The sequence below is a fragment of the Candidatus Enterovibrio escicola genome (assembly GCF_002464935.1).
Taxonomy (GTDB): domain Bacteria; phylum Pseudomonadota; class Gammaproteobacteria; order Enterobacterales; family Vibrionaceae; genus Enterovibrio; species Enterovibrio escicola.
The window spans coordinates 1-41,186 of sequence record NZ_NBYY01000006.1 but is presented as its reverse complement, the minus strand read 5'-3'; the positions used below and the strand labels follow the sequence as shown (position 1 = coordinate 41,186).

The window sequence follows — 41,186 nt, the reverse complement described above, 5'->3', positions numbered from 1 at the left end:
GGAAGTGCCCTAACTGTGGCATTCAACATGACCGAGATATTAATGCAGCCTTGAATATTCAGCATCAAGGAATAATTGAAATAAAAGCGGCGGGACACGTCGTTACTGCTTGTGGAAGCTTGCGTAAATCTCGTCACGAACGAGTTGCGGCCTAAGAAACAAGAAGCCTCGCCCGATTAGGGCGAGGAGTAGTCACGTACATGCATAAAACATGAGTAGATCTGCTTTAGGGAATCAGTTCCGCTTATGCAGACTGTCAGTGGTGGAGAGCTGCAAGAAGAGTTGGCTATCGTCACTGTATGCTACCCACGACATTGTCGTCTTCTGTAATACGAAATTATCCTTATCCTGATGTGTTTGACCTCATGCCTACCTAATAAAGATCCATCTGGTGAAGGGCTCCGTTGGATACAGCGTTGAGTGAGGGGGCTACCAAATATATCGTGGTAACGCAGCTTAGAATTTAACGTGTACTTGTTACATCAGATTGAATATCCTCGTGTTCCTAGAGAAGCAAGAAAAATGAGCATTCCACGAAAACAATGATCTTCCGAGGTGCATATTGATTATTTATACAGGATAGTACAGGCTAGATTTAAAGCGCTAGTTGAAAATTAAGCACTCATCCTCTTACTCTGTAGGTGAGCTACAGTTGCTTGAATATTATTGGCGCGCTCCATTTTTTGATATTTCAAATAAAGTTTTCTATGTTGCATATAATCTTAAATGGAGCGGGATATCACCGAAGTGGTTTAGTAAGAGAATATCGCATTAATTTTCGATATCGAGTTACATAATTGACTGCTTTAAAGTTTGAATCTGAACTCGATGGAAAGGCTCTAGAAGGTGATGAATTAAGGGTTTATGAACAACGTTTACTTCAAAAAACCACGATTCCAGAGAGGATATTGCTCAATTTTTGTTTGCAACTATTTAAGTTATTTTGGTATATTTAGGTGCTATGTTTATCATGTTCAATACTATTGGTGTAACAGATTTCTATGAGAGATATCGATACTTATCAACAAAACTCTTTTTCCATCGAAGGTAAGTCTGGATCGCTGTAAAATGTAGACATGTTCGATAGATGGCCGACTCTTCGTATGCTTCGTGGCGGGTAATGCTGCCGTAGTCTACAGAGGAATTGCAGTATTAGTAAAGTAGGGCAGATTTGGAAGTATACTTACCACAGGGAAAAGAATTCATGACAACATAACACAAATTACGGAAGCCAATGGTGTTGATCTGAACTACTGTATTCTACTTGATTCCAAAATGCTCCTATATACTAGGTTATCAGAATAGTCATCTTTGATGATAAATAGGAATATCTATTTTGAGCGATATTTACATATTTAAAGAGCAAATACAGCATGCTTCATTCTGTTCAGTGCATATTCTAATGTCTTACGCGTACAACCAAAATTAAGTCGAACAAATGCTCGGTTACCAAAGTCAATTCCAGGTGAGAGACCCACTCCAGATTGTTCGAAAAATTGGTGGGGATTATTTACGGGTAACTCACTACAATCAATCCATGCTAGATAAGTGGCTTCAATGTGTTCAAGTGTTGTACCTGGCAGTGCATTGATTTCCTCCTTAAGCAGGTCGCGGTGGTTAGCGAGGTAACGAACTTGCGCCTGTAACCACCCTTCACCATATGCGTAAGCAGCCTCTGCTGCAGTAAATGCCAATACGTTTACATTCGGAACAATTCCACGTTTCACTTTAATAAAACGTTGGCGAAGTTCATTGTTGGGAATGATAGCGACGGATACGCCTAATCCTGCAATATTAAAGGTTTTACTCGGTGACATCAGTGTGATGCAGCGTTCCGCTGCACTTTTATTTAGACTGGCAAACGGAATGTGAGTCAAGTGTTTATCAAGGATTAGATCGCAGTGTATCTCATCTGAACAAACAAACAAGTTGTATTTTTCTACGAAGGAGAGGGTAGCTTCTAACTCTTCTCTACGATAGACCGTGCCACCAGGGTTGAGTGGATTACACACTAGTAAGAGACCACTTTGGTTTGTTAGCAGTTTTCCGGCGGTTTCATGATCAGGTAACCACCTACCATTTTTCAGTACAACAGGGGCTTTGATCAGTGGTTTATTTGCAAACTTTGCAGATGATATTAATGGTGGGTAAACTGGGCTAGGGCTAATAATGGTCTGACCTGACTCTGTTAATGCGCGTGCAGCCAGATTAAGCCCACATACTGAACCTGGTAAATATACTACCCATTCTGGTTCAACATGCCAGTTGTATTTATCCGCCATGCGGGCAATGAATAAATTAGTGAGTCTTTCGGATGCGTGTGTGTAGCCAAATACACCATGTGCGATACGTTCATGCAATGCTTTCATAACTGATGGGGGTGATTTAAAATCGCAGTCAGCCACCCACATTGGTAAGATATCTTGATCTCTATACTTATCCCATTTATTGCTACTACTGTTAGTCCGGTCGATTTCGACATCAAAGTTATAATTAATAGATTGTAAGGCAGAATCCATGCCATTCTTCCTGTTAGTAAAAAGAAGATCTAGCTTACTGAAAGCGATGTATAGAGGTAAAGGACTTTAATAGCCTTTTTGTTTGCAAAGTAAGTTGTTGGAAGGTAAAGCATGTTGATCTTTAATGAGTGTTTCTTAAACAGCATGCTGCAGTGTGATAATCACTTCGCCAAAAACAACCTAACCTACAATACCTTGCCTTAAACCATTTAAACTGATAATTTTCGAGAATTGTTATTTTAACTAATCAAAAGTACTAGCTTTTTTATGAAAAGCTAAAACATAGAATTATTTTTGAAGGTATTCTCTATTGGATATGAATTGGTATTCCATGGGACATATTTTTCCAAATATCTGAACTCACTACAATTCCTACGATTGGATCATCATGGAGTTAAGCTGGAGGTGATGGTGGGAAAGATCAAGCACAATATCAGCACCCAGAAACAATATAATCAAAAATTAGTAAGCGTTTGAAGACCATAAAAGTTAAGTACCGTTTGCCGAGTCTAGGAGCTATCGCTCCCGTCGTTATTTATACCACAGGCCTAAAAGTATACGACGAAGGGGCATGAAAAACGCGTAAACACGGTAAGGAGAAGCGGTGTATCTGGCGTAAACTGCATCTTGACGTTGATGTGTCTACTTCATGAGGTTATTGCTGCAGAAGTTAGCCTAGTTTTTATGGGTGACAATGAAGCTTTACCTAGATTGCTTAACCCAACCTCAGATCTGCATAATCACTTATGCAGATCTGAGGTTAACTAATTCAGGAAATTTATTGGTGAGGTAGCGACAAACAAAAGTGGATATCATAGATTTTGTAGTCTCAATACCCAGATTGATGGAAAGCTATCACTATCGTCATTACCTTGCTAACTGAGAGGCGAAAAAGCTTGTTTCTTTGTTTGATACCGGAAGAAATTAGGTATCCTCCCCATGCAGGGAGGAAAGTCTACCAGAAGTCATCGACATCGACGAAAACAGCGTCTAAGTTATTCATGCCCAAGTCCTTGTGCAGTCAATAGTTTATTTCAAACAATCAGATCGCGACTTTGGCCTTTAGTTAATTTCTTATGTGCAGCTTAGGTTAATTCAGGTCCATATGAGGGTGGCTGAATATTCAAGTACGGGATAGGTGCGTCTGAGGAAGTAAAAATAGGCTAACACGGTCGATGATTGACTTTTATTTAGCTGAACGGTGTTCTAAGGTTTTGGAAATAAGAAAACTTGTTTTCTAATCTAACCCTTTCATACGACCAAAAACTATGATATTCCTTAGTGTTAAATAATAAAGGAAACAGGCTTGCCTGTTAAAGAGTTCAAATGGTCTTAGTCCACTGAATACTGTGTTACGGGTGAAAATCAATATGAATATCCTATCATCAATAACCTTCTCTGTAAGAGTTGCCGTATTAGGTGAAGTGTTATATGTTTAATATCCTATGAGAAAGTTGTAGATAGTGATAAGTTAGGTAATTTCCATGTTTTCAAAGTTATCCTCTATTTTGAGAGAAGTATTTATAGAAGATGGTGGAAACACCTTTTCAAACAGACAGTTGTGTCAGCGCGCTGTGGCAGGTTTACTTTGTGAGGTCTCAAGTTCGGACTACGAACCTGATGAACGAGAAACCGCTGCTAAGACGCGCATGCTTAGCACGTTGCTCTTCATGGATGAGATCGCGGCGAATATATTGATTAATGAGGCGAAAGTTCATGCTAGAGAGTCTGTATCACTTTATGAATATACCGACAAACTCCGACAGCTCAATCAAAGTCAGCGTTTTTCCTTAGTTAAGGCGATGTGGGAAGTGGCTTACTCAGATGGTAAATTAGATCCATTGGAAGAGTCTATTATCAGAAAAACAGCGGAGTTGCTTTACTTAGATCATACCCTATTTATTAAAGCAAAGTTAGATGTACAGGCTAATGTTAAATAAGCAGGGTAAACAAATTGACCATAAAGCTTCCCCCACTTCGGTGCCTAAAACGCTCGATTTTGGATATGTATCTTAGTTGTTCAAAGACTGTCTCGATGATAAATCGTTTTCTTAACATAGGACGATCCCAAAGCTTCATCACCTTTTGTTTCATGTGCTTCCGTGTATTCCTAATGAGACTAACTCATTTCTCGGTGAGTGTATTTCTAAGGGAGCTTGATATATACCTTTGTCTTGATGGAGTGATCCCCAGAGGTTATCGACTATATCAGGCACTGGTTTTCTGTCATCAACCTTGGATGTTGTTATCCTTACCGTAAAGATACCGTCTTGCTCGTTGATGATAAGATGAAGTTCAAAGCTATAGAACCCTCCCATCGTCCATTTATCTCGTTTAGTCAACCCTTCAAACCCTCAATGCCTCCTAAAAGGATACGGTGAAGGTGAATGGAAAACTTGTAAACATCGTAAAGAAAATCAGTATATCTGGCGGAAACTTCATATTTCCGTTGATGTGTCTATTCATGAGGTTATTGCTGCAGAAGTTAACCTAGTTTCTGTGGATGACAATGAGGTTTTACCTAACCTGAGCTGTGCATAAGAAATGAACTAAATACCCAAGTCGCGATCTGATCGTTTGAAATAAACTATTGACTGCACAAGGACTTGGGCATGAATAACTTAGACGCTGTTTTCGTCGATGTTGATGACTTCTGGCAAACTTTTTTCCCTGCATGGGAAAAATACCTAATTTCTTCCGGTATCAAACAAAGAAATAAGCCTTCTCTCCTCTCAGTTAGCGAAGTGATGACGATAGTTATAGCTTTCCATTAATCAGGGTATCGAGACTTCAAAACCTATGACATCCACTTTGTTTGTCGCTACCTCACCAACGAATTTCCTGAATTAGTTAGCGACACGCAAATGTTCAGGCTCATGCAAAGTGATCTGGTTTCGCTTTGTTCTTATCTCACTCACCGTCAGGCAAAGCCGACGGGGATTGCCTTCATTGATTCATCCAAGCTACAGGTTTGTCACAACCTACGTATTTTCATACATCAGGTTCTTAAAGGTGCCACGAAGCGAGAAAAAGGAACGATGTGATGGTTCTATGGCTTCAAATTACACCTTATGATCAATGATCAAGGTATGCATTATCTCAGTCAAAGTGATCACGTTTAACGTGGATGATAGGAAGCCTGTGCCGGCAATGGCTAACGAACTTTGGGGATGTTTATACGAAGATAAAGCTTATATCTCTGATCCATTGGCGCTGGAACTTTCAGAGTAGGGATTTATACTGATAACGGGTGTTAAAAAAACATATCCAAAATTGAGCATTCTTGGCACCATAGTTGTGTCAGCTTTATGGTTAATTTGCTGGCAGGGCTTATCGCGTATTTATTTTAACCAAAGAAACCTAGCATTAAGATGATTCTATTTGATAAGCAAGCGCTTATGCAGATCTGAGGTTACCTACATTGCTTAACCCATTACGATGAAAGATACAGCACGTCGGTGCTGATGGAGCCAATGACACAAGAGCATATCACCACGTACTGAAGAACAAAGGAATAATGCCCAGTATTCCACCTCGAAGCAATGTGGGGTACTGAGAGGAAGGGCATCCTAGAAATGATGCTGCAAAGGTTTTAAAAGAGGACAAACAGGAGGAGTAGAAAAAGGACAGTGGTTATCACAAACTCTCATTAGCAGAGACAGAAATATTTCGTTATCAACAGTTGCTTAGCCTTAAACTACTCATCCTATATTACAATGCTCAAGTTAGTGAAGTTTTGGCAAATGTGAAAGCGATGAATAAAGTTCTCAGACTCGGTATTCTTGTTCGCCTGCAGACAAATTAAGACTATAAAAAACCTGAATCAGTGCGTTATAGGCCATATTTTATCAATAACACTGGGGAATCTAACAATTTCTAGATTTATGTTTACAGAAATAGGGAACCACATAGTACTAGACAGAAAAGGAGCGCTTGGGCGCTCCTTTTCTGTAAATCTACAGAGCACTTTTTGCTTTCTCAACAAGCACAGAGAATACCACTTTGTCAAATACAGCTATATCAGCTAGGATTTTACGATCGATTTCAATCGACGCTTTCTTTAGACCGTTTATGAAACAGCTGTAAGATAGACTGTTTTCGTGAGCCGCAGCATTGATACGAGAAATCCATAGCTGACGGAATTGGCGTTTCTTCTGACGACGGTCACGGTAAGCATATTGACCCGCTTTAATAACTGCCTGGAAAGCTACACGGTAAACACGAGAGCGTGCACCATAATAACCTTTAGCTTGTTTTAGAACTTTCTTGTGACGTTCACGAGCTCTCACACCACGTTTTACGCGAGCCATCGACTCTCTCCTTCGCAGAAAAACTAAGAAAAATTATGCGTACGGGAGCATACGCACAACCGCTGCAACTTCACACTTAGGTAGAATTGCATTTGGCCGTAGTTGCCGTTTGTTCTTAGTAGTACGCTTAGTCAGAATGTGACGTTTAGTCGCGTGCTTGAACTTGAAGCCGCCAGCAGTTTTTTTGAAACGCTTAGCTGCACCTCTCTTTGATTTCATCTTAGGCATGATGAATAACTCCGCATTGCATGCATGTTGTAAATATTAATCTAATTTAGCGCACTAAAGGTGCTACGCCCAAGGACATAGCCCTCACCACTTACTTATATTGTATACCGAAATTACTTCTTTTTTGGCGCAAGAACCATAATCATTTGACGACCTTCAATCCTTGTTGGAAAACTTTCTACCAAACAGATATGAGTCGTATCGCACTTCAGTCGATTTAGAACATCAACACCAATCTGCTGATGTGCCATTTCACGACCACGGAATCGAATAGTGACCTTGACCTTATTACCCTCTTCAATAAAACGGACTAAGTTGCGGAGTTTCACCTGATAGTCGCCAATATCGGTACTAGGACGGAATTTAATTTCTTTAACCTGGATAACTTTTTGCTTTTTCTTCTGTTCTTTCGCAGCCTTGCTCTTTTCGTACACAAACTTCCCGTAATCCATCACACGACAGACAGGCGGCTCAGCATTGGGGCTGATTTCAACTAAATCTGCCCCTGCTTCCTCAGCAATTGTAATAGCTTTTTCGATTGAAACAACACCAACTGCTTCACCGTCAATATCAGTTAAACGAACTTGAGTCACACCAATGATTTCGTCGTTCAAACGATGAGCATTTTGTCTAGCGGGGGCTTTTTTTACGCCTTTAATACCTTATTCCTCCAAAATATTGAGCATCCTGGTGCGAACTTCGTTCTCAAGCAGAGAAATAAATTCCTTAATTTTGTATTTACCTAAATTTGTACCTTTACGAGTACGTACTGCTATCCCATCAGCTTCCATTTCTTGGTCGCCGCAGATTAGCATATAAGGTACACGATTCAAAGTATGTTCGCGGATTTTAAAGCCAATCTTCTCATTTCTCAAGTCCGATGATGCTCTGAATCCTGATTTTTGCAGTTTTTTCGCTATTTCCTGAGCATACTTAGCTTGGTTATCCGTGATATTCATTACAACAACCTGTTTCGGAGCTAACCAGCAGGGGAAATACCCCGCGTATTCTTCGATCAAAATACCGATAAAACGTTCTAGAGAACCTAAAATTGCGCGATGAATCATGACTGGAGTATGACGTACGTTATCTTCACCTACGTACATTGCCCCCAAACGTTCAGGAAGCGAAAAATCGAGTTGAACAGTACCACACTGCCACGCACGATCCAAACAATCATGTAGTGTAAATTCTATTTTAGGACCGTAAAATGCACCTTCACCTTCTAGGAGTTCGAATTTAATGTCCATATATTCTAGTGCTTCAGCCAATGCAGCCTCTGCGAGATCCCACATTTTATTTGAACCAACACGCTTTTCTGGGCGAGTGGATAAATTTACAACGATTGCTTTAAACCCGAAGGTCTTATATACGTCATAAACCATTGATATACATGACATAACCTCTTTTTGAATTTGAGAGGGTGTACAAAAAATATGAGCATCATCTTGAGTAAAACCACGAACACGCATCAAACCATGCAGAGCACCTGTAGGTTCGTTACGGTGACAGCTACCAAATTCGGCCATACGTAGTGGTAAATCACGATAAGACTTTAGTCCTTGGTTAAAAATCTGGACGTGACCTGGGCAGTTCATTGGTTTTAATGCATATTCACGACTTTCTGACTGCGTCGTGAACATGTAATCCGAATATTTGTCCCAGTGACCAGAACGTTCCCAAAGAGCACGATCCATGATCAGTGTTCCTTTTACTTCTTGATAATCGTATTCAGTCAACTTTTCACGAATAAACTTTTCTAGTTCTCGGAATATGTTCCAGCCGTTATGATGCCAAAATACCATGCCAGGGGCTTCTGGCTGCATGTGGTACAGATCAAGTTGCTTACCCAGTTTTCGGTGGTCACGTTTCGCGCGTTCTTCAATGCGAATAAGATGATCCTTAAGCTCCTTCTTGGCATAAAAAGCTGTACCATAGATACGTTGCAACATCTTGTTGTTACTGTTACCGCGCCAGTAGGCGCCCGCAACGTTCAAGATCTTGAAGTTTTGACAAAAACTCATATTCGGCACATGCGGACCACGGCACATATCAATGTATTCTTCATGGTAATAAAGGCTTGGGTAGTCATCACGCGAGATGTTTTCATCCAAAATTTTAATTTTGTACGGTTCACAACGGGATTCAAATATGTCACGTGCTCCTTGCCAGCTCACGTTTTTTTTGATGACTCGATATTTCGTTTTTGCCAGATCTTTCATGCACTGTTCAAGTTCATCTAGATCTTTTTGTGTTAGAGAATGGTCAAGGTCAACGTCATAATAAAAACCACTAATTATGGTTGGACCAACCGCCATTTTCACATCTGGGAACAGTTGCTTAATCGCTTGACCTAGCAAGTGAGCACATGAGTGACGAATAATTTCAAGTCCATCTGCATCCCTAGCAGTGATGATTTCCAGTTTTGCATCATGTTTAATAAGGTCGCACGCATCAACACGTGTCTCCTCTACACGACCCGCAATACATGCTTTGGCTAAGCTAAGTCCTATGTCAGAAGCAACATCAAGAGTAGAAACAGGGTTGTCGTAAGAACGTTGACTGCCGTCAGGAAGAGTAATTACAGGCATTTAGTTATCCTATTTACAGTGATGCTACACACGAAGTAGCACCTGTACCAATTATACGCTTTAAAAATGGCAATTTCGTAATGCGTACTTAATGAAAGTATTTTTTGTGTCTTTTTTGAGATTAATCAAAATGAAATAAATACACGATAATCGAAGTAAAATTTTAACTACGCAATAAAATTACGCAACAGGGTGAGATTTAAAGTTGGTGTATCTTTTCAATATTCATAGAAGTCACTGTGTGAAATATGAGATATATACCGAAACATGATTCAATCCAGTTCAGGAAGAGTATACGAACAGACTATTAACTGAAACTTAAAAGATCCAGAGAACTAAATCAGGGAAATCTGCATTTTATGCCAATCGAATCTAAATAGGAAGATAAGGTAGAACTTGTGTCCACCGGCTTTGAACTGTTCCCTATGGTGGTTGGATCAGTCGGCGTTTCTGGTTTTAAGTGAATAAGATATGAATTCACTATCGTGTGGGGAAATGTACAAAACCCAGTTAAACCCTTTGATAGGGTTCACTTAGAATGCTTATTTTAGATGTGATCGTTATGGCAACCGTTGATATTAAATGTGGTTTTTATCAGCATATTAGTACTGTTTGAAAATATGGAATTGTTAGAGGATGACATCAACTCAACCCTTACTAATTAACCTCAGCTCTTATACAGATCTGAGATTAAGGATAAGCGGTGTATCTGTCGCAAATTTCATTTTACCATTGATGTGTCTACTCATGAGGTTATTGCTGCAGAAGTTAGCCTAGTTGCTATGGGTGATAATGCGGTTTTACCTACATTGCTTAGCCCATTACGACGAAAGATACAGCAAGTCAGTACTGATTGAGTCTATGACATAAGAACATGTCACTAGGTACTTAAAAACAAAGGAATAACGCCCAATATTCCACCTCGAAGCAACGAGAGATACTGGAAGGAAGGCCATCCTAGAAATGAAGCTGTAAAGGTATTGAAAAATGATAAACTTATGGAGTGAGAAAAGGACAGGGATTATCACAAACTTTCATTGGCTGAAACAGCAATGTTTCGGTATAAACAGTCGCTAAGCTCTAAATGCACTCTTCGTAATTATAATTCTCAAGTTGGTGAAGCTCTGGCAAATGTGAAAGCGATGAATAAAGGTTATAAGACTCGGTATGCCTGTCCACCAGCAGAAAAATTAAGACTGTAAAAAAAGATTGGAAGCAGTGCGTTATAGGTTTGATTTAATCAACAACGCACCGTGGTGGATAAAGCAAATAGACGCTGCTGACTCAAACAGATGCCCTATAAGAAGGCGGGTACAGAGGTGGAGACGTTTGTTAAAATTGTAAATTCCACTTTCCATGAATTCAAGACCCTTACATCGGATAAAGGTACAGAGTTCGTCGGTCATGAAGAGGTTGCTGAAATTACAGACGCGAATTTCTATTTTTTCACCTAGGAATTTTCTTCCAGAAACTATATGTGGTAGGGCTTAAGGTATGTCCCTTTTTGTGATACATTTAGCTCGACTGATCAGATGAAATTCATTCATGCCTTTTATCTGTTCTGCCAGACCGTATCGGTCAATTAGTCGTGGGTTGAATGAGCATACCAATGGTCTGATAAGTCAATTTTTACCCAAGGAAACTGACGTCAACGAAGTCAGCAATGAGAGAATTGTCAAGACAGAATACATCCTCAATACACGTGGTAGAGCTAGTCTTTGGTAGCACTCTCCTAACTGTATGTTTAGAGTATTTGATGGTAACTTAAGATACAAGACCTCTGTTTTTTAGATGACGTAGGGTTTAATCGTCATAATTTCACTGATTGAAAGGCGAGAAGGTTTATTTACTGTTTTGACACCTGAAATACGGTGTTTTTTCCAAACAGGGAGGAAAAGCTGATAAAATTTCTCTATATCGGTAGAAACAACGTCTAACTTATTCATGCTAGAGTCCTTTTAAGAGTTATAATTTGATTCAAACGGTCAGATCGTTATTTGGGCATTTACTTCATTTATTATGGGAGGATTAATGTTTATTGAAAATAAAAAATTATGACGTAAAATGCATCGAATTATGTACTGAAGTAGTAGAAAGGAATACCCAAATTAAAAAAGTGCAGGTTTACGCTTGCGTGCATTGCCCCTACTCGCTAGTATGCATCCTGTTCACAAGGTGATAAGAACTTTAGGAGCATGGTAGTTACACCTATAGCTCAGTTGGTTAGAGTGCTACCCTGACATGGTAGAGGTCGCTGGTTCGAGTCCAGTTAGGTGTACCAAACTGAGAAAGATCGCTACTCAAAGCGAACAGCCAAGTATCTTGACTACTTATTTCAACCCACTGCTGTCAGCTATATTTTACCATCCTGCAAATTTATTTATGAGGAATTATTCTGATACATGTGCCATTTAGTGTTGTTGATTAAATCAGGCCTGTAAAGCATGAGCTATGGTTAAATCTGGTGTGCAGCTTCCAGAGCAGTATCCTGATGATTGATGTTTGTTTCACGAATGCCATTTCTAAATTTCACGCTTTTGATGATATCCGCGAGTAATTTGAAGCCTCGCAGCCTACGCCAGTTAACCTTAGCGGTTTGCATCAGTTTGCAAACCATTGCCAGTGTTGTTTTTCAGCTTCAAAAATTCTTGGGTTTGTTCATTTTTAACCTCACCGTTGCAAACATTAATTCAATGGAGTTTGTCGTTCGAATATGTATCCATTGCTCAACGGAAAAATCGTAAAATGCCAGTATTTCCACTTTGTCTTTGGTCAGGAACTCCGCTGCTTTGGGATATTTATCACCATATTTCGTTTCGAACTGTCCGAAGGCTTTATGTACCTCTTTTTGTGTCTCCGCCATCCAGATATCGTGAAGCGATTATTTCATTCTTGGTTAAACAGATTTTGGGACTTTGTTTAATACATTGGCCGTTTTTTGTACCCAGCAGCGCTGATGACGCGTGTTGGCCAATGCTTTGTCACTGCATTCCAAAAACCTAAAGCGCCATCACCAATGGCGAGTTCAGGAGCGATACTGATATCTTGGTACGTTAGCTGTGACAGAACTTCAAGCAAACTGACCTTAGACTCACTATCTCATCGATAACGGCTAGCACTTTCTTCGTGTCCGGCACCATCGACGCCGATGACAACAAGCAGGTAACGCTTGTCATCTATCCGAACTTTGCAGTAAATACCATCGGTCCAAATGTAGACATACCGCCGTTTACTTAGGTCGAGTTTACGCCACTGGTCGTAAGCTGCTTCCCACTGCTACTTGAGTCGAGAAACACTGTTTGTTGACAACCCCTTGACTTAATTACCTAAGAGCGGTTCTAGGGCTGGCTGCATATCTCCGGTGAAGATCCCCCGAAGATAGAGCCAAGGGATAAGCTTTTTTATATTTTTGGTTCGCTTGAAATAGGGCGGAACTAGGGTGCTATTGAACTTGATCCCGCTCCCTATTCTTTCACCTAAGAATTTTCTCCCATAAACTATATGTAGTGGGGCTCAAGGCATGTTCCTTTCTGTGATATATTTAGCATGATCGAACAGATAAAAGGCATGAATAAATTTCAAAGATATCAAATCGAAGCTGCTTCGATTGAAACGTATTTTCACTACGAATTTGGTCATATTCGTATCCAGTCATCCTCGTTATTACACCGATTATTATCATTTGAAGATTGCTAAGATGTTGAAGTGTGGAAGCTCAAAAAATGGCTTTGCCACTTACCAAGTTTTGAATTGCGGTCAAGGGCAACATAAAGTTAACTTTAGTTGTAAGTGGAAAGCTTATCCGCAATTTGGAAAGCGTTATGCACGGGAAAGTATGGTCAAAATAGGCGTCCGCCTGTTTCTTGGAGTGAGCTATCGGTAGGTTGTCTTAACATTGCCTGAGTAACTTTGTATTTATTTCTATAATCACTCCAATCAAAAGCGTTTGTATTCTTGGTTTATGGTCTTGGCGGAAGCCTGCTTATCAAAGTTGATTTAGACGCACTGTAATACTGATGCGTGTGAAATTACCGTCATTGTTTTCATCCATACCCATAGTCGTAATGGCAACTACAATCCGTATTCACATGTGATACTGGCTGAAGGTACATTCTTTACTTCAAACTAGGATTGGAAAGGGTTTCAGCATTTATCGTTATCTCAGTTACGATTACTTTGGCAAAACACTTATTGAAGTTAATGGAGATTAAATTTCCGGCGCGTAAATATGTCATAAGAACCTTATGGGTTAATTATCCTGATGGTTTTTATGCTCATCTTAGCAATGGTCATAAAAATAAAGTCCCAAGCAAAAGCTACCGAGGGTTAATACGATACCTAACCAACTATTTGTCATTCCCGCTGATAGGTTTATCTAGGATAATTGGGTATGACGGTCATCAAGTCAGGTATTACTACAAATCACATAAAATAAAGTTGAAAAGGTATGAGACAGTGGATGATTAGGTATTTGTTGGCAGGCTGGTTCAGCACATTTTTCCTAAAAGATTTCGACGCGTGAGATATTATGGCCTTCAAGCGACAGTGAGCTTTAAGAAGTGATATGAAGTGATAGCAGGGATAGCAGGAGACTTGGTGGATGCAATGATGAGCTACAGCAAACGTATCAGCTATGTAGAGTTTTTCGAAGAGGTAACAGGTCGTAATCCCTTAAAATATGTGTTTCGTTGGAGAGGGATGGAGTTGGTTCGGATCTCCCACCCAAAGCATGGTGTATTCTTCGATTTATTTGTTTCAGATAGTGGTAATTGATCTGGTTTTTGTTCTTCAGTATGTGGTGACATGCTCTTGTGTCATAGGCTCCATCAGTACTGACTTGCTGTTATTTCGTCGTAATGTGTTAAGCAATATAGGTAAAACCTCATTGTTACCCACAAAAACTAGGCTAACTTCTGCAGCAATAACCTCATGAGTAGACAAATCAACGGCAAGATGGAGTTTGCACCAGATACAACGCTTTTCCTTTGCGTGTTTATGCGTTTTCCATTCACCTTCGTCGTATACTTTTAGGAATGTGGCATCAATAACGACGTAGGCGACAACTCCTTAACTAAGCAAACGGTACTTAACTTCTACGTTCTTCAAACGCATTACTAATGTAGGGGTTTGTAGGGGATTTCAGCGGGACATTCATCAACGTAAAAACTGAACATGAGAAAGCACTTTTAATCCACGAAGTGGGAGCTTGAAAATACCTTTCACTATCAGTGCCATTTCAATCGCGGTATCTGAGAATATAAACCACGGGCACAATGACCGTGATGCTTTAAACAAGGCAATGCCTTAATGGCAGGGTCGTCTATCCAGCAAGTGACTGAGTTACGGTTTACTAATGCTTGATTATAGTGTTTCCAGTTGCTGATCTTGTGCTTTCCCTTTCCCATCATCACCTCCCGCTGAACTCCATTGATGATCTTATCGTAGGAATTGCAATTAATTCAGATAGTTGGTGAACAACGCTTATCTATCCCCTTGAAGAAATACTCGTAAAGAAATTAGTTAATTTCCTCACGTAATACACGGAAGAACATGAAATCAAAGGGGATGAAGATCAGGGATCGTCTGATGCTGAGAAAACGATTTAGCATTGATAATAATCCTTGATCGACTTAAAAACATATCCAAAATAAGGTATTTTAGACCACACGAAGTGGGGGTACTTTATGGTTAATCTGATTATTGGATTCATTACTTATACGTTCCAACAGAAGGAATTTTAGTCGTAAAATTACTCGGTTTAAACAACGTTTATACAGATCTGAGGCTAGTTAAGCATTGAACGTTAGTCGCGAAAGTTTTCAAATTGGAACGACTGACCTAAATCGGATTCTCGGATCAACTGCATCACTGCTTGAAGCGCATTGCGGCTTTTACCTGTAACTCGTAATTGATCACCTAGAATTTGAGCCTGTACCTTAATCTTTTCCTCTTTAATCTTCTTGATAATCTTTTTGGCGATCGGGATTTCAATGCCGCTCTTAAAATGAATATTTTGATGACATGTTTTACCCGTAAGGATACGCTCCTTTGGAGACATAGAATGAGCGGAAACCCCTCTTTTTACTAAATTACTACGTAAGATAGTGACCATTTGGTCTACCTGAAAAGCAGACTCTGCAGATACCTTAACGACCTCTTTGTGGAGTTCGAAATTGGCCTCAATTCCACGAAAGTCAAAACGTGTTAACAGTTCACGTTTTGAATTATTAACGGCATTTCTTACCTCGACGTTATCAATCTCTGATACGATGTCGAAAGAATACATATTCTTATCCTAATATTTACTTAAGAAAGTACTAAAATTGTACTTTAATTTGACTTAGGGCTATTGATCCTTGCTGTACAAAACGCGTTCAACACTACAACGGCCTAAATTTAGATAGTAACTGCAACACTTACTAGTGTAACGTGGAAAATAAAGCCAACTACCAAAAGTTGTACCCTCTCATTTTCAAAGAAACAAACAATACTACCATGAATTATTATCAGTTGGCCACGGTAAGAAGATAGCAAATACAGCCCTTTTGGAGAGGGAAATTACAATCTACGATATCGCAAAAACAATCAAGTGCCATTGTTCCTCAGTTATCGAGAACTGAAAAGGTACAGTAATAACTGTGCTTATTACCCTAAAATTGCTCAAGATCTACTGACGTATAATCGACAACGAGCAAAAAAATATAAGATACAACAAATTAAAGAGATTTTATTCATCTGCTAATTCTAAACCATTGGAGTCTTGAGCAGATATCACACGAATGGTCATGTATTCAAGCGCCCTCCGTCAAGTGAAATGCACAGGTGTTATTTCTCAAATATAGGAACTAATCATAATTCCTACGCTTAGTTCATCATGGAGTTAAGTGGAGGATGATGATGGGAAAGGGAAAGCACAAGATCAGCAACTGGAAACACTATAATCAAGCATTAGTAAACCGAGGTTCACTCATCGTCAGGCAAGGCTGATAGGGATTACCTTCGTTGATTCGTTCAAGCTACAGGTTTGTCACAACCTACGTATTCTCAGACATCAAGTTTTTAAAGGTACCGTGAAGCGAGGAAAAGGAACCATGGGGTGGTTCTATGGCTTCAAATTATACCTTATTATCAATGACCAAGGTGGCATTATCTCAGTCAAAGTGACGACGGCTAACGTGGATGATAGAAAGCCTGTGTCGGAAAAGTCTAACGAGATCTGGGTTGTTTATACGGAGACAAAGGTTATATCAATGGTCCATCAGAGGGGGAACATGCAGACAAGGGAGTGATATTGATAACGGGTGTAAAAAAATATGAAACCCAAACTGATGAAACTTTAGGACCTCCTTACTGCTCCGGAAACGATTTATGGCAACGTGGTTGTATTAGTTTTAGGGTCAACTAGCTGGCGGGGCTCATCGCGTATTCATTTCAACCAAAGAAGCTAAGCATCAATATGACTTGGCTTGATAAGCAAGCGCTTATGCAGATCTGAGGTTAACCCAATATAAGATAAATGGGAAAAGTACAGTCTATAAGTTAAGGAAAGAGCGCTGATCCATTGACGAGATGTTTTATCAGCATGTGGACTATGCCAATTTATTTTAATATAGCTATATTGCCTTCATTACAAGTAAAGATCAATCATCGGCATAAGAAATATGTGGGGTTTAATCATTCTGCCGTTCTTTCAAAAGAAATGGTATTAATAGCTGATTGGAACGTGTCTGCACTGCAGATTTGAATTCAGGCAATAATAGTAACTGTACTATGTAGAAGTTGTTTTATCATTATATCTAAAGGGTAAACGTGTTGTATTTTTGGAAACGTGAAATTTGAAGATACTGGACTTACTTTGATTTATCCATGAATTAGAAAAATACATCTAAATTTAATCTTCTTTGTAGTTTTTTAGGCCTACCTATCTATAAATACGCAGCAATTGATGTGTTAAGTCGTACCCAATATCTAGGGTGTGTTGATATTTGCTGAGTTTTTCTCGATCAGCATGGTTAAGTGTTATAATCACTTCGCTAAAAATACTCTAATCTACAACACCATGCCTAGAACCTTGTTAACTGATAATTGCTGGGAACTGTTGCTCCGACTCATGAGGAGCGCTGATCGTGTTTATGACCAGCCAGAACATAGAATGATTTTTGAAGGTCTCCTTTATCGGATGTGAACGGATATTTCATGGCGAAATTTACTACGTTTATTTGGAGAGTGGATCAGAGCATATCAACGGTTAACTCTTTGATTTAAAAGAGCTATTTTAGGATAACTCTTCACAGAATCATCTAAAATATCTGACTTTGAATGGATCCTTATTGATGCTTAAATTGCTCGAAAATATCAACACAGTACAGGTGTAACGGCTCCATACCATATAGCAAATATGGAGAAAGCTGTGGCGATAATGTGATAAAGATTCACCTTAACTGTAGACAGTTATAAATTTTCTATCTACTTCAAGTTATCAGAAAGACAAAGACATGATATTGTTCACAGAGAAAGTTTTGTAGACTACCTGACCGAAGTCAATACGATTGTTGCTGATAAAGGTCATGACAGCACGTCATTCAGAAAATATCTAGATATTGAAGGTGAAGAGAGTGTCATTGCTAAGTAAAATTATGGGCAGATATCGATAAAAGTGATATAGACTGGTTTCTCTATAAGTATCGTTATTGAGTAGAAAACGCCTTTTGGCGAATGAAACCATATCATTTATTTGCAACTAGATATGATAAATTGGAAAGAAATTATGTCAGCATGGTATCACTGACATTTATGGTAATGTGGCTACCGTTGTATTGTTGAACGAGTTTTGTACAGCAAAGATCAATAGTACCTGTTGCCATCGTTGTGAAATAGACAGGAAGCAAAATGAAAAAAACTGAAAAGTTTGCCAACAGCAGACAAGTAATAGTTTATATCGCTGAACGGTTTCCGAAGTGTTTCACTCTTGGAAGTGAAGTCCGTCCACTGAAAATTGGTATTTTTCAAGATTTGTCTGTAAGACTTGCTGATGATCCAAAGGTAAGTAAAACTCAGCTTCGTGGGGCACTACGTCAATACACATCGTCTTGGCGTTACCTGTCTGGCGCAAAAGTAGGAGCAATCCGTGTTGATCTAGATGGCAAGGATTGTGGTAAGCTAGAGGAAGATCACATTGAGCATGCTAAGACTTCGTTAGCTGAAAGTAAAGCGCGTGCTTCAGAACGTCGTAAAGATAAAGCGATAAAACAAGGCGACAAAGAAGTTAACGGGAAAGTTAATAAAACACCTAAATCTAATGAATCAACCGATAACCAAACAAAGTACCAGCCATCGAAGGGTAAAAATACTAAGCTTAAATAGAGAGTTATCAGAAGATCAGGTCGAACTGATGATTGAAGGTATTCTTGTAGGTAAGGCTGTTAATGTTAATATGGGCAGTGGTAAGGTTCCAGCTAAGATTGTAGAACTTAATAAAGATGAGGTGCGCGTACGTTTATCCAATGGTTTGACCATGCTAGTAAAAGCGAAGCACCTCAGTTCATTATGAGGATCCTTGACGTATGACATCTACCTCTCGGATTTGTTTTCCTGTGATCGCTGTCAGCATTATGCTGGCAGCCTTTGCCCATTCCTTAGAGACACAATATGACACCACTTACTTACCTATACTGGTGTCTGAACCGCAACACAAGATTGCTAGCAAGCGAATAACCCATCGTTTTGAGAAATTTCACTATAAGAAGTTCACGCTTGATGATGACTTTTCTGCAGGTATTTTTAACCGTTATTTAAGAGCACTGGATTATAATAGGCTATTTTTGACACAACAAGAGATCAATTTGTTCTCAAAATGGAGACTTGAGTTTGATGATCAATTACGTGTTGGGGATACCCTTGCTGCGTATGATATTTTCAATGTGTCACTCCAAAAACATTTGGAACGTTATAGGTATGCTTTGTCATTGCTGGATACTGAAATTACATTTGATGTTTCTGAAACAATGATCGTTGATCGTAGTGAGCAATCTTGGGCAAAAAATGAAGCGGAGCTTAATGAAATATGGCGTCAGCGCGTTAAAAACGATGCTTTGAATCTAAAACTAGTCGGTAAAGAATGGACAGAAATTTATGATACATTGAGAAAACGTTATAATAATATATTAAAGCGTTTCACTCAAACTAAGAGTGAAGATGTCTTTCAGATTTATCTGAACTCCTTTTCTCGTGAAATTGATCCTCATACCAGTTACCTTTCTCCTCGCAATGCTGAGCAATTCCAATCAGAGATGAACCTATCTCTTGAAGGAATTGGTGCAGTTCTTCAAGTTGAAGATGATTACATAGTGATTCGCTCTCTAGTTGCGGGTGGCCCTGCGTCTAGTTCACAAAAATTGTCACCAGGTGATCGTATCATTGGTATTGGTCAGAGTGATAAAAAAGTCGTTGATGTGATTGGTTGGCGTTTAGACGATGTAGTTCAACTCATTAAAGGTACAAAAGGTAGTAAGGTTCAACTTGAAATATCCCCAGAAGGAGTAAATTCAAAAAGTCATAAGGTAATACTTATTCGTGATAAGATTCGATTGGAAGATCGTGCGGTAAAATCAGAAATTATCGACGAAGGGGTAGAAAAGATCGGTGTTATATCTGCGCATAGCTTCTATGTTGGTTTGGCAGAAGACACTAAAAAGGAAATTACTAGGTTAAAAAAAGAAAACGTTAGTGGCATTGTGATTGACTTACGCAACAATGGAGGAGGTGCCTTAAGTGAAGCCTCTGCATTTACCGGTTTGTTTATTGAAGGTGGTCCTATTGTGCAAATTCGTGATGGCCATGGACGAGTAGATCTAAACGAAGACAGCGACAAAGTTGTTTACTATGAGGGTCCACTAACTATTCTGATTAACCGTTATTCGGCATCTGCATCTGAAATTTTTTCGGCCGCATTACAAGATTATGGACGCGCAGTTATTTTGGGTGAACAGTCTTTTGGTAAAGGAACTGTTCAGCAACATCGTTCGTTGAACCATATGTACGACTTGTTTGATAAACCTTTGGGTCATGTTCAATACACCATCCAAAAGTTCTATAGGATTAATGGAGGAAGCACGCAAAACCTAGGGGTTATCCCTGATATCAAATTTCCGACCGCGGTTCGTCCAGATGAAACTGGTGAAAGCGTAGAGGAAAATGCACTGCTTTGGGACAATATAGCGCCTGCTGTTTATAGAGTGGTCGAGCATATGGATAAGTTGATAGTATCCTTGGATAAAGTTCACAAGTCACGTATAAGGAAAGATGCTGAATTTGGTTTCATCTTAGAAGACATAGCTCGATCCAAAGAGATAAAAAATGGAACTGTAATATCTTTAAACGAAAAAACTCGGATTAATGAGCGCAAAGATGCTGAACTCAAACGTTTAGAGCGTTTAAATAATCGACAAATAACTTTGGGTAAAGAGCCATTTATAACCTTGGATGAAGTTCCAAGTAATTATGAGGAACCTGATGCTTATTTGAATGAGGCGGCAGCAATTACTTTGGACTTGGCAAAATTACGCAATAGGTAGCACTATCACATAGAAGTGATTGTGTAAGGTATTGACCTTTTGTTGTATTTACTGGAATCGCATTTGCGAGTCATAGTGACAAGTCACGTTAAGCCTGAATTTAGATAATAACTCAGAGACTTATGGTCTAGCGAGGCATTGTTGATTAAATTATACATTTACAATGTCTTTTTGCGACTGATAATTGGATTAAAACGATCAGATCGAGATCTGAGTATAGTAGTTCATTTCTTATGCGCAGCTCAGGTTAATTACGTGAATGAAATTGCTAAATTTCATAAAAAACTAGTTTTAGACTTATTGAAAAATATAAAAAATACATGTTTAGTGTAGGGTAAGGTGTCGTTATGAAGAAAAATACTATTATTATTGATGGATATTACACAGGCAGCTTGTACGCACCCAACTTGACCTTTAGGCTAGCATGTTCAATCACGTGCAGTAGTCCAGTGTGATCGTTGATATCTTAAAACCGTCGTTTAAAGAACACGATTATACCTCGAACTTCATATTTGATGGAGACAAGGACACCCTGCACACACACGATCGTGTTTTGGATCCGAATTACCATCATGCTGGGGGCGGAAAGTGGTGTCGATTTGAGTGAAGAGCTGTGCATTGTGTTTGAATTATTTTCCAATGACGCGTTACTGCTCGATAGCCGTAAATCAAAAGCTAAAATAAACGATGTCCTAAAGTCAAAGATCTTATTAGCAGAGAAGCAGCAATATTTCACGATCATCTAGACCCTTTAAGACTGGTTGGGAGGCCTAGATCATATGCATTGACCTCTGTCGTTTTCAAACCAATCGACAGCATGGCCTCCAAACGGTCTGTACCTTTGTGATAGCTCCGATGACTGTTTCTCTGCCACGCACAGTTTGCTGGATAAAGATAATCTGTTTGGCAAAAAGAACACCAACATTCTGTTGCAATCTTATTTGTCCGAGGCTTAGTACATCGTCAATGACGTTAGTCATGACGGGCAGCATAGCATCACTGATGTATGGTACACAAATCGCACGCGATTTGTGCGTATTAAGCAGATCTTAGAAGACCGCGTGCTGCTCACGCCATCGAATGCACCCGTTATACAGTTATCTCAATACGTGATTGAGAGTTTAAAGGATCTAGGGATCCACAACGCCGTTAACAGCAGAACTGCATAAGCGTTTTCTTATTAAACCTAGTCATCTTTGAAGCTCGGTTTCTTTGGTTGAAATGAATATGCGATAAACCCCGCTAGCAAGTTGACTATAAAGCAGATGCAATTACGGTGCCGAGAATGGTCGATTTGGGATATAGTTTTTACACCCGTTATCAGTGTCACTCCCTTGTCTGAAAGTGCCTGCTCCAATGGACTAGAAATATAACTCTTATCTCCGTATAAATACCCAAAGCTCGTCAACCCTTTCCGATGCAAGCTATCTATCATCCACGTTAGCCATCATCACTTTGACTGAGATAATACCCCTTTACTCATTGATAATAAGCTGTAATTTGAAACCATAGAACCACCCTATCGTTCCTTTTTATTTGTTTCGCAGAACCTTTAAAAACCTGATGTTTGAAAATGCATAGGTTGTAACAAACCTGTAGCTTGGATGAATCAACGAAGGCAATCCCTGTCAGCCTTGCCTGACAGGGAGTGAGGTAAGAGTAAAGGGGAACCAAAACACCTTGCATGAGCTTGAGCATTCTCGGGTAGTTGACTAATTCAGAAAATTTGTTGGTGAGGTATAGGCAAACTAGGTGGATGTAATAAGTTTTAAAGTCTCGATACCCAGATTGATGGAAAGCTATCACTATCGTCATTACTTCGCTAACGGAGAGGCGAGAAGGATTGTTTCTTTGTTTGATGCTGGAAGAAATTAGGTGCTCCTCCAATGTAGGGAGGAAAGTCTGGCAGAAGTCGTCGACATCGACGAAAACAGCATCTAAGTTATTTATGCTTAATTCCTTGTGCAGTCAATAGCAGTCAATAGTTTATTTCAAACAATCAGATCGCGACTTTGGCATTTAGTTTATTTTTTATGCGAAGCTCAAGTTGACTAACTGGTGAGATCGTTCAACAGGAAGAAGTCGATTTATAGCTAATTTTGGCTATCACTAGGAGACTAGTGAGCAGTTATATTTATGTAAACAATCGCTTTGAAGCATTCGGTTAAGTTGTTTAAACCGTACGTAATCACATATCTAAAATTTCCGTGTCATTTAACACATATCTTATGTAAGATTTTAATAGATAAACCATAAAATCTGTCTATAGGTCTGAGATATTTATTAGCAGCTTATAGCTCGTAGAGATCACATAACAAATGAGTGGAATAAACCATGACTGCACGTGACCCTATTGTGCCGATGTTACTTGAAAAAGTTTATCATCTAATTGGTAATAAACTAAGCAATAAACAACAATGCCTTGTAGAAACTTTAGCCAAAAGAATTTTGGCACCTATCTCTGACGATGATTTACAAGAAAGGAATGAATCTGATCTTTATGGTGCTGTTATAAGTCTTTGGCATCATTTAAATACGTTTGAACAATCTAAAATTTTTGTAAAGGTATTTAATCCTACACTTAGTGGTGAAGGTTGGCAATCAACTCATACGATAGTTGAGATTTTAACACCGGATGCGCCTTTCTTAGTAGATTCAGTCCGTATGGCTTTAGGTCGTCTTGATATCACTACACACTTGATGCTAAATGGACCACAGCATGTGGTGAAAGATTCGAAGGGAAATGTCGTCGCCATCGGTGGAGAAGAAGGTGAGTGCCAAACGGTCTTTCATATTGAGATTGACCGAATGAGTAGCAAGGAAGAAATGAATGAGTTAGAAAAAGAACTCACCGAAACGTTGACTGATGTTGCATTAGTTGTGAATGATTGGGTACCCATGAGAGAAAAAGTGAAGTCCCTCATTACCGCACTTAAACAAGATAAGCTGCCTGTTGACAAAGAACGTCAAGAAGAGACTATCGAGTTTCTTCAGTGGATTTGTGAGCACAACTTTACATTTATGGGCTACCAATATTATGTGCTAATCGCAATTAAAGGTGACCACATATTAAAACCTTCTGACGAAGTTGGGTTAGGTCTTGCTAAAAAACTCGATCTTGCACGTCTAAGTATTAAACTCTCAGATATGCCGGAGTCGGCGAGGGCAACAGCACTTCGTAAAGAACTATTGATTATAAATAAAGGAAGTAGTAAGTCTCTTGTGCATCGTCCTGCTTATGTTGATTACATTGGTATTAAACGGTTTGATAAAAAAGGAAATGTAATTGGAGAATATCGTTTCCATGGTCTTTATGCTTCCTCTGCGTATAACCAATCTACGAATAGTATTCCTGTATTGCGAAATAAAGTTCAAAGGATACTTGAAGTCAGTGGTTACTATAAAGGGTCACATTCTTGGAAAGAACTCGCCAACATTATTGAGAATTTTCCACGGGACGAATTATTTCAGTCGACAGAAACTGAAATGTTGAATATTGGGATGGGGATCGTACAAGTGCAAGACAGAGATATGTTACGTATTTTTGTGCGCCGCGATCCGTTTGGACGGTTTTTTTCGTGCATGGTCTACATCGCTCGCGAACGCTATAATACAGAATTTCGCAGTGCAACACAAGCTATTCTCAAACAGTATTTTGGATCAGATAAAGAGGTGGAATTTAACACTTTTTTCTCAGAAAGTCCCTTAGCAAGAACCCACTATATCGTGCGTGTTGATAACAATAACTTTGATATCGACGTAAAAAAACTCGAACAAAACCTAAATGAAGCTGCATCATCTTGGGATGACCGCCTCTATAGTTCGGTAATTTCAAATTTTGGTGAGAATAATGGAACGCCTGTTGCGAAACGTTATACACGGGCATTTCCACGTTCTTATAAAGAAGTGACGTTGCCAGGATCTGCAGTTGCAGACATTGAATGTCTTGAACTTTTAAGCGAAGATAAAAAGCTGGATATGCTTTTTTATCGACCGCAAGAAGAGCCTGTAGCGTCAAGATATGTTCGCTTAAAACTATTTCAGAAAGGAGAAGCTATTCATTTATCTGATGTTATGCCGATGCTGGAAAACTTAGGATTGCGTGTGATTGGTGAATCACCATATAAAGTAGAAACAAGTACGGGCGATGTGTTCTGGATCTTGGATTTTTCGATGTTACACAGCGCAGGGGAAGGATTTGTTTTATCAGAAGCGCGTCATCGATTTCAAGATGCGTTTGCGAAAATTTGGGACGGAATATTAGAAAGTGACGGCTTCAACCGTTTAGTGTTGAATGCAGGTTTGACAGGACGTGAAGTCACGATCCTTCGAAGCTATGCTCGCTATATGCGTCAGGTAGCATTCCCGTTCAGTCAAGCCTATATCGAAGATACTTTGGGGTCTCATGTGAATTTGGCGCAATTGTTGGTGAAACTATTCATTAAACGTTTTGCCCCAGATTCTAAGAGTGAGAAAGAGCAGTGTAAAATTATTCAGTTAATTGAAGATGAGTTAGAACAAGTTGAAAGCTTGGATGACGACCGTATTATTCGTCGCTATATGGAAATGATATGCGCAACTCTACGGACCAACTATTTCCAGAAAGATGCAGTGACGGGTGAATTAAAAGACTATTTTTCATTCAAACTTCAACCATCAAACATTCCGGATATTCCAAAACCTGTCCCTGTGTTTGAGATCTTTGTTTATTCACCGGATATTGAAGGTGTTCACCTTCGTGGTGGTAAGGTTGCACGTGGTGGTTTGCGTTGGTCAGATCGCCAAGAAGACTTTCGTACTGAAGTTCTGGGTTTGGTGAAAGCACAGCAAGTGAAAAATACGGTAATCGTGCCTGTGGGTGCGAAAGGTGGTTTTGTATGTAAGAAACAGTATTTGTTTACTGGACGTGATGACCTTCTTGCAGAAGGTCAACGTTGTTATCGAATCTTCATCCGTGGTCTTCTTGATATAACTGATAACATCGTTGAAGGAAGACTTATTTCTCCGATGAGCGTTGTGCGTTACGATGAAGATGATTCGTATTTGGTTGTTGCAGCAGATAAAGGTACAGCGACCTTCTCGGATTTAGCTAATTCAGTTTCAGAAGAATATAATTTCTGGCAGGGAGATGCATTTGCATCGGGCGGTTCAAATGGCTACGATCACAAGGCGATGGGTATTACCGCGAAAGGTGCGTGGGAATCAGTGAAACGGCACTTCCGTGAAATGGACGTTGATTGCCAGAAAACGGATATCACTTGTGTTGCTATTGGTGACATGTCAGGTGATGTGTTTGGTAACGGCATGTTGCTGTCTAAGCGCATTCGATTGTTAGTGGCATTTAACCATTTGCATATATTTATAGATCCAAATCCTGATTCTTCTACATCTTGGGTTGAGCGTGATCGTTTGTCGAAATTGTCACGTTCAAGCTGGGAAGATTATAATCTAAATTTAATTTCTAAGGGAGGTGGTATATTTTCACGAAAAGCAAAGGCTATTGAACTAACTTCTGAAATTCAGAAAATGCTAAATGTTTACAAGCAAACCATGACGCCAAACGAGTTGATAAAACAGGTTCTCAAAACTAATGTGGATTTGCTTTGGAATGCTGGTATTGGAACCTACGTTAAGTCGGAGAAAGAAACCCATACGGATGTTGGTGACCGTGCTAATGATGCATTGCGTGTGAATGGTAATGAATTGGGTGCTAAGGTTGTCAGTGAGGGTGGAAATTTAGGTGCAACCCAATTAGGACGTATTGAATATGCGATGAAGGGTGGTCGTATAAACACAGATTTTATTGATAACGTAGGTGGTGTTGATTGCTCTGATAACGAGGTTAATATCAAAATACTGCTTAACGGTTTGGTGTCTGATGGAGATCTTACCTATAAACAACGTAATCAGTTATTGACGAGTATGGAGTATGAAGTCTCTAAGATTGTGCTTGATAATGCTTATTGTCAGAGTGAGTCAATATCCGTGACGGCGGCACAGAAGGTTTCTTTGCTCAAAGAGCAAATTCGTTTCATTCACTATCTTGAGAAAGATGGTAAACTGGATCGTGCGATGGAATATTTGCCAGATGACGAGACTCTGGCAGAGCGTCAACTTCATGGGAAAGGGCTAACACGTCCAGAAATTGCTGTGTTGTTGGCGTACGGTAAAATGGCTTTGAAAGAACAGTTAGTGATGGATGATATAACCAATGATCCATATTTTGGTGAATTACTTCCTAGGTACTTTCCTAAAGAGTTACAGCGTAACTATAGGAGCGTAATGGAGTCTCACCCCCTGCGTGGTGAGATCATTGCGACAAGTCTGGCAAACCAAATGTCCAATGAAATGGGCTTCAATTTTGTAACACGTATGCAAGATGAAACTGGATCTGGGGTTAGCGATATAGCATCAGCCTACGCCGTTGCACGTGAAGTGTTCTATTTTAATCAAACATTTGAAGATGTTCGTTTATTGGATAATAAAGTACCAACAGCTGTGCAATATGCAATTCTGTTTCGATGCCGGAGAATGCACCGACGTGCAACGCATTGGATCCTACGTAATAGTATTAAAGGACAAAGTATTAAAGGACAAGTTACATTCTATAAACCCGCAATCAAGAATTTGTCAGATAACCTTGAGACTTATCTTGTACCATCAGAGATCAAGGAGCATGAACAGCAGTCTGCTGAGTATACGAAAAAGGGTGTACCTAAATCTATTGCGGATAAAGTGTCTTCTTTACCCAGTCTATTTGCAGGTTTGGATTTGGCTCAAGTTTCCGATAAACTAGATAAACCCTTTGATGTGGTCGCAAAACTTTACTTTGTTTTGGGTGATACTCTGTCGCTGCATTGGTTCCTTAAACAGATCACTAATCAACCTGTTGATAACCATTGGCAAGCGCTTGCTCGCTCTTCATTCCGAGAAGATTTGGCTTGGCAACAACGTTTATTGACTGGACAAATTTTATCGGGAATGAAAAAAGGCGAATCAGCAGAGCTTGGTTTGGAATCTTGGATGGTTGAAAATGCTGTGAGCGTGGGTCGATGGGAAAGTACCGTAGCCGAATTTAAAGTTGGTTCTGCTCATGAATTTGCTAAATTCTCTGTTGCATTGCGGGAGCTTACACTCCTGAATTTGAAATAGATACACAACGTATTGATTAAACAGCCTTGGTTATAAGTTTCTTCTTGGAGATTACATGATGTACCGCTTAGCGAGGTCGGCAATTTTTCAGTTAGATCCAGAATATGCACATGATTTGGCAATTAAATTTTTTAGGCGTTTTACCGGTACACCTCTTGAGATGTTTTATCGACAAAACATACCTTCTCGTCCTGTACAAGTTATGGGACTTCATTTTAAAAACCCAGTAGGTCTTGCGGCGGGCTTAGATAAAAATGGCGAATGTATTGATGCATTCGGTGCGATGGGTTTTGGATTTATTGAAGTAGGAACAGTCACGCCAAAAGCACAGCTAGGTAATGATAAGCCACGGATTTTTCGCGTATTGCCCGCAGAAGGCATAATAAACCGTATGGGTTTCAACAATGTTGGCGTTGATATGCTGGTCGAAAATATTAAAAAGGCGAAGTACAAAGGCATTATTGGGGTTAATATTGGTAAAAACAAGGACACATCACTTGAGAAGTGCAAAGATGATTTTATAATTTGTATGAATAAAGTTTATGATTATGCTGGTTATATTGTTGTAAATATTTCTTCTCCGAACACGCAGGGTCTTCGTTCATTACAATATGGTGAAGCATTTGATGACTTGTTGTGCGCATTAAAATTACGCCAACATGAATTAGCAAAAAATCGCGGAAAGTATGTTCCTGTAGCGTTGAAGATCGCCCCAGATATGACGGAAAAAGAATTGGTACAAGTTGCTGATGCCTTAGTTCGTCACAAGATTGATGGTGTTATTGCAACTAACACCACATTGGATCGTTCGATAGTAGCAGGTATGCCACATGCACACGAATCAGGCGGTTTGAGTGGTCGTCCTATTCAAAATAGGAGTACAAATATTATTTGTCGACTTCATCAAGAATTGAACGATAAATTACCAATTATTGGTGTTGGTGGTGTTGATTCAGTGATAGCTGCGAAAGAGAAAATGATGGCAGGTGCAAAGCTGGTTCAGCTTTACACTGGTTTTATTTATCACGGTCCGAAACTGATTAAAAACATCGTACGAAACATTTAATCAGAAAAATTAATAAATTAGTGAGAAAGAGGATAAGTTTATCCCCTTTTTTTTCGTAAAATCTGTATACACTCCTCGAAAGGTTATTTCAAACGCACTAACTACGAGCCAAATTTATACGAAATGCATGAAGCAGGGGTGGGGTGAACACGATGTTGAAACCAAGTAATGTATGGAAGTGGTACTTCGACGCGAATGCACAAGCACTAATGCTTGATTTGGATCTGGATATGGTATTTAAGGTGTCGATTGATAAAAAATATCTTACACCAGACGCTTTTTTTGATGCTCCATTTACTGTTGGTGACGCGTCATTATTTGAGGCTTACGCAGATGTAGTGGGTCATCTTCCTTTATCGAAACCTCGTCGAACAGAACTTGTTTTGAACGCAGTGGCAGCAAACCGCTTCCATAAACCGCTCCTCCCAAAAAGCTGGTTTTTTCATGTACAAGAAGGGAAGATGGCATCAATTGGAGGTTCCCTTCTTGTACTACAAACCGATTTCGGTAATGAAGTGTTTCTAGTGATAGAAAATGTAGGTGCAGCATCATTATGTATGCATACAAGCGAGTCGCCGTTGAGGCTAACTGAAACAAAAGAAATGTGGTTTTGTGAAACTATAAAAGTGATGAATAATCGGTTATCTCCATATCAACAAAAATACGATAACGGTAGCCGTCATTATGCATTAGTGGGTTGATATAGCTAAATAATTATAATGTGATCTAATGTGCAAATGGCTTGTAGTTTAGATTTTCGTCAGCGAGTTTTTACTTACTTAAAGAAGAACAAGAATTAATGTTCAAACAAACAAGCGTTAATTTTGATGTTGGAATGTGGACTTTATTTCGTTGGGCTAAATAAGATAGAGCCTTGTCGTAGCCGACATAAACCTGCTACAAAAATTTATGAGAGTATTCTACTTAAGGATGTAGAGGAGTTTTCTGATGATTACCATGGGTAGCGGAACACAACGCCTTAATGTCACGCAACCTGCGATTCACTATGCATTGAAGCGCCTCAATATCACCTTTAAAAACTCTATTTTACCATAAAGCTTGTAAACAAAAACGGCAAGACTTCAGCGAAAAAATAGAGAAATATCAAGAAGAAGGTAGATCCATCATCTACTTAACCTGAACTGAGCATAATAAATAAATTAAATGCCAAAGTTACGATCTGATCGTTTAAAAAACTATTGACTGCATAAGAACTTTGGTATGAATAACTTAGACGCTGTTCTCGTCCATGTCGCTGACTTCTGCCAAACTTTCCTCCCTGCATGGAAAAAACACCTCATTTCTTCCGGTATCTAACAAAGAAACAAATCTTCTCACCTCTCCGTTAGCGAAGTGATGACGATAGTGATAACTTTCCATCAATCTAGGTATCAAAACTTCAAAACCTATTACATCCACTTTGTTTGTCGCGACCTCACCAACGAATTTCCTGAATTAGTCAGCTACACGCGAATAGTTAAGCTCATGCAAGGTGTTTTGGTTCCGTTTTGCTCTTATCTCACTCACTATCAGGCACTGCAGATAGGGATTGCCTTCGTCAATTCATCTAAGCTACAGGTTTGTCACAACTTACGCATTCTCAGACATCAGGTTTTTAAATGTACCGCGAAGCTAGGAAAAGGAACGATGTGGTGGTTATACGGCTTCACATTACAGCTTATTATCAATGACCAAGGTGGCATTATATCGGTCAAAGTAACGACGGCTAACGTGGATGATAGAAAATCTGTGTCGGAAATGGCTGACGAGCTTTGGGGATGTTTATACGGAGACACAGGTTATATCTCTGTTCCATTGACGAGCTGTTTTATCAGCCCGTGGCTTATGCCAATTTATTTTTATCTAGCTATAGTTAGTTCGGATCGTCAAACTAATTTTTTTAATTGAAAAACGTTCATGATCTTACCTTAGTCACTATACCTTAATGTCGGAGAAATAGCTCAGTGTAGTCGAGGAGATCTAAATAATTCTTCTGTTGACGAATTGAGTTAACTGTGATGAATTCGGGTATAATTATCCGAAGTGTTCCTCAGAATTTATCCCCATGAATCAATATTTAGCAATTACCTCCCACTGTCTCGAAAACCTATTAGCAGAAGAACTCGAACAATTGGGTGCCAGTAACATTAAACCCGTTAACGCGGGAGTTCGTTTTCTGGCTGATCAACAGACTCTTTATACTTGCTGTCTTTGGAGCCGTACAGCATCGCGTTTCATTTTTATTTTAAGCGAGTTTGATGTTCGTGATGACATGGATTTGTATTCGGGAGCTTTTGCTATTAACTGGCCACAATACTTCAGTTCGGAAAAACGTATCATTGTTGATTTCAAGGGTACTAACCAAAAAATACGGAATAGCCAATACGGTGCATTGAAAGTAAAAGATGCCATTATAGACTGCTTTCTAAAGATAGCTTCTGATCGTCCTAGCATTGATCGTGAGCAACCTGATCTTCGTATTTACATGCGTCTGTTTGGCCAAAAAGGCCTGTTGGGTATTGATATGGTTGGTGGTAGTTTGCACCAACGTGGTTATCGTACTGAAGCAGGTGTCGCCCCTCTTCGTGAAACTCATGCAGCTGGACTAGTTAAAAAAAGTGGTTGGTCATTTGATCACCCATTATTCGACCCTATGTGTGGTTCAGGTACGTTGCTGATTGAAGCAGCAATGATGATTGCACAAATTGCACCAGGTCTTAAACGCAAACGTTGGAGCTTTGAATCTCTTAAATCATTTAATCGTGAAAAGTGGATGGAAGTCCACGCACGTGCGACCTTTCAATCACAAAAAAATCGTGTGACCTGTGGGACACACTTCTTTGGTTTTGATAATGACGCTCGTGTCCTAGAAATAGCAAAGTCTAACGCACAACGTGCTGGTGTGTTGGATCTTATCCAGTTTGAACTGTGTGACACGTCAACGATGACTAAGCCTGTTGGATTTGAGACTGGTCATATTATCTGTAATCCACCATATGGTAAACGTTTGGGTAGCACGATTGGTCTGATCTCATTATATACGCAACTTGGTGTGCAATTAAAAACAAAATTTAAAGGATCTATTGCCTCTATCTATTCTGGATCAGATGAATTGCTTAGCTGTCTACGTATGCGTGCAAATAGCAATTATAAGCTGCGTAATGGTGCGCTGGACTGTGTTATGAAAACTTATCAGATTACAGCGCGTGGCGAGGAGATAACTGATACAGGTTCAAAAACGTATTCTTCCAATATGGCATCTGGGTTTTCTAACCGTCTGCGTAAAAAAGTACAAAAGTTGGATAAATGGGCAAAACGACAAGGTATCGAATGCTACCGCTTGTATGATGCTGATTTGCCTGAATACAACGTTGCGATTGACCGTTATAAAGATTTTATTGTGATCCAAGAATACGTTGCCCCAAAAGAGGTGCCAGCAGCAAAAGCACGTCTTCGACTGCAAGACATCGTTCGTGAAATCATTAATGTAACCAGCATCAATGAAAACAATATAATTATGAAAGTACGTGAAAAGAAAAAAGGTAATAACCAATATCAAAAACTTAGCACTGCAAAACGATTTTTGGAGGTCGTTGAGTACGGGGTGAATCTAGAGGTTAACTTAGAAGATTATTTGGATACAGGTTTATTCTTAGATAACCGTAATATACGCAAAATGTTAGGAGAAAAAGCAAAAGGTAAAGATTTCCTTAATTTGTTTGGGTATACCGGAACGGCCACTGTGTATGCTGCAGTTGGTGGTGCAAAGTCAACCACAACGGTTGATATGTCGAAGACTTATCTGGCATGGGCTGAACGTAACATGAAGTTCAACGGAAAAGTAGGGCGTCAACATCGGTTTATTCAAGCGGATTGCTTGAAGTGGCTTTCAAAGGCTTATGGTCAGTATGGCTTGATCTTTATTGATCCACCAACGTTTTCTAACTCTAAGCGTATGAAAGTCACTTTTGATGTACAACGTGATTATCTGAACTTGATGTGGTATTTAAAGCGTTTGCTGTGCCCGAATGGCGAGATTATATTTTCAAATAACAAGCATAACTTTAAAATGAATTTAAAGTTATTAAATGAATTAGGACTGTTTGGACAAAATATTAGTGAACGTTCAATTCCCTTTGACTTTGAGCGTAACAAACAAATGCACAACTGCTGGATTATCACGCACAAGGACGGTTAATGACTTAATCCGTGAAAGGCTGTCATCGTTGTGAGAACTCATTCACACTTTATCAACTAGTGGGTAATATCACTTCCTTAATACGTTTTTGGTATCGCATTTTATGACATGCTTTTCTTACGTTAAGGCATCACCACTACCAGTGGTTTTTCTTTGAAATAAAGACGGATTAGTTGTCAAATAATTAACCTTTCGATTCATTAGCACTATAAATAGGGTTATATAAACATGGTATTAATTAGTATCACCAACGCACAATTAGCATACGGCGATAACCCGTTACTTGATAAAGCAGACTTTGTTCTTCAACCTAGTGAAAGGGTGTGTTTGGTTGGTCGAAATGGTGCTGGAAAATCAACACTAATGAAGGTACTTCATGCTACTGTTCAGCTTGATGATGGTAGTGTAAACCGTCAAAAAGACTTAAAAATATCTCTCCTTGAGCAGGATCCTCCGTGTAATGCTGCAGGTGCAGTGGTGGATTTTGTTGCTGAAGGTTTGGCAGAAGCATGGGTGCTCCTCAAGAAATATCATGAGTTGATTGAAGTTATACAAACGGACTCTAGTAAAAAAAACATTAATAACTTAGCTCGAGTGCAAGACCGACTGGATCAAAGTGGTGGATGGCATTTGGAGAATAAGATCACAGTGGTGCTGGATGCACTTCAGTTGGATGGCAATAAAAAATTGAGGGAACTGTCTGGTGGCGGGCAACGTAAATCCGCGTTGGCGAGGGCATTGGTTTGTGAATCGGATATACTGTTACTGGATGAACCTACTAACCACTTGGACGTTACGACGATCATGTGGTTAGAAATATTTCTTAAAAACTTTAAAGGTGCCATTGTTTTTATTTCGCATGACCGTGCATTTATCCGTGCAATGGCTACTCGGATCGTTGACCTTGATCGGGGTATATTGACATCTTGGCCTAGTAATTATGAAAAGTATCTTGAGGGAAAAGAAGAATCTTTACGCGTTGAGGCGGAACAACATATTGAATTTGATAAGAAACTTGCTCTAGAAGAGACATGGTTCCGTCAAGGTATCAAAGCACGTCGAACCCGTAATGAAGGGCGCGTTCGTATGTTAAAACGACTACGCCAGGAACGTACCGATCGGGTGGAAACATTGGGTAATGCTACTATTCTACTAGAGGATGCATCAAAGTCTGGTAAAATTGTATTTGAAGCAAGTAACATTAGTTATCACTGGGACGATAAACTACTAATTGAAAATTTTAGCTTTAATGTAATGCGTGGAGATCGTATTGCGCTGATTGGTCCCAATGGGTGTGGTAAGAGTACCTTGCTAAAAATTATGTTGCAGAAACTCGAAGTTATTTCTGGTAAATTTCGGGTTGGCACCAAACTAAAACTCGCTTACTTTGATCAATACCGAGAAAAGCTAGATCCAGAAAAAACAGTGATAGATAACCTTGCTGAAGGTAAATTAGAAGTAGAAGTGGGTGGTCACAAACGTCACATACTGGGCTACTTACAAGATTTTCTGTTTCATCCTCGTCGTGCTCGAACTTTGGTTAAAGCGCTTTCTGGTGGCGAGAAAAATAGATTGTTACTTGCCCGCTTATTCTTGGAACCTGCGAACTTACTGGTACTTGATGAACCAACTAATGATTTAGATATCGAAACACTGGAACTTTTAGAAGAATTGCTTGCCAACTATCAGGGTACATTACTATTGGTGAGCCATGATCGTCAATTCGTTGATAACACAGTTACCTACAGTTGGGTGTTCGAAGGTGATGGTATTATTCGTGAATTTGCGGGGGGTTATCACGACGCAATGCAGCAACGTGATAACTATCTGAAGGTAATTGGAAATGAGAAACTTCAAAAATTTAAAGATCCATCAACTTCAGAAACGTTTGAAAAATCGCGCGTGGTTAATCATCCACCGAAAAAACTGTCTAACAAGTTACAAAGAGAGTTAGATGGTCTTCCACAACTTCTTGAAAACTTAGAAAACAATATTCTACAAATTCAAAAATTGGTAAACGATCCTGCGTTCTTCCAGCGGAGTAATGAAGAAACTCAGCCTGTACTTCAACGATTGAGTGAAACTGAGGCAGAATTGCAAGTCGCGTTTGAACGATGGGAAGAGCTAGAAGGGATATAAAAGGAATCGTAATGCAGTTCAATAAATATAAATTTTCTGCTGTTGCCTCCATAGTAGCTTGTGTGTCAGCATTTTCGAATGCTGCCTTTTATGATGTTGAAAGATTAGATAATACTTCGGTAAGTGAATCATCAATAGCAACAGCTATTTCCCCAAATGGTTCTAGAATCACAATCGAAGTACTTCGTGGATCGGTAGGGTTGAACTATTCTGAAGAGTTGCCACGAATGACTGATTTCAAACACTATCAAAATAGCTTTAAAAACTTAAAAAACTATTGTTTGACTTATTTGAGTTATACTACCTGTGGTTCTTGGGCAGAGGAACAGTGGTATGGACTTAAAAATACAGGAGAAATATGTGATAGCGAAGACCCAGAGCAAGTTTGTGCAGGTGGTTTGAAAAAAGAAGTTGATGCTTGGCACAATGGTTACACAAGTAATAGTATTGCTTGGTTGGATGGCAACCGTGTAAAATTGGGCAAACTAACGCATTTGGAGCTATATACACGTTAAACATAGCCATTGTTTTTGGTTCCTCGTCAGTCGCCAGTATGGCAGATTCAGGAAGCAGGGATAAAGTTCCTGAAGGATCGAACCTTTTAAACCTTAATAGCTGCATCTCTCCGATAAATTATAGTGAACGTGCATGTCAGTACTATCAATTTGCAAACCAAGCGTCAGTTTGGTTACAGGGACTTGGTGTTTCTCAACCTAATAATGCTCGCATTATCGCAAACTTTCCGAGCGGTACTACAGCCAATGGTGGCAAGACAGCCCAAGCGACAGTAAGAGCAGCTGCACTTACTAGTAGGTTTGGTGATCCTGTTATGGTGGGTTTTAATACTTACAATTACGGTAGCGTTTTTTATGCTCGTGCAGTAAAGTTTATACCTGTTTCAGATTTTAGTACTTGTATTTCCGATTTAAAAACTGATGCGAGCCAACGTTGCTGGACAATAGCATTGATTCCAGGGATCGAAATCCGACAAGGGCAAGTTGGAGATATTATTTATAGTTATACCGAGGCTAATGATATTAACCAAAATGGCATAGTGGTCGGTGTAGTTAAAAATCGCCGGAAATTTAATGGTACGTATGCTGAAAACGTTTTTATTAACGAAGGATCATCAACAAGTATTTTAGGTGTATCAAATAGTCCACTATTTTTTAATGGTTACGCTGCGACAGCGTCAGCTATTAACAATGCAAATGAACTTGTCGGTAAAGTGGATATAGAAACAGCACGTGATCGTGCACGACGTCAACGAGGTTACATTTACCTGTATGGCTCAGCAGCGACTTATCTAGCTTTAATAACACACGTGGTTGGTTGCTTGATGATTTAACTAATGATAATAATACATCTAGTTACAACAACAAATTCCGTGTAGCTGAAGCATTTGATATTGCCGCATCAGCATTTTTTTGTGCGACTGGCTATAGTTCATCTGCAAAAAATGCATTGTGTAATGATCACGAAGAGCTGGTAGCCGTTAAATTGACACGTGGCTTTGGTAATATCATTCTTCGGATAGATGATATGTTAAATATAAATCGTAGTGGTGGTTGTGTAGGTGTGATGGGTCTTGGATTGCTGATGTTTTCTGCTTTTCTCCGACGGAGAAAAGTTTTTTAGCCAGTTATCACATTTTTTCTAGGATTAATCATCAACTACTTGATTATTTTTTAAACATGCGTGACTCTTAATTGGTGTGGTTAGTACAAGTTTTACTCTTATGAACTCTTTATTTTAAGGTAATTACGTCACAATATATGAGGCGGTAATATGAAAAGACAGAAGCGAGATCGTTTAGAACGCGCACAGTCCAAAGGGTATCAAGCCGGAGTGAATGGTCGATCCTCTGAGGCATGCCCTTATCACAATATAGATACTCGTTGCCAATGGTTAGGAGGTTGGCGCGATGGGAGAGATATAAAAACAACGAACATGAAATAATGAAGGCCTTTTAAACATCTTAACTTATAAACTTCATCATAGGTAAATGCTATCGTTTGTAAGTGTTTAGAGCTGACGGAATCTTACTAATACTAACGCTCTTTAAGCTGGATGGTTTTTTGCCATGAATTCAGGTCTGAAGTGCGATACTTCCCAATGAAGTCGCTAATGCCATTGCTTTAAAAATAACGGCATGCTGCTTAAATCCTAAATATCGTTTAGGCCGATGATTAATCCTTGTTTGGGTGAAGGTAATCTCTTCATCGGCGACTCTTCTTAAGACTGTTTCTTTCTTTGCGTCCTCTTTCAACAACCAATTAGCATTTTTGTTTTCCCATTGTTTAAGGGTAGGAAAGGTGGATTTCAACATCCAAATCTTTTTCTATCATGTCAAGATGAGTAAATTTCCGAGTATTATCTGGCGTAATCGTAAGGACATGCTTTTTGTATGGTATAAATAACTCAATTATCGCTGCGATGATATCCGATGCCGATTCCGATGCTATTTTTTCGCACTCCATAAAGTGAAATACACAACCTATCGGAGAGCCAGACAGACGGAAATATACTTTCCGTATCCTCTCTTTCTATGGAAATGTGCATGACTTATAAATAGTTAAATTAACTTCAGATCTGCATAAGTCCTTGCTTATCAAGTTGAGTTATCTTGAAGCTCAGCTTCTTTGGTTGAAATGAATACGCGATGAAGCCTGCCAGCAAGTTGACCATAAATCTGATACAACTACGGTGCCGAGAATGCTCGATTTGGGATATGTTTTTAGTTGATCAAAAACAGTTTCAATAATAAATCCTTTCCGGAGTATCAGGTGGTCCTAAGGTTTCATCACTTTTGATTTCATATTTCTTTTCATACCCGTTATTAGTGTCACTCCCTTGTCTGAGAGTTCCCGCTACAATGGACTAGAGATATAACCTTTATCTCTATATAACACCCCCAAAGATCGTCGGCCATTTCCGATATAGGCTTTTTATCATCCACGTTAGCCGTCGTCACTTTGACTGAGATAATGCTCTCTTGGTCATTGATAATAAGCTGTAATTTGAAACCATAGAACCACCCCATCGTTCCTTTTTCTCTGTTTCGCAGAACCTTTAAAAACCTGATGTTTGAAAATGCATAGGTTGTAACAAACCTGTAGCTTGGATGAATCAACGAAGGCAATCCCTGTCGGCCTTGCCTGCCTGTGAGTGAGGTAAGAGCAAAGCGGAGCTAGAACACCTTGCATGAGCTTTAGCATTCGCGTGTAGCTTATTAATTCAGGAAATGCGTTGGTGAGGTCGCGACACACAAAGTGGATGTAATAGGTTTTGAAGTTTTGATACCTAGATTGATGGAAAGTTATCACTTCGCTAATGGAGAGGTGAGAAGGTTTGTTTCTTTGTTTGATATCGGAAGAAATGAGGTGTTTTTTCCATGCAGGAAGGAAAGCTTGGCAGAAGTCGTCGACATCGACGAAAACAGTGTTTAAGTTATTCATGCCCAACTCTTTATGTAGTCAATGGTTTTTTTTAAACGGTCAGATCATCATGGAGTTAAGTAGGAGGTGATGATGGAAAAGGTATTTTCAAGATCCCACTTCGTGGATTAGAAGGCTTTCTCAATTTAGTTTTTACGTTGATGAATATCCTACTGAAATCCCCTACATATACCTGTATTAGTAGGCTTTCTAAGACCGTAAAAGTTAAGTACCGTTTGCCGAGGAGAGGAGCAGTCGAACACGTCATTATTGATGCTACAGACATAAAAGTATAGGTCGAAGGTGCATAGAAAACTCGTAAACAGGGTCAGGAGGAGAGGTGTATCTGGCGCAAACGTCATCGTGCCGTTGATGTGTCTACTCATGAGATTATTGCTGCAGAAGTTAACCTAGTTTCTTTGGGTGATAATGAGTTTTTACCTATATTGCTTAACCTATTGCGATGAAAGATACAGCAAGTTAGTGCTGATGGAGCCTATGCTATAAAAGCATGTCACCTCGTACTAAAAAATAAAGTAATAATATCCAATATTCTACTTTGAAGAAACGTAGGGGATTAGGAGGAAGGGCATCCTAGACATGAAGCTGTAAAGGCATTAGTAAGAAGATAAATTAGCGGAGTTGGAAAAGGACAGGGTTTATCACAAACGCTCTTTAGCAGAGACAGCAATGTTTCGCTATAAACAGTTGCTCCGTCCTAGATTCACTCTACGTGATTACAATGCTTAAGCGCTAGCAAATGTAAAAGTGATAAACAAGGTTATAAGACTCGGTATATCTGTTCGCCAGCAGACGAATGAAGACTGTAAAGAAGATTGTGATCAGTGTGTTGTAGGCCTAATTATATCAAATATACCGAGTATATTTACCCTGTAAAACTCATTTTACATAGCTAATAAGCGACTAAGGTCTTTTTTGAGCGAAGCCAGTTTCTTGTGGGTATTCTGAGAACGATCTACTTCACCAAGTAAATATTCGATAGTATAAGACAAGGTTGCATCGAGGTTATGAGCTTTTGTTGATAACTTTTCCCACACTTTAAAATCGAGATCTATGGATTTCTTACGTGTATGTTCCTGTTCCGCATTGAAATACCGCTTACGCTTGGCACGAATCGCTTGTTTAAGTTTTTTATCAAGCTTTGGCGCCATATATTCACTTATCCATTCAACCACTTTGGTGGGCTCATGTTTAAATGACAACAAGGTGTTGGTTATCGCTTGTATTTCACTATTATTAATATATCTCGTAACGTTGCTACCTTCGTTGTATTTTTTAATCAAATAGGCCCACTTCCATTCAATTTCGAGGTTTTCGAGTTGTTTATATTTCATATTTTTAGTGTTCTAAGTTAAGTGCACTACGAATGTTAAGGACATTATCAGTTTAACAGACTGTTGCTTTTTAAGCAAAGAACAGTTTTTAGTTATCTTTAAATTTAGGTCTGAAGTGCGTCGCTTCCAATCAAGCGTGCTATTATCATTTCTTTAAAAATAACGGGAGGTTGTATAAAACCTAAACATCGCCTAGTCTGATGATTGATTACTTATCCCTGACCAGTTTTAACCTGATTTGCATATAAGAAATGAATTAAATGCACAATCCTCGATCTGATCGTTTGAAAAAAACTATCGACTTCATAAGAACTTATCATAAATAACTTAGATGCTGTTGTCCTCGATGTCGATGACTTCTGCCAGAGTTTCCTCCCTGCATGGGACAAACACCTAATTTCTTCCGGTATTAAACAAAGAAACAAGCCTTCTCACCTCTCCGTTAGCGAAGTGATGACGATAGTGATAACTTTCCATCAATCTAGGTATCAAAACTTCAAAACCTATTACATCCACTTTGTGTGTCGCGACCTCACCAACGAATTTCCTGAATTAGTTAGTTACACGCGAATGCTAAAGCTCATGCAAGGTGTTCTAGTTCCGCTTTGCTCTTACCTC

General features: G+C 39.3%; 25 protein-coding genes, 1 tRNA gene and 16 pseudogenes. 28 read left to right on the top strand and 14 right to left on the bottom strand.

Annotation, left to right across the window (positions count from 1 at the left end):
* Nucleotides 1–155 (top strand): zinc ribbon domain-containing protein (locus BTN49_RS19940; RefSeq protein ID WP_146679012.1); only part of this gene is annotated, 155 nt, incomplete at its 5' end.
* Nucleotides 156–1,355: 1,200 nt separating this feature from the next.
* On the opposite strand, the gene BTN49_RS01585 is transcribed toward BTN49_RS19940, so the two are convergent.
* A complete protein-coding gene (locus BTN49_RS01585; protein ID WP_097355744.1) occupies nt 1,356–2,519 on the bottom strand; it encodes a MalY/PatB family protein in 1,164 nt (387 codons plus the stop codon).
* A gap of 455 nt (nt 2,520–2,974) precedes the next feature.
* Between BTN49_RS01585 and BTN49_RS17030 the strand changes: the two are divergent.
* A pseudogene (locus BTN49_RS17030) lies at nt 2,975–3,242 on the top strand (IS5/IS1182 family transposase); the annotation flags it as partial.
* Nucleotides 3,243–4,003: 761 nt separating this feature from the next.
* Complete coding sequence (locus tag BTN49_RS01575) at nt 4,004–4,459, top strand: tellurite resistance TerB family protein (RefSeq protein WP_097355743.1); 456 nt, start codon at nt 4,004–4,006, stop codon at nt 4,457–4,459.
* On the opposite strand, the pseudogene BTN49_RS21645 reads toward BTN49_RS01575, so the two are convergent.
* A pseudogene (locus tag BTN49_RS21645) lies at nt 4,452–4,870 on the bottom strand (transposase); the annotation flags it as partial. The gene BTN49_RS01575 and the pseudogene BTN49_RS21645 sit on opposite strands and share 8 nt — an antisense overlap.
* Before the next feature lie 13 nt (nt 4,871–4,883).
* On the opposite strand from BTN49_RS21645, the pseudogene BTN49_RS17020 reads away from it, so the two are divergent.
* From BTN49_RS17020 to BTN49_RS18815, 3 genes and pseudogenes are all read left to right on the top strand, one after another.
* Nucleotides 4,884–5,048 (top strand): annotated as a pseudogene (locus BTN49_RS17020) (IS5/IS1182 family transposase); the annotation flags it as partial.
* 83 nt (nt 5,049–5,131) lie between these two features.
* Nucleotides 5,132–5,869, top strand: a pseudogene (locus BTN49_RS21640) (IS982 family transposase).
* 332 nt (nt 5,870–6,201) lie between these two features.
* Complete coding sequence (locus BTN49_RS18815) at nt 6,202–6,324, top strand: hypothetical protein (protein ID WP_263363892.1); 123 nt, start codon at nt 6,202–6,204, stop codon at nt 6,322–6,324.
* Between the two features lie 151 nt (nt 6,325–6,475).
* Here the strand turns inward: BTN49_RS18815 and rplT are convergent, their stop codons facing one another.
* The 4 genes from rplT to thrS form a co-directional block, all read right to left on the bottom strand.
* Nucleotides 6,476–6,829: a 50S ribosomal protein L20 gene (gene rplT, locus BTN49_RS01555; protein ID WP_097355740.1), complete on the bottom strand. Its 354-nt coding sequence runs from the start codon at nt 6,827–6,829 to the stop codon at nt 6,476–6,478.
* A 33-nt stretch (nt 6,830–6,862) separates the two neighbouring features.
* On the bottom strand, nt 6,863–7,057 hold the full coding sequence (gene rpmI / locus BTN49_RS01550; RefSeq protein ID WP_097355739.1) for a 50S ribosomal protein L35: 195 nt from the start codon (nt 7,055–7,057) through the stop codon (nt 6,863–6,865).
* 113 nt (nt 7,058–7,170) lie between these two features.
* Complete coding sequence (infC, locus tag BTN49_RS01545; protein ID WP_097355738.1) at nt 7,171–7,716, bottom strand: translation initiation factor IF-3; 546 nt, start codon at nt 7,714–7,716, stop codon at nt 7,171–7,173.
* A 3-nt stretch (nt 7,717–7,719) separates the two neighbouring features.
* Nucleotides 7,720–9,648, bottom strand: coding sequence for a threonine--tRNA ligase (thrS, locus tag BTN49_RS01540; RefSeq protein WP_097355737.1), 1,929 nt, complete (start codon nt 9,646–9,648; stop codon nt 7,720–7,722).
* A gap of 680 nt (nt 9,649–10,328) precedes the next feature.
* On the opposite strand from thrS, the pseudogene BTN49_RS17010 reads away from it, so the two are divergent.
* Nucleotides 10,329–10,842, top strand: a pseudogene (locus BTN49_RS17010) (transposase); the annotation flags it as partial.
* A 98-nt stretch (nt 10,843–10,940) separates the two neighbouring features.
* The gene (locus tag BTN49_RS14605) at nt 10,941–11,102 is read left to right on the top strand and encodes a hypothetical protein (RefSeq protein ID WP_190322099.1); all 162 of its coding nucleotides are present in this window, start codon (nt 10,941–10,943) and stop codon (nt 11,100–11,102) included.
* Nucleotides 11,103–11,435: 333 nt separating this feature from the next.
* On the opposite strand, the gene BTN49_RS13705 is transcribed toward BTN49_RS14605, so the two are convergent.
* Nucleotides 11,436–11,594, bottom strand: a complete 159-nt coding sequence (locus BTN49_RS13705; protein WP_158523560.1) for a hypothetical protein — start codon at nt 11,592–11,594, stop codon at nt 11,436–11,438.
* A 258-nt stretch (nt 11,595–11,852) separates the two neighbouring features.
* Between BTN49_RS13705 and BTN49_RS01530 the strand changes: the two genes are divergently transcribed.
* Nucleotides 11,853–11,929, top strand: a tRNA-Val gene (locus BTN49_RS01530).
* A 174-nt stretch (nt 11,930–12,103) separates the two neighbouring features.
* Here the strand turns inward: BTN49_RS01530 and BTN49_RS19935 are convergent.
* Nucleotides 12,104–13,122 (bottom strand): annotated as a pseudogene (locus tag BTN49_RS19935) (IS256 family transposase); the annotation flags it as partial.
* Nucleotides 13,123–13,255: 133 nt separating this feature from the next.
* Here BTN49_RS19935 and BTN49_RS19930 point away from each other — a divergent pair.
* From BTN49_RS19930 to BTN49_RS12615, 3 genes and pseudogenes are all read left to right on the top strand, one after another.
* Nucleotides 13,256–13,531 carry a transposase zinc-binding domain-containing protein gene (locus BTN49_RS19930; protein WP_190322100.1) on the top strand — a complete coding sequence of 92 codons (276 nt, stop codon included), beginning with the start codon at nt 13,256–13,258 and terminating at the stop codon, nt 13,529–13,531.
* Between the two features lie 317 nt (nt 13,532–13,848).
* Nucleotides 13,849–14,211, top strand: a pseudogene (locus BTN49_RS19925) (transposase).
* 6 nt (nt 14,212–14,217) lie between these two features.
* Entirely contained in the window at nt 14,218–14,421 is a 204-nt protein-coding gene (locus tag BTN49_RS12615; protein ID WP_146679004.1) for a hypothetical protein, read from the top strand.
* A 7-nt stretch (nt 14,422–14,428) separates the two neighbouring features.
* On the opposite strand, the pseudogene BTN49_RS17005 reads toward BTN49_RS12615, so the two are convergent.
* Both BTN49_RS17005 and BTN49_RS01515 read right to left on the bottom strand, forming a co-directional pair.
* Nucleotides 14,429–15,053 (bottom strand): annotated as a pseudogene (locus BTN49_RS17005) (IS5 family transposase); the annotation flags it as partial.
* 398 nt (nt 15,054–15,451) lie between these two features.
* Nucleotides 15,452–15,934 (bottom strand): YajQ family cyclic di-GMP-binding protein, encoded by a 483-nt coding sequence (locus BTN49_RS01515; protein WP_097355734.1) that lies wholly within the window; start codon nt 15,932–15,934, stop codon nt 15,452–15,454.
* A gap of 703 nt (nt 15,935–16,637) precedes the next feature.
* On the opposite strand from BTN49_RS01515, the pseudogene BTN49_RS21635 reads away from it, so the two are divergent.
* The 4 genes and pseudogenes from BTN49_RS21635 to prc form a co-directional block, all read left to right on the top strand.
* Nucleotides 16,638–17,143: pseudogene (locus tag BTN49_RS21635) on the top strand (IS982 family transposase); the annotation flags it as partial.
* A 564-nt stretch (nt 17,144–17,707) separates the two neighbouring features.
* Nucleotides 17,708–18,471 (top strand): annotated as a pseudogene (locus tag BTN49_RS14600) (IS5 family transposase).
* 66 nt (nt 18,472–18,537) lie between these two features.
* Nucleotides 18,538–19,198, top strand: a pseudogene (proQ, locus tag BTN49_RS01500) (RNA chaperone ProQ).
* Nucleotides 19,199–19,211: 13 nt separating this feature from the next.
* Nucleotides 19,212–21,221, top strand: coding sequence for a carboxy terminal-processing peptidase (gene prc, locus BTN49_RS01495; protein ID WP_097355732.1), 2,010 nt, complete (start codon nt 19,212–19,214; stop codon nt 21,219–21,221).
* Between the two features lie 1,149 nt (nt 21,222–22,370).
* Here the strand turns inward: prc and BTN49_RS21630 are convergent.
* Nucleotides 22,371–23,171 (bottom strand): annotated as a pseudogene (locus BTN49_RS21630) (IS982 family transposase).
* Between the two features lie 384 nt (nt 23,172–23,555).
* On the opposite strand from BTN49_RS21630, the gene BTN49_RS01475 reads away from it, so the two are divergent.
* The 10 genes and pseudogenes from BTN49_RS01475 (at nt 23,556) to rmf (ending at nt 37,735) form a co-directional block, all read left to right on the top strand.
* Nucleotides 23,556–28,373, top strand: a complete 4,818-nt coding sequence (locus tag BTN49_RS01475; protein WP_097355729.1) for an NAD-glutamate dehydrogenase — start codon at nt 23,556–23,558, stop codon at nt 28,371–28,373.
* A 55-nt stretch (nt 28,374–28,428) separates the two neighbouring features.
* Nucleotides 28,429–29,439: a quinone-dependent dihydroorotate dehydrogenase gene (gene pyrD / locus BTN49_RS01470; RefSeq protein ID WP_097355728.1), complete on the top strand. Its 1,011-nt coding sequence runs from the start codon at nt 28,429–28,431 to the stop codon at nt 29,437–29,439.
* A gap of 152 nt (nt 29,440–29,591) precedes the next feature.
* Nucleotides 29,592–30,140, top strand: coding sequence for a cell division protein ZapC domain-containing protein (locus BTN49_RS01465; RefSeq protein ID WP_097355727.1), 549 nt, complete (start codon nt 29,592–29,594; stop codon nt 30,138–30,140).
* A gap of 520 nt (nt 30,141–30,660) precedes the next feature.
* Nucleotides 30,661–31,257: pseudogene (locus BTN49_RS01455) on the top strand (IS982 family transposase); the annotation flags it as partial.
* Between the two features lie 247 nt (nt 31,258–31,504).
* The gene (gene rlmKL, locus BTN49_RS01450; RefSeq protein ID WP_097355725.1) at nt 31,505–33,637 is read left to right on the top strand and encodes a bifunctional 23S rRNA (guanine(2069)-N(7))-methyltransferase RlmK/23S rRNA (guanine(2445)-N(2))-methyltransferase RlmL; all 2,133 of its coding nucleotides are present in this window, start codon (nt 31,505–31,507) and stop codon (nt 33,635–33,637) included.
* A gap of 228 nt (nt 33,638–33,865) precedes the next feature.
* A complete protein-coding gene (uup, locus tag BTN49_RS01445; RefSeq protein ID WP_097355724.1) occupies nt 33,866–35,776 on the top strand; it encodes an ATP-binding cassette ATPase Uup in 1,911 nt (636 codons plus the stop codon).
* The gene (locus BTN49_RS17000; protein WP_223824069.1) at nt 35,752–36,291 is read left to right on the top strand and encodes a hypothetical protein; all 540 of its coding nucleotides are present in this window, start codon (nt 35,752–35,754) and stop codon (nt 36,289–36,291) included. Before uup ends, BTN49_RS17000 begins: the two co-directional genes overlap by 25 nt.
* Before the next feature lie 38 nt (nt 36,292–36,329).
* Nucleotides 36,330–37,124, top strand: coding sequence for a DUF3466 family protein (locus BTN49_RS16995; RefSeq protein ID WP_338026448.1), 795 nt, complete (start codon nt 36,330–36,332; stop codon nt 37,122–37,124).
* Entirely contained in the window at nt 37,109–37,414 is a 306-nt protein-coding gene (locus tag BTN49_RS16990; RefSeq protein ID WP_223823842.1) for a hypothetical protein, read from the top strand. Before BTN49_RS16995 ends, BTN49_RS16990 begins: the two co-directional genes overlap by 16 nt.
* Nucleotides 37,415–37,564: 150 nt before the next feature.
* Nucleotides 37,565–37,735 (top strand): ribosome modulation factor, encoded by a 171-nt coding sequence (gene rmf / locus BTN49_RS01435; protein ID WP_097355723.1) that lies wholly within the window; start codon nt 37,565–37,567, stop codon nt 37,733–37,735.
* A gap of 341 nt (nt 37,736–38,076) precedes the next feature.
* Here the strand turns inward: rmf and BTN49_RS12605 are convergent, their stop codons facing one another.
* Together BTN49_RS12605 and BTN49_RS19920 are read right to left on the bottom strand one after the other, a co-directional pair.
* Entirely contained in the window at nt 38,077–38,256 is a 180-nt protein-coding gene (locus BTN49_RS12605; protein ID WP_146679000.1) for a hypothetical protein, read from the bottom strand.
* A 106-nt stretch (nt 38,257–38,362) separates the two neighbouring features.
* Nucleotides 38,363–39,234: pseudogene (locus BTN49_RS19920) on the bottom strand (IS982 family transposase).
* 77 nt (nt 39,235–39,311) lie between these two features.
* On the opposite strand from BTN49_RS19920, the pseudogene BTN49_RS19915 reads away from it, so the two are divergent.
* A pseudogene (locus BTN49_RS19915) lies at nt 39,312–39,677 on the top strand (transposase); the annotation flags it as partial.
* A 117-nt stretch (nt 39,678–39,794) separates the two neighbouring features.
* A pseudogene (locus BTN49_RS19910) lies at nt 39,795–40,110 on the top strand (hypothetical protein); the annotation flags it as partial.
* A gap of 8 nt (nt 40,111–40,118) precedes the next feature.
* On the opposite strand, the gene matP reads toward BTN49_RS19910, so the two are convergent.
* Nucleotides 40,119–40,568 (bottom strand): macrodomain Ter protein MatP, encoded by a 450-nt coding sequence (gene matP / locus BTN49_RS01415; protein ID WP_097355720.1) that lies wholly within the window; start codon nt 40,566–40,568, stop codon nt 40,119–40,121.
* Between the last annotated feature and the right edge of the window lie 618 nt (nt 40,569–41,186).

What these genes read in the sequence shown, in the direction of transcription:
- BTN49_RS01585 (WP_097355744.1), bottom strand. Translation starts at nt 2,519, where the DNA reads ATGGATTCTGCCTTACAATCTATTAATTATAACTTTGATGTCGAAATC.
- BTN49_RS01575 (WP_097355743.1), top strand. Translation starts at nt 4,004, where the DNA reads ATGTTTTCAAAGTTATCCTCTATTTTGAGAGAAGTATTTATAGAAGAT.
- rplT (WP_097355740.1), bottom strand. Translation starts at nt 6,829, where the DNA reads ATGGCTCGCGTAAAACGTGGTGTGAGAGCTCGTGAACGTCACAAGAAA.
- rpmI (WP_097355739.1), bottom strand. Translation starts at nt 7,057, where the DNA reads ATGCCTAAGATGAAATCAAAGAGAGGTGCAGCTAAGCGTTTCAAAAAA.
- thrS (WP_097355737.1), bottom strand. Translation starts at nt 9,648, where the DNA reads ATGCCTGTAATTACTCTTCCTGACGGCAGTCAACGTTCTTACGACAAC.
- BTN49_RS14605 (WP_190322099.1), top strand. Translation starts at nt 10,941, where the DNA reads ATGCCCTATAAGAAGGCGGGTACAGAGGTGGAGACGTTTGTTAAAATT.
- BTN49_RS13705 (WP_158523560.1), bottom strand. Translation starts at nt 11,594, where the DNA reads ATGAATAAGTTAGACGTTGTTTCTACCGATATAGAGAAATTTTATCAG.
- BTN49_RS01515 (WP_097355734.1), bottom strand. Translation starts at nt 15,934, where the DNA reads ATGTATTCTTTCGACATCGTATCAGAGATTGATAACGTCGAGGTAAGA.
- prc (WP_097355732.1), top strand. Translation starts at nt 19,212, where the DNA reads ATGACATCTACCTCTCGGATTTGTTTTCCTGTGATCGCTGTCAGCATT.
- BTN49_RS01475 (WP_097355729.1), top strand. Translation starts at nt 23,556, where the DNA reads ATGACTGCACGTGACCCTATTGTGCCGATGTTACTTGAAAAAGTTTAT.
- pyrD (WP_097355728.1), top strand. Translation starts at nt 28,429, where the DNA reads ATGATGTACCGCTTAGCGAGGTCGGCAATTTTTCAGTTAGATCCAGAA.
- BTN49_RS01465 (WP_097355727.1), top strand. Translation starts at nt 29,592, where the DNA reads ATGTTGAAACCAAGTAATGTATGGAAGTGGTACTTCGACGCGAATGCA.
- rlmKL (WP_097355725.1), top strand. Translation starts at nt 31,505, where the DNA reads ATGAATCAATATTTAGCAATTACCTCCCACTGTCTCGAAAACCTATTA.
- uup (WP_097355724.1), top strand. Translation starts at nt 33,866, where the DNA reads ATGGTATTAATTAGTATCACCAACGCACAATTAGCATACGGCGATAAC.
- BTN49_RS17000 (WP_223824069.1), top strand. Translation starts at nt 35,752, where the DNA reads ATGGGAAGAGCTAGAAGGGATATAAAAGGAATCGTAATGCAGTTCAAT.
- BTN49_RS16995 (WP_338026448.1), top strand. Translation starts at nt 36,330, where the DNA reads ATGGCAGATTCAGGAAGCAGGGATAAAGTTCCTGAAGGATCGAACCTT.
- rmf (WP_097355723.1), top strand. Translation starts at nt 37,565, where the DNA reads ATGAAAAGACAGAAGCGAGATCGTTTAGAACGCGCACAGTCCAAAGGG.
- BTN49_RS12605 (WP_146679000.1), bottom strand. Translation starts at nt 38,256, where the DNA reads ATGGAGTGCGAAAAAATAGCATCGGAATCGGCATCGGATATCATCGCA.
- matP (WP_097355720.1), bottom strand. Translation starts at nt 40,568, where the DNA reads ATGAAATATAAACAACTCGAAAACCTCGAAATTGAATGGAAGTGGGCC.